The sequence below is a fragment of the Pseudomonas sp. MBLB4136 genome (assembly GCF_051904765.1).
In the GTDB taxonomy this organism is placed as follows: Bacteria; Pseudomonadota; Gammaproteobacteria; order Pseudomonadales; family Pseudomonadaceae; genus Aquipseudomonas.
Map to the genome: position 1 here is coordinate 3,443,160 of NZ_CP196713.1, position 57,311 is coordinate 3,500,470.

Annotated in this window: 51 protein-coding genes (2 of these 51 cut by a window edge); 13 read left to right on the top strand and 38 right to left on the bottom strand. The window is 61.5% G+C overall.

The genetic code is table 11. The features are described from left to right. The 10 genes from ACSX1D_RS15610 to ACSX1D_RS15655 all read right to left on the bottom strand — a co-directional run. On the bottom strand, positions 1-156 hold the 5' portion of the coding sequence (locus ACSX1D_RS15610) for an acyl-CoA dehydrogenase family protein (protein ID WP_439859376.1). Its footprint begins 918 nt before the window's first position; the window shows 156 of its 1,074 coding nt (coding positions 1-156); the start codon lies at positions 154-156; its stop codon lies off the left edge, out of view. Positions 157-158: 2 nt separating this feature from the next. Then, complete coding sequence (locus tag ACSX1D_RS15615; protein ID WP_439859377.1) at positions 159-1,307, bottom strand: acyl-CoA dehydrogenase family protein; 1,149 nt, start codon at positions 1,305-1,307, stop codon at positions 159-161. Positions 1,308-1,414: 107 nt separating this feature from the next. Beyond that, a complete protein-coding gene (locus ACSX1D_RS15620; RefSeq protein WP_439859378.1) occupies positions 1,415-2,722 on the bottom strand; it encodes an amidohydrolase family protein in 1,308 nt (435 codons plus the stop codon). 218 nt (positions 2,723-2,940) lie between these two features. Next, positions 2,941-4,215 carry a cytochrome P450 gene (locus tag ACSX1D_RS15625; protein WP_439859379.1) on the bottom strand — a complete coding sequence of 425 codons (1,275 nt, stop codon included), beginning with the start codon at positions 4,213-4,215 and terminating at the stop codon, positions 2,941-2,943. Between the two features lie 161 nt (positions 4,216-4,376). Continuing rightward, entirely contained in the window at positions 4,377-4,880 is a 504-nt protein-coding gene (locus tag ACSX1D_RS15630; protein ID WP_439859380.1) for a carboxymuconolactone decarboxylase family protein, read from the bottom strand. Between the two features lie 25 nt (positions 4,881-4,905). Then, positions 4,906-6,081, bottom strand: a complete 1,176-nt coding sequence (locus ACSX1D_RS15635) for a thiolase family protein (RefSeq protein WP_439859381.1) — start codon at positions 6,079-6,081, stop codon at positions 4,906-4,908. Continuing rightward, positions 6,078-6,983: a 3-hydroxyacyl-CoA dehydrogenase gene (locus ACSX1D_RS15640; RefSeq protein WP_439859382.1), complete on the bottom strand. Its 906-nt coding sequence runs from the start codon at positions 6,981-6,983 to the stop codon at positions 6,078-6,080. Before ACSX1D_RS15640 ends, ACSX1D_RS15635 begins: the two co-directional genes overlap by 4 nt. A 13-nt stretch (positions 6,984-6,996) precedes the next feature. After that, on the bottom strand, positions 6,997-7,851 hold the full coding sequence (locus ACSX1D_RS15645) for a fumarylacetoacetate hydrolase family protein (protein WP_439859383.1): 855 nt from the start codon (positions 7,849-7,851) through the stop codon (positions 6,997-6,999). Further along, entirely contained in the window at positions 7,851-8,927 is a 1,077-nt protein-coding gene (locus ACSX1D_RS15650) for an amidohydrolase family protein (RefSeq protein ID WP_439859384.1), read from the bottom strand. The genes ACSX1D_RS15645 and ACSX1D_RS15650 overlap by 1 nt, the downstream gene beginning before the upstream one ends. A 318-nt stretch (positions 8,928-9,245) precedes the next feature. Continuing rightward, entirely contained in the window at positions 9,246-9,974 is a 729-nt protein-coding gene (locus tag ACSX1D_RS15655; protein ID WP_439859385.1) for a TetR/AcrR family transcriptional regulator, read from the bottom strand. 177 nt (positions 9,975-10,151) lie between these two features. Here ACSX1D_RS15655 and ACSX1D_RS15660 point away from each other — a divergent pair, with 177 nt between their 5' ends. After that, positions 10,152-11,783: an ATP-dependent acyl-CoA ligase gene (locus tag ACSX1D_RS15660; protein ID WP_439859386.1), complete on the top strand. Its 1,632-nt coding sequence runs from the start codon at positions 10,152-10,154 to the stop codon at positions 11,781-11,783. Between the two features lie 117 nt (positions 11,784-11,900). Here ACSX1D_RS15660 and ACSX1D_RS15665 read toward each other — a convergent pair whose 3' ends face one another. Continuing rightward, a complete protein-coding gene (locus tag ACSX1D_RS15665; protein ID WP_439859387.1) occupies positions 11,901-12,701 on the bottom strand; it encodes an SDR family NAD(P)-dependent oxidoreductase in 801 nt (266 codons plus the stop codon). Positions 12,702-12,808: 107 nt separating this feature from the next. Here ACSX1D_RS15665 and ACSX1D_RS15670 point away from each other — a divergent pair, with 107 nt between their 5' ends. Continuing rightward, positions 12,809-13,567, top strand: coding sequence for a DUF2889 domain-containing protein (locus tag ACSX1D_RS15670; protein ID WP_439859388.1), 759 nt, complete (start codon positions 12,809-12,811; stop codon positions 13,565-13,567). A gap of 30 nt (positions 13,568-13,597) precedes the next feature. On the opposite strand, the gene ACSX1D_RS15675 is transcribed toward ACSX1D_RS15670, so the two are convergent. The 4 genes from ACSX1D_RS15675 to ACSX1D_RS15690 form a co-directional block, all read right to left on the bottom strand. After that, the gene (locus tag ACSX1D_RS15675) at positions 13,598-14,173 is read right to left on the bottom strand and encodes an aromatic-ring-hydroxylating dioxygenase subunit beta (protein ID WP_439859389.1); all 576 of its coding nucleotides are present in this window, start codon (positions 14,171-14,173) and stop codon (positions 13,598-13,600) included. Between the two features lie 55 nt (positions 14,174-14,228). Further along, entirely contained in the window at positions 14,229-15,626 is a 1,398-nt protein-coding gene (locus ACSX1D_RS15680; RefSeq protein WP_439859390.1) for an aromatic ring-hydroxylating dioxygenase subunit alpha, read from the bottom strand. A 170-nt stretch (positions 15,627-15,796) separates the two neighbouring features. Beyond that, complete coding sequence (locus ACSX1D_RS15685; protein WP_439859391.1) at positions 15,797-16,774, bottom strand: fumarylacetoacetate hydrolase family protein; 978 nt, start codon at positions 16,772-16,774, stop codon at positions 15,797-15,799. A gap of 43 nt (positions 16,775-16,817) precedes the next feature. Further along, on the bottom strand, positions 16,818-17,519 hold the full coding sequence (locus ACSX1D_RS15690) for an SDR family NAD(P)-dependent oxidoreductase (RefSeq protein WP_439859392.1): 702 nt from the start codon (positions 17,517-17,519) through the stop codon (positions 16,818-16,820). A gap of 138 nt (positions 17,520-17,657) precedes the next feature. On the opposite strand from ACSX1D_RS15690, the gene ACSX1D_RS15695 reads away from it, so the two are divergent. Together ACSX1D_RS15695 and ACSX1D_RS15700 are read left to right on the top strand one after the other, a co-directional pair. After that, positions 17,658-18,056: a Zn-ribbon domain-containing OB-fold protein gene (locus ACSX1D_RS15695; protein ID WP_439859393.1), complete on the top strand. Its 399-nt coding sequence runs from the start codon at positions 17,658-17,660 to the stop codon at positions 18,054-18,056. Continuing rightward, complete coding sequence (locus tag ACSX1D_RS15700; RefSeq protein WP_439859394.1) at positions 18,056-19,246, top strand: thiolase family protein; 1,191 nt, start codon at positions 18,056-18,058, stop codon at positions 19,244-19,246. The genes ACSX1D_RS15695 and ACSX1D_RS15700 overlap by 1 nt, the downstream gene beginning before the upstream one ends. Positions 19,247-19,276: 30 nt before the next feature. On the opposite strand, the gene ACSX1D_RS15705 is transcribed toward ACSX1D_RS15700, so the two are convergent. The 7 genes from ACSX1D_RS15705 to ACSX1D_RS15735 all read right to left on the bottom strand — a co-directional run bounded on the left by ACSX1D_RS15705 (position 19,277) and on the right by ACSX1D_RS15735 (position 26,819). Then, positions 19,277-20,071, bottom strand: coding sequence for an IclR family transcriptional regulator (locus ACSX1D_RS15705; RefSeq protein ID WP_439859395.1), 795 nt, complete (start codon positions 20,069-20,071; stop codon positions 19,277-19,279). Between the two features lie 107 nt (positions 20,072-20,178). Further along, the gene (locus tag ACSX1D_RS15710) at positions 20,179-21,807 is read right to left on the bottom strand and encodes an MFS transporter (RefSeq protein ID WP_439859396.1); all 1,629 of its coding nucleotides are present in this window, start codon (positions 21,805-21,807) and stop codon (positions 20,179-20,181) included. Beyond that, entirely contained in the window at positions 21,804-22,688 is an 885-nt protein-coding gene (locus ACSX1D_RS15715; protein WP_439859397.1) for a fumarylacetoacetate hydrolase family protein, read from the bottom strand. The genes ACSX1D_RS15710 and ACSX1D_RS15715 overlap by 4 nt, the downstream gene beginning before the upstream one ends. Before the next feature lie 2 nt (positions 22,689-22,690). Next, entirely contained in the window at positions 22,691-23,632 is a 942-nt protein-coding gene (locus ACSX1D_RS15720) for a VOC family protein (RefSeq protein WP_439859398.1), read from the bottom strand. Between the two features lie 109 nt (positions 23,633-23,741). Beyond that, complete coding sequence (locus tag ACSX1D_RS15725; RefSeq protein ID WP_439859399.1) at positions 23,742-24,503, bottom strand: SDR family NAD(P)-dependent oxidoreductase; 762 nt, start codon at positions 24,501-24,503, stop codon at positions 23,742-23,744. Positions 24,504-24,554: 51 nt separating this feature from the next. Beyond that, on the bottom strand, positions 24,555-24,791 hold the full coding sequence (locus ACSX1D_RS15730) for a ferredoxin (protein ID WP_439859400.1): 237 nt from the start codon (positions 24,789-24,791) through the stop codon (positions 24,555-24,557). A 372-nt stretch (positions 24,792-25,163) separates the two neighbouring features. Beyond that, positions 25,164-26,819, bottom strand: a complete 1,656-nt coding sequence (locus ACSX1D_RS15735; protein WP_439859401.1) for a methyl-accepting chemotaxis protein — start codon at positions 26,817-26,819, stop codon at positions 25,164-25,166. Positions 26,820-27,004: 185 nt separating this feature from the next. Here ACSX1D_RS15735 and ACSX1D_RS15740 point away from each other — a divergent pair, with 185 nt between their 5' ends. The 4 genes from ACSX1D_RS15740 (at position 27,005) to ACSX1D_RS15755 (ending at position 31,142) form a co-directional block, all read left to right on the top strand. Beyond that, the gene (locus ACSX1D_RS15740; RefSeq protein WP_439862340.1) at positions 27,005-28,276 is read left to right on the top strand and encodes an MFS transporter; all 1,272 of its coding nucleotides are present in this window, start codon (positions 27,005-27,007) and stop codon (positions 28,274-28,276) included. Between the two features lie 10 nt (positions 28,277-28,286). After that, entirely contained in the window at positions 28,287-28,607 is a 321-nt protein-coding gene (locus tag ACSX1D_RS15745) for a 2Fe-2S iron-sulfur cluster-binding protein (RefSeq protein ID WP_439859402.1), read from the top strand. A 43-nt stretch (positions 28,608-28,650) separates the two neighbouring features. Continuing rightward, positions 28,651-29,886, top strand: coding sequence for an NAD(P)/FAD-dependent oxidoreductase (locus tag ACSX1D_RS15750; RefSeq protein ID WP_439859403.1), 1,236 nt, complete (start codon positions 28,651-28,653; stop codon positions 29,884-29,886). A gap of 71 nt (positions 29,887-29,957) precedes the next feature. Then, a complete protein-coding gene (locus ACSX1D_RS15755; RefSeq protein WP_439859404.1) occupies positions 29,958-31,142 on the top strand; it encodes an MFS transporter in 1,185 nt (394 codons plus the stop codon). Positions 31,143-31,253: 111 nt separating this feature from the next. Here ACSX1D_RS15755 and ACSX1D_RS15760 read toward each other — a convergent pair whose 3' ends face one another. The 6 genes from ACSX1D_RS15760 to ACSX1D_RS15785 all read right to left on the bottom strand — a co-directional run bounded on the left by ACSX1D_RS15760 (position 31,254) and on the right by ACSX1D_RS15785 (position 38,004). Then, on the bottom strand, positions 31,254-31,604 hold the full coding sequence (locus ACSX1D_RS15760) for a nuclear transport factor 2 family protein (protein ID WP_439859405.1): 351 nt from the start codon (positions 31,602-31,604) through the stop codon (positions 31,254-31,256). Between the two features lie 56 nt (positions 31,605-31,660). Then, positions 31,661-32,935, bottom strand: coding sequence for an MFS transporter (locus ACSX1D_RS15765; RefSeq protein ID WP_439859406.1), 1,275 nt, complete (start codon positions 32,933-32,935; stop codon positions 31,661-31,663). Between the two features lie 51 nt (positions 32,936-32,986). Then, complete coding sequence (locus tag ACSX1D_RS15770; protein WP_439859407.1) at positions 32,987-33,775, bottom strand: SDR family NAD(P)-dependent oxidoreductase; 789 nt, start codon at positions 33,773-33,775, stop codon at positions 32,987-32,989. A gap of 84 nt (positions 33,776-33,859) precedes the next feature. Then, on the bottom strand, positions 33,860-34,891 hold the full coding sequence (locus ACSX1D_RS15775) for a hypothetical protein (RefSeq protein ID WP_439859408.1): 1,032 nt from the start codon (positions 34,889-34,891) through the stop codon (positions 33,860-33,862). A gap of 60 nt (positions 34,892-34,951) precedes the next feature. Next, a complete protein-coding gene (locus ACSX1D_RS15780) occupies positions 34,952-36,235 on the bottom strand; it encodes a cytochrome P450 (RefSeq protein WP_439859409.1) in 1,284 nt (427 codons plus the stop codon). Between the two features lie 110 nt (positions 36,236-36,345). Beyond that, entirely contained in the window at positions 36,346-38,004 is a 1,659-nt protein-coding gene (locus ACSX1D_RS15785; protein ID WP_439859410.1) for a phytoene desaturase family protein, read from the bottom strand. A 705-nt stretch (positions 38,005-38,709) separates the two neighbouring features. Here ACSX1D_RS15785 and ACSX1D_RS15790 point away from each other — a divergent pair. After that, on the top strand, positions 38,710-39,117 hold the full coding sequence (locus tag ACSX1D_RS15790; protein WP_439859411.1) for a VOC family protein: 408 nt from the start codon (positions 38,710-38,712) through the stop codon (positions 39,115-39,117). A gap of 27 nt (positions 39,118-39,144) precedes the next feature. Here the strand turns inward: ACSX1D_RS15790 and ACSX1D_RS15795 are convergent, their stop codons facing one another. Beyond that, complete coding sequence (locus ACSX1D_RS15795) at positions 39,145-39,924, bottom strand: SDR family oxidoreductase (protein ID WP_439859412.1); 780 nt, start codon at positions 39,922-39,924, stop codon at positions 39,145-39,147. Positions 39,925-40,113: 189 nt separating this feature from the next. Between ACSX1D_RS15795 and ACSX1D_RS15800 the strand changes: the two genes are divergently transcribed. Continuing rightward, positions 40,114-40,764, top strand: a complete 651-nt coding sequence (locus tag ACSX1D_RS15800; protein ID WP_439859413.1) for a TetR/AcrR family transcriptional regulator — start codon at positions 40,114-40,116, stop codon at positions 40,762-40,764. A 65-nt stretch (positions 40,765-40,829) separates the two neighbouring features. Here the strand turns inward: ACSX1D_RS15800 and ACSX1D_RS15805 are convergent, their stop codons facing one another. From ACSX1D_RS15805 to ACSX1D_RS15835, 7 genes are all read right to left on the bottom strand, one after another. Further along, positions 40,830-41,660: an SDR family NAD(P)-dependent oxidoreductase gene (locus ACSX1D_RS15805; protein ID WP_439859414.1), complete on the bottom strand. Its 831-nt coding sequence runs from the start codon at positions 41,658-41,660 to the stop codon at positions 40,830-40,832. 38 nt (positions 41,661-41,698) lie between these two features. Beyond that, complete coding sequence (locus ACSX1D_RS15810) at positions 41,699-42,517, bottom strand: enoyl-CoA hydratase/isomerase family protein (protein ID WP_439859415.1); 819 nt, start codon at positions 42,515-42,517, stop codon at positions 41,699-41,701. Further along, positions 42,514-43,485: a lactoylglutathione lyase gene (locus ACSX1D_RS15815; RefSeq protein WP_439859416.1), complete on the bottom strand. Its 972-nt coding sequence runs from the start codon at positions 43,483-43,485 to the stop codon at positions 42,514-42,516. The genes ACSX1D_RS15810 and ACSX1D_RS15815 overlap by 4 nt, the downstream gene beginning before the upstream one ends. A 76-nt stretch (positions 43,486-43,561) precedes the next feature. Further along, positions 43,562-46,063, bottom strand: coding sequence for an efflux RND transporter permease subunit (locus ACSX1D_RS15820; protein ID WP_439859417.1), 2,502 nt, complete (start codon positions 46,061-46,063; stop codon positions 43,562-43,564). Between the two features lie 34 nt (positions 46,064-46,097). Then, positions 46,098-47,252, bottom strand: a complete 1,155-nt coding sequence (locus tag ACSX1D_RS15825) for a WD40/YVTN/BNR-like repeat-containing protein (RefSeq protein ID WP_439859418.1) — start codon at positions 47,250-47,252, stop codon at positions 46,098-46,100. 123 nt (positions 47,253-47,375) lie between these two features. Further along, on the bottom strand, positions 47,376-48,740 hold the full coding sequence (locus ACSX1D_RS15830) for a DUF1329 domain-containing protein (protein WP_439859419.1): 1,365 nt from the start codon (positions 48,738-48,740) through the stop codon (positions 47,376-47,378). Between the two features lie 24 nt (positions 48,741-48,764). Next, positions 48,765-50,426 (bottom strand): DUF1302 domain-containing protein, encoded by a 1,662-nt coding sequence (locus tag ACSX1D_RS15835; protein WP_439859420.1) that lies wholly within the window; start codon positions 50,424-50,426, stop codon positions 48,765-48,767. Positions 50,427-50,872: 446 nt separating this feature from the next. Here ACSX1D_RS15835 and ACSX1D_RS15840 point away from each other — a divergent pair, with 446 nt between their 5' ends. Both ACSX1D_RS15840 and ACSX1D_RS15845 read left to right on the top strand, forming a co-directional pair. Further along, entirely contained in the window at positions 50,873-51,715 is an 843-nt protein-coding gene (locus tag ACSX1D_RS15840) for an SDR family oxidoreductase (protein ID WP_439859421.1), read from the top strand. A gap of 91 nt (positions 51,716-51,806) precedes the next feature. Further along, entirely contained in the window at positions 51,807-52,358 is a 552-nt protein-coding gene (locus ACSX1D_RS15845) for a glutathione peroxidase (RefSeq protein ID WP_439859422.1), read from the top strand. A gap of 70 nt (positions 52,359-52,428) precedes the next feature. On the opposite strand, the gene ACSX1D_RS15850 is transcribed toward ACSX1D_RS15845, so the two are convergent. Both ACSX1D_RS15850 and ACSX1D_RS15855 read right to left on the bottom strand, forming a co-directional pair. Then, a complete protein-coding gene (locus ACSX1D_RS15850) occupies positions 52,429-53,340 on the bottom strand; it encodes a LysR substrate-binding domain-containing protein (protein WP_439862341.1) in 912 nt (303 codons plus the stop codon). A 426-nt stretch (positions 53,341-53,766) separates the two neighbouring features. After that, entirely contained in the window at positions 53,767-54,693 is a 927-nt protein-coding gene (locus tag ACSX1D_RS15855; protein ID WP_439859423.1) for a quinone oxidoreductase family protein, read from the bottom strand. 839 nt (positions 54,694-55,532) lie between these two features. Between ACSX1D_RS15855 and ACSX1D_RS15860 the strand changes: the two genes are divergently transcribed. Then, on the top strand, positions 55,533-57,311 hold the 5' portion of the coding sequence (locus ACSX1D_RS15860; protein WP_439859424.1) for an indolepyruvate ferredoxin oxidoreductase family protein. Its footprint extends 1,785 nt past the window's final position; 1,779 of the gene's 3,564 nt are visible here — the first part of the coding sequence; it begins with the start codon at positions 55,533-55,535; the stop codon falls past the right edge of the window.

Below are 57,311 nucleotides of genomic sequence, written 5' to 3' on the forward strand. Positions count from 1 at the left end.
CAGGGACTCCGGCACGGCCGCCAGGGTGAAACCGGAAGCTTCAACAGCCGCCCAAAGTTCGGCCGGCCACTCGCCGCCCTCGCAGCCAAGCACGTATTCAGGCGTGGCCAGGTCGGCGAGCAGACGCTCGATAGTCGATTCGAATAGCTCTCGCATAATTATCGCAACCCCATGCCGCGCGCGATGATGCCGCGCAGGATTTCGCGGGTGCCTCCACGCAGTGAGAAAGACGGTGCCATCTGGGTCAGGTAGGCGAGAACCTGGGCATGCTCGCTGCCGCCCTCCTGACGAGGCTCGGCCTCCAGCAGCAGTTGCGCGACCTCGGGAATTTCCTGTTCGAACAGGTTGCCCAGGTCCTTCACGCAGGAGGCGGCCCAGGCCGGGTGTTCGCCCGCCGCCAACTGTGCGGTGACCGACAGCGACATGTTGCGCAGGGTCAGCAGTTTGGCGCTGAGACGGCCGATTTCACGGCTCTGCAAGGCGTCGGGCTGACGCCCCACGGCGCTGATCAGCGTTTTCAGCAGTTCGATGCAACTGAGGAAGCGCTCCGGACCGCTGCGCTCGAAGGCCAGTTCGGCCGTTACCTGGTCCCAGCCCTTGCCTTCGGTGCCGATCAAGGCGTCGGCATCGAGCTGCACGTTGTCGAAGAACACCTCGTTGAAATGCTCGCCGCCAGCCAGATCGCGAATCGGCCGAATGGTGATGCCCGGCAGGCGTAGGTCGACGATGAACTGCGACATGCCCTCGTGGCGTGCGGCCTGCTTTTCGCCGGTACGCACCAGGGCAATCATGAAGTGCGCGTGCTGGGCATTGGTAGTCCATACCTTCTGCCCGTTGAGCAACCAGCCAGCAGCGTTACGGGTGGCCGAGGTCTTGATCGAGGCCAGGTCGGAACCGGAGTTCGGTTCGCTCATGCCGATACAGAAGTAGCTCTCGCCACGGCAAATCGGCGGCAAATAGCGCTCCCGCTGAGCCTCGCTACCAAAGCGATTGATCAACGGCCCGCTCTGCCGGTCGGCAATCCAGTGCGCCGACACAGGCGCGCCGGCGGCCAGCAGCTCCTCGATGATCACGTAGCGGGCAAACGGCCCTGCAGCCGCGCCGCCGTAATGCTCGGGCAGCGCCATGCCGACCCAACCCTGGGCACCGAGCTTGCGGCTGAAGGCCGCATCGAAGCCCATCCAGGACTGCGCCCTGGCGGTTGTCGGGTAGTCGCCGAGATTGCTCTGAAGGAACTCCCGCACCTCGTAGCGAAGTGCCTCCGCCTCGGCGGGAATTCTGCTGTAGGTGAACTGGGTGATAGACATGTGCGCTCTCTAAACTAGGCACGAGGCCTGGTCGCCATGCGGCGACCAGGCAAGCCGATGCTTTCGGCCCACCCGCCGCGGAACGGCGGGTGGGGCTCCGCTGGACCTTAAAGCGCAGTACCGGCGTCGGCCTTCTCGAACATCGCATTGATGTCGCCCGAGGTGACCGGCTTGCCGTCGTTGCGCCCATGGTCGGCACCGCCGAGACCCAGTGCAGGCTCGATGCTGACATGCGTCGCCTTGGCCCGCAGCGCGGCAACGGTGCAGTTCTCGCGACCGTGAATGGAGAACGGATCGAAGGAGAACTCACGCATGGCATTGAGGTGAGTAACCTTGTCGATGGTCTCCTTGGACAGGTGCTGCAACCCTTCCCAGGCGGATTCTGGCGAATTCGGCCAGGTGCAGTCGGAGTGCGGGTAGTCGCTTTCCCAGGTAACCATGTCTTCGTTCATGAATTTGAGGTTCTGCAAACCGAAGTTGTCTTCGATGAAGCAGGTGACGAAGTGCTTCTTGAAGATATCGCTGGGCATCTGCCCACCGAAGTTGGAGTTGGTCCAGGCATTGTGGTGCCGGTGAGTGAAGTCCGCTCGCTCCAACAGATAGGGAATCCAGCCGATACTGCCCTCGGACAAGGCCATGCGCAGATTAGGGAACTTTTTCCACATCGGCGCCCAGATCCAGTCGGCTGCCGAGTTGGCAATGGAAATCGGCATGGAGGTGATCCAGGCGTCGATCGGCGACAGGTCGGAGGCATGGTTGGCCTTCACACCGGTGCCAATGTGGCAGCAGATCACGACGTTATTGTCCGAACAGGCTTTCCACAACGGATCCCAGTAATCGCTGTGAATCGAGGGATAACCATGGATCGCCGGATTATCGGACAGCGACACCGCATGTACGCCCTGCTTGGCCAGGCGCTCGACCTCTGCAGCAGCGGCCTGCATGTCCCACCAAGGCACCAGCATCAAGGGGATGAAGCGTCCCGGCGCGGCGTTGCACCAATCATGCAGGTGCCAGTCGTTGTAGGCCTGAATGGCGGCCAAGGACACAGCACGATCGGCATGCACCTGGAAGCGTTGGCCTGCGAAGCCGGGGAAGGTCGGGAAGCACAGCGAGCCGAGCACGCCGTTGGCGTTCATGTCGTCGACACGGTCCATGATGCTCCAAGTGCCACGACGCATCTGGTCGTAGCCCAGCGGCTCCATGCCGTACTCCTCTTTAGGGCGACCGACCACGGAGTTGAGCCCCATGTAACCGGTCGCTTGCTCTTCGAAAACCCACACATCACGGTCGCCGCGCTTGACGACATGGGGCTCCCGGCCCTTGAAACGGGCAGGCATGTGACGAGCAAAGGCATTTGGTGGCTCAATCGCGTGATCATCAACGCTGACCAGAATCAGATCTTCAACCTTCATTGTTATCCCCTTCGCTAACGGGTTCTCTGTATGTGCTTCGATCATAGAGCACGGCTAGAGAAGATATAAACACATTTTAGATTTATGTTCAACTAATCAGGGGAGCCCTACATGCCACCTGCTTCTGTCGTCAGACCGGGACGGCGCCCCGTAGAACGGAGACTGAAAAGGCGGCACACGCCGCCTTTCAGGCACCAGGTCACTCGAGCATCACAGGCTCAATCCCAGAGCACATGCACATGGTGCGGCCCGCGCAATTGCGCACCGATGATTTCCGGCGCCGGCTTGCTGGGATCGAGGCGGATGTTCGGCATCAGGTCGAGAATTGCGTTGAGCGCGCACTGGATTTCCGTCTTGGCCACGAACTGGCCGATGCACATGTGCGGACCGAAACCAAAGCCGAAGGACGGCCGTACGCGGCGGTCGATATCGAATACATCGGCCTTCTCGAAAACATCCTCGTCCCGATTGGCCGACGTGACGATGCACGAGACCATCGCCCCCTTGGGGATGGCCACCCCGCGTATCACAGTATCTTTGGCCGCCTGGCGCACCTTGAAGGTCGCCACCGGCTCGTAGCGCACCGCCTCGTCGATGGCCTTGGAAACCAGACTCCGATCATTGCGCACACGCTCGAGTACCGCCTGGTTCTGCAGCAGCAGCGTCATCAGCGTGCCGAAGGTACGGGTGGTGGTTTCGCTGGCGGCAGGCAACAGAGAGCGCACGAAGGTGGCGATCTCGTGATTATCGAGCGAGCGCCCCTCGTATTCCGCCCGAATCAACCGGCAGATCAGATCATCTCCCTCGGCGCCCTGGGCTCGACGCTCGGACACCACCACCTTGACCACATCGTAGAGCGCCTGGGCCGCCTCCATCGCCGCGCCACGGGCAGCGGCGGCCTTCTCTGGATCGACCTGCGGGCCAGCCAGGATAGCCAAGGCCCAGGCGGCATACTTGGCGATTTCCTCCGGCCGATCTTCCGGGAAACCGATCAGCGAATAGATCACGCGGATCGGAAAATACAACGCGAAATCCATGAGGTCCGCAGCCTTGCTGGGCACCATGGGTTGCAGGTATTCCTCGCGAATTACACGGTCGATTTTGGCTTCTTTCCAGCGGTTGACCGTCTCCGGCATGAACACCGGCTGCAACAGGTTACGCATACTCTTGTGCGCTTCGCCGTCCATCGCGGTAAGGATCAAACCGTCAAAAAACGAGCCCAATCCCTCCGCAATAAAGCCGCTGGTGAAATTTGTGGCGTCACGCATAACGGCCATGACGTCGTCGTACTTGAACAGCGTGAAAGTCGGCCGATCGGGATCGAGGCCGGCGATCGACGGCACGCCCAGGCGCGCCATGAAATTGTCCGCAAGCACTGGGCTTTTTTCGCGCATCTCACGGTACACGGCGTGCAGGTCGACATCGCTACCGCGGTAGTTGCTCGCCACGTTGGCGAACACCTGCTCTAGATTACCTTCAACTGGGGCAGACATGGTCGTCTCCTTATTGTTGTAAGGGGTCGAGAGATCGACCCCACGGCGCACAGCGCTGTGCATGAAGGCAGAGCACCTGCCCCTCACTATTTTGAACAGTTTATTTCATTCTGATCATTTAGATAGAGTACCTAAGGAGCGAATGGCTACAAGCCGCTAGGTCAATAGGCCTGCTGGACATGAGTCAGGCGCCCGCCAGCCAGCATCAACGCGCAGAACATGTTGAGTTCCGCAACCTGGCCGGGGCTGAAGAACTCCGCCAGCCGGGAATAAAGCTGCTCATCGACAGCGAAATAGTCACCCGCAAACAGCTCGGCGAAACGCAAGGCTGCCTGCTCGGCCGGTGTGAAGCGTTCGCTATCGCTGGACAGACAGGCGATGTCCTCTTCACTCACCGCATCGGATTTGCGTGCCAGCTGGCACGCTTGACAGGCAGTGATGCCGGCAATCTTCAACCTCAGCAGCTCACGCAGGCGCTCGCTCAGGAGACTGTCTCGATAGAAACGCTCCAGGAGCTCCAGCCATGCCAACGCGATGGCCGGCCGATTCGCCCAGGCCTGAACCGGCCTGGACGAACTGAGCACGCGGCTTTCCAGCCCACGCGCGATGGCCTCACGCAACTCAGCCGGCATTTCCTCCAGCGATACCAGGGCAACCCGGGACACGCTCAACGAACTCCCGCGGACATAATCAGTCGATCCGCTCGATGATGGTCGCGGTGCCCATGCCACCGGCACAGCAAATCGCCTGCAGGCCATAACGGGCACCCCGGCGCTCCAGTTCGTTCAGCAGGGTAGTCAGCAGGCGAGCGCCGCTGGCGCCAAGCGGGTGGCCGAGGGCAATGGCTCCTCCGTTGACGTTCAGCCGCTCATGCGATACGCCGGTTTCGCGCATCCAGGTCAGGGGTACCGATGCAAAGGCCTCGTTTACCTCAAAAAGGTCGATGTCATCCAGCGTCAACCCTGCGCGGGCCAACACCTTGTGGGTCGCAGCGATAGGCCCGGTGAGCATCAGCGTCGGATCGGCTCCCACGGTGGTGAAAGCGCGGATTCGCGCCCGCGCCTTGAAGCCACACCGCTTCGCCCTCTCGGCCGACATGAGCAACAACGCCGCGGCACCGTCGGATATCTGCGATGAGTTGCCGGCCGTAATGAGCCCCGTTTCAGGACGAAAGCTGGTCTTCAGGGTCGACAGTTTCTCCCGCGAGGTGTCGCGGCGAATCGTCTCGTCCGCCTGCAGGTCGGCCACAGGCTCCCTCAGCGCCCTCTCCCGCAGCGCCTCGACCGGCACGGGCACCAGTTCATTGGCGAAGTAGCCGGCATCTGCAGCCCGGGCGGCGCGACTGTGGCTGGCGAAGGCGAAGTCGTCCAGCTCATCTCGGCTGATCGACCACTTGTCGGCAATACGCTCGGCCGCCTCGCCCTGACTCGTCAGCTCGTACCTGTCCGCAGCCATCCAGCCAAAGGCTTCGCCATGAATCTCGCGATTGCTGCCCATTGGCACCCGGCTCATATTCTCCGCACCACCGGCCACGACGATATCTGCCGCACCAGCGGCGATTGCCCCTGCGGCCACATGCACGGCCACCTCACCGGAACCGCACTTGCGGTCGAGCGTCAGTCCCGGAACCGTTACCGGCCAACCGGCGCCCAGCAACGAGGTGCGCGCGATATTGGCAGACTGTTCACCGATCTGCGTCACGCACCCGAAGACCACATCGTCGACCTGTTCAGGGGGTAGGCCGACCCGTTCGACCAGGGCCTTAAGCACCAAGGCCCCCAAGTGATCGGCCCGCACTCCGGACAAGCTGCCACGAAAGCGGCCGACCGGCGTGCGGACCGCATCTACGATAACAACGTCGGTCATAGCGCACTCGCCTTGAGGCCCGAATTAGGTACCTGCTTGCCGTTCTCGTATCGGTAGACCCCCTGCCCTGACTTGCGCCCCAAGCGACCGGCAGCGACCATCTTGATGATCAGCGGACAGGGGCGGAACTTTTCACCCAGTGACTGGTGCAGATACTTCAGTACCGAGAGGCGGGTATCCCAACCTGTTAGGTCGCCCAGCTCCAGCGGCCCCATCGGGTGGTTGAAGCCCAGCCGCAGGGCGGTGTCGATATCCTCAGCGCTGGCGGTTCCTTCCTGCAGCATGTACATGGCTTCGTTGCCCAACAGGGCAGACATGCGGCTGGTGGTCAGACCCGGGGATTCATTGACCACAATGGAAGTCTTGCCCATGGCATCGCACAGCGCCCGGGTGCGCACCACGGTCTCATCGCTGGTCGCCAGTCCGCGGACCATTTCGACAAGTTTCATCTTGTGCACGGGGTTGAAGAAGTGCATGCCAATCACCCGCTCTGGGCTGTTCAGCACCGCAGCGATCTCGGTCACACTCAATGCCGAGGTGTTGGTGGCGATGATCGCGTCGGGCGCGAGCAGCGGCTCGGCCTGGATGACAACGGCCTTCTTCACGGCAAGCTGTTCGGAAACGGTTTCGACCAGACAGGTGGCCCCGATCGCCCCTTCGCCGAGGTCACTGCAGGTGACCAGGCGCCCCAAGGAAGCCTCGGCAGACTCGGCGCTAACCTTGCCTAGCTTGACTCCATCGCTGAGGATCTTCTCGATGCTGCCTTTGGCGCGCGCCAGCGCGTCGAGGCTGGTGTCGACCAACAGAGTGTCAAATCCGGCGCTGGCGAAACCGTGTGCAATACCGGTACCCATCAAGCCGGCACCTACGACTACTATTTTCTCTTCTTTGTTAATGGTCATGATTCGCTCTCGGTTAGCTGCTGGACTTTTCGCTCACGACATTGCGCAACGAACCAATGCCTTCGATTGCCGCTTCGACGACATCCCCTGGATTCAGGAATCGGCCCGTGCCCATTCCCACGCCGGCAGGCGAGCCGGTGAAAAGGATGTCGCCACAGGCAAAGCTGGAGCGCTGCTGGACGAAACGGATCAATTGGCCGACATCCCAGGTCATCTCGGTGGTCGAACCATTCTGGCGGATCTCGCCATTGACCTTGAGGATCAGACGCAAGCCGGGTGAACCCGCCGGGAACTCGTCCTTGGTGACGATCCAAGGCCCCACGCCGGTGGTCCGGTCCTGGCTCTTGGCGGCAAACAAGTCCATGCCGATGCCCGCCGGGCCGCTTCGCTGCAGATCGCGGGCGCTGACGTCATTGCCCACGGTGTAGCCCAGCACGCATGCCAAGGGGTCTTCCAAGTCGATATCGGCATTCCCGATCACCGCCACCAACTCCACCTCATGGTCGAGCTCTGCGGTCAGCGGTGGGTAGCGAATAGGATCGTGTGCACCTATCAGCGCCCCATAGGCCTTGAGAAAAGCCACCGGCTGCACCGGGGAAGACAGACCAAAGTCCTCGGCCAGATGCTTGGCATAGTTGGCCCCCGCTACCACTACCCGGTTAACCGGCTCTATCGGTGGCAGCAAGCGAACCTTGGACAAGGCCAGTGTCACGCCAGAAAGACGCAACGCGCTTATGCCTGCTCCTCTAGCAACCGCGGGCGCCCAGGTGGAGAACTCGGCGTCGATGGGATGCACTTCGTCCCTGTCTGGATCGACCACGGCCCAGAACGTGCCCGTCTCGTGGTAGGAACAACGAGCAAGCTTCATCAGACACCCACCTTGCCCACTTTGGCCGGATCGAGGTGCAGCAGCTCGCAGGCATTCTTCCAGCGGATCTTCTGCAGATCTTCATCCGACAGGCGCAGCCCTTCGGTGAGGTCATGGCGAACCGCGTCGCTGCCGCCAAAGTTGGACCCGTAGAGCACCCGATCGGCACCGATCACATCGACCATGGCCTGCCGCATCGGCAGCTCATGCAGCTCCACGTCAAAATAGAAGTTAGACAGATAGTCCAGGAATGGCTTCTTGTTGTGGTACTGATCCAGATTCGGGTTGGTCTGAGCCATACGCCCCAACTGATAAGGCACGAAGCCGCCGCCGTGGGTGATGTACACCTTCAGGTTCGGGAAGCGATCCAGCACGCCACCATTGATCAGGTACCAGAAGCATTTGGTTTCGTCGTAGTTCATACCGACGATAGCCGTGGTCTCGTAACGATCGGTGTTGGCCTGCTTACCCCAGGTCACGGACTGGTTGTAGCCGTGCACGAAGATTGGCACATCGAGATCGCAGAGCGCTTGCCATACCGGATCCAGTTCAGGCGAGTCGTACTCCATGCCACCGAAATTAGAGCCACCGGCGACCAAGCCCTTGGCCCCCAACTCGGTAACGGCACGCCGAATTTCCTTGGCCGCCTCATGAGGTACGTTCAATGGCGCATGGGCCCAGAACATCAAGCGATTGGGCGCCTGGGAACAGTAGTCGGCCAGAACGTCATTGACCTTGCGGGCAAACGGAACGGCAAACTCAGCCTCGGTCCAGTACATGTAGCAGTGGCTCGGCACCGACAGCACTTGGGCGTCCTGGCCCGCCGCGTCCATGGCTGCCAGGCGGTTGCTCGGGTCACGCCACTTGGCCATGTATTCCTCGACGTTCAGCGTCTCACCACGAGCATGCGCCTCACGCAACGCCTTCTTACGCTCCGGTGCACCGAGCGACAGAATCCAGTCCCCCACACGCAACTTGATGTCGCCATCGGGCTGAGATTCAAAGGCCGGCCCCCAATAGGGGTGCTGGTCATAGTAATCGGGATGGGGAGCATGAGCGTGCAGGTCGATAAGCATATTCGGTACCTCTGAAGGTGGCACTTTTGTGGTTTTGGGATGCTGGGTTCGTGGTCCTGCAGACACAGCCACGGCGCCTGAATCAACGCCTGCCGAGCCCGCATCTATCCCAGAGCATAAAATCAAATTGAGCAGAAATCAAAATTCTGTTCATTTTATTTTCAAAAGATGCTCATACCCACGCACCCGCGCCACCTCGCAGGCACGGCAAAGCCGCGACTCTGCCTGCCGCCGGAACATGCTTAGGACTGGATAGATGTAGCGCGAGTGCGGCAGTGGCCCTCAGTGCTGAAGGCCAGGCGCATCAGGGAGAACGCGTCAGCGACGCGAGCGGGAGGAGGAGCCGAATGTCAGAGCAGCCACCAACTTCTTGACCCGCACCGGCAGAAGACGACGGCTCGCCCCCTCCGGCACCAGCACCTCGCTCAACACGTAGCGGATGATCATTTCACAGATCAACTCACGATCGAGCTTGACCCCGAGACGGGCATCCCACTCGTCGAAAACTATGTCGAGCAGATCCTGAAAGCGCACGATTGAGTCGTGAAAGATCCGCCGGAAGAAGCCCAATGCATAATCGGGCGCCACCACCAACAGGCGCCGGGCTCGGCTTTGCTCGAGGTAAGTGTCCAGATAGGCGATCAGTGCATTTAATCGCGCATCAGGATCGGTGATATCACCGAGGATCTCGGTCAGGGAGCTGTGGAAGCTGTCGCGCTTGTGCCGGGAAAAAGTATCCAGCAAATCCTCCTGGGAGGAGAAATAGCGATAGAAGGTGCCCCGCGAAACCCCGGCCACCTGGCATACGTCGAGGATCGAGATGCGCTCCGCTCCCGAGCGCAGCACCACCTCCTCGGTGGCTGCCAAGATATTGCCGATGGTTTCCTCCGAGCGCCGATTAGGCTTTACCTGTGCACCGTTCGTCGATCTCACGCCAGTTGTCTGCGCGACTTTCTTGACGGTTGGAAGCGCCTTGCCGGCCACGGACGACTTCTTGCGGGCAGGCGTAGCAGCCTCGGTTTCTTCAGGTCTGGCGCGCTTTGGCATTGATGGCTATCCCCATAGCTAAATGAAAACCACATTATCACAGGACTTGAACCAATATTTCGGTTTCTGTTCAACTTTTCCTGAAGACATTCCGTAAATTTGAATTTAGAATCACATTCTCCCCTCAAAATAAAATCTGCATCCCATTGATGGATGGGCCGCCAAAGGAGGCAAGTCATGAACGGTACCGGGCATCCGGACACATGGGCAGTGGGTGAAAAAGACACTGTCATCGCAGCGCTAGATCGCGCCGTAGCGCGGCATCCAGACAGAATCCTGTTGGATTTCAGCGGAAAATTATACACATACTCCGATGTTGACTCCCTGTCGACCAAGATGGCGCACGCCCTGGCCGCCCTGGATGTGAAGCCAGGCCAGACCGTACTGACCATGCTGGACAACAACATCGATGCGGTCGTGTGCTGGCTGGCGATCAACAAATTGTGCGCCGTCAGCGTACCGATCAATACCGCCCTTAAAGGCGAGTTCCTGCGACACCAGATCGCCGACACCGGCACGCACCTGGTCATCTGCGAGGCAGACTACCTGCAACGCGTCACTCCCCTCGCCGATCAGCTCGGCGATGTGACTCAGATTCTCTACCGCGGCACCCTCGAGGAACCGGTTGCCTGCAGCATCCCGGTCGACGCCCTCGATACCTACCGCGGCACCGACGCAACCCCCTTCAGCACCAAGCCGCAGCCCTCCGATCTGGCATGCTTGATCTACACATCTGGAACGACCGGCCCTTCGAAGGGCTGCATGATCAGCTACAACTTCATGTGCAATCTGGCCCGCCTGCAACTACGCGCAGGCCCGGCCACCGAAGACGACGTGACCATCACGCCACTGCCGCTGTTTCATATGAATGCCCTGTGCGTCAGCATCATCGCCAGCATTATGGTGGGGGCACGAGCCGCCATCCTGCCGCGCTTCTCGGTGTCCAACTTCTGGCAGGAAGTGGAACGTTCCGGTGCGACCATCGCCTCGATCCTCGGCGGCATGGGCGGCCTGCTGGCCAAGGCACCAGACAACGATGCGATGAAGCGCTGCTTCGGCCAGATCCACACCGCTCGGGGCAATCCCTATACAGAGGAAACCAAGAATATCTGGCGCGAACGCTTCGGCACGCCGTTGGTCGGCGGCAATGGCTACGGCCTCACCGAAGCCTGCGTCATCACTTCGCTGGCAGCTGGCGAGTATGCCGCGCCGGGGTCCTCGGGTAAGCGCATCCCTGACTTCGACGTACGCATCGTCGATGACAACGACCACGAGTTGCCGGCTAACACTGCCGGGGAGATCGTCGTCCGCCCTCTGCGCCCCGACATCATGTTCCAAGGCTACTGGAAGCGCCCGGAGGACACTCTCAAGCTGATGCGCAACATGTGGTTCCATACCGGCGATATCGGCAAGTTCGATGATGAGGGTTTCTTCTACTTTGTCGACCGCAAGAAGGACTACCTGCGCCGCCGCGGCGAGAACATTTCCAGCTTCGAAATGGAAGCCGCTTTCGCTGTGCACCCCGCCTTGGCAGAGGTCGCGGTGCATGCCGTGCCTTCGGACAAGGGCGAAGACGATGTCAAGGTGACCGCCATACTGCACGAGGGTGCACGACTCACACCGGAAGAGCTGTTCCGTTGGGCGACCGACTCGGTGCCTTACTATGCCCTGCCCCGCTACATCGAGTTCCGTAGCAGCCTGCCGAAGAATCCCCAGGGCCGCATATTGAAGTACCAATTGCGCGATGAAGGGAAAACCGCCGGCACCTGGGATCTGGAAGACACCGATATCAAAGTAGTGAAAAACTAAGGCATCGCCCATACCGCGAGGAAACGACTCGCGGCAGGCGTAACGCCAGATGGATCAAGGGGTGCACATCACCGTGCCCCCCCCTTCTGTGCCGTACCGACGCGGCACAGCCATCGATCAGTACTCCCGAACCGGAACCCCTGCCGGGCGCGAGTTGTAACCGGGCAGATGCAAGCCACCATCCACATGGATGGTTTCTCCGGTAACGAAGCGCGACATCTCCGAGGCAAGGAACACCACCACAGGCCCGATATCCTCTTCCGGCTCACCACAACGCCCCAGCGGCCGTAACGCCGCCGAATGCTCGGCGAACCCGGGATTCTCCGCCGCCAGCTTGTGAAAGGTCGCGCCCATGGCCGTCGGAGCGATAGCGTTGACCCGGATATTGAAGCGCCCCCATTCCGATGCGGCACTGCGCGTCAGGCCGACCACGGCCGACTTGGCAGCGTTATAGTCACCGTGCAGCCAAGCCCCTACTTCGGTGTCGATCGAATAGAAGTTGATGATCTTGCCGCCACCGCGCGCCTGCATGTGCGGCAACGCCGCCTTCATCGACCACCAGGCCGCCCAGACAGTGGAGTTGAGCGTCTGCGCGAGCATGGCATCGGTCTTTTCCTCCAGCAGCACGTTCGGCGTCGGCGCGAAGGCATTATTGACCAGAATATCCAGGCCGCCAAACTGATCGACCGCCGCCTGGATGGCCGCGTCGATATCGCCCTTGCTGGAGACATCAGTCTTTATGAACAGCGCACGCGCGCCTAGCCCCTGCAGCTCTTCGGCCACAGCCCTGCCGCTTTCCACATCGAGTTCGGCAACCACCACGGCGGCACCTGCCTTCGCGAAGCTATGTGCTACGCCCCGCCCGATACCACCACCGGCGCCCGTGATTAACGCCACTTGCTCGCTCAGCAGCCCCATAGGGAACTCCTTCTTGTTTTAAGTAAACATTTTATGTATTTATGTTCAAATATACCCTAAGCAAGCGTCACAGGCACGCAAAGAAGATCTGTATAGGATAGATAGAAATGAGCACCTTTCGCCGTCGGGTGGACATCGCTTCGGCACAGCATCACACCACAGGTGAGGTGCGCGCAGCCCTGGAAGACGACTTCCACCATTTTCGCGTCTGGGCACGTCACGAGCATGGCGTGCTCAGCGCCATTGACGGCGAAGCGCTGCGCTATCCCTATTCCGCTTGCCGGCAGGCGACCGATCAGCTGCAGCAATTGCTCGGCATGCCTCTCGATACTATTGCCCATTCGGTAACCCGTCAGGTCGACGCGCAGCACCAGTGCACCCACCTGCTCGATCTGGCTGGCCTGGCCATTGCCTGCGCCGCCAAACGAACCACCGGGCGCCGGTACGACATAGAGGTGCCTCAACGTGTCGACGGACACACCAGGGCGACATTGCGGCGTGATGGCCGTGAACTGCTGGTCTGGGAGGTGCAGGGCTCAGTCATCCTGGCCCCCGCCCCTTTTTCCTGCATCGACTTACGCGCGGGCATGGCACGGTGGGCGCTCCACAACCTGCCTCCCGAGGAGGCGGAAGCAGCGCTGCTGCTGCGACGCTGCACGCTGATATCCCTGGGCAGGATGCGCAATCTCGATGCCCAGGCGCACGCCGCCAGCACTGGACTTTGCTACAGCCAACAACCGGCGCGAGCCGCACTCGCATCAAGGATGATCGGCTCGACCTGGGATATTGGTTCGCAATCGACCCTCTGTACCGACGACCAGCTCTGGCTCAGCCAATTGAATACGAACTATGCCGGTTCCACCTGAAACCGGCTCCGGCACAGTCCAGGGCGCCTGCTAGAGGAACACCGCCAGGTTAGGCGTGCCCAACACGGCCTGGTCGATGATGACCTCACGCCGCGCCAGCTTGAAGCCGTCCTCGCCGAGGCGCAATACATCTCGGCGCTCGCCGCTGACGATGTCGACATGGTGATCCTTGAAGCGATTGCGGGTCAGCAACAAGTAGCTGGTCACCACAAACTCGTCGGGCTTGTCGGTCTCCTCGACAAACACGTTGGTCACGAGCCGACGCGTACGCGAGGGCGGATCCTCGGCCCAGGCGCTCTTGCCGGAAAGACGAAGTATGCGCCCCATGATAGAGCGATAGTCGTCATGATAGTGCTGCACGCTACGCACGATGCTCGCCGGCTGCTCTGCCTGCACGCGGGTATGCCGCAGCGGCACGGTGTAGACCAGGTCGGTGGCGAGGCGTTCGCCCCACTCCTGGAGGCGGATCTGATCCAGCAACGTGGCCTCTTCATAGAGAAAGGTCAGCACTTGGTTGTAGAGATCCGAACCGACCGGCACACGCTTGATCCCGACCGGCGAGCCCGGCTGGATCTGCGCAGAATCTCGTTCTTGAACTTGAGCCATGAGGAAACTCCCTGAAGCTAATTGTTATGACCGAGGGATGAAGGGGAATGAGCGATCAATCTTCCGCCGTCATCAGCTCATGCCAGTACAACCACCAGTGCCACTGGGTATCGTCTTTGGTGAAGCCTTCATTGACGATACCCGGCCCCGGCCACCCCTCCGGCGCACCGGTCTCGAAGCAGGCCTGGTATTTCAAGGTGCTTTTACGCCCCATCGCGCCCTTGGCGGAAAGCGTCATGTGCGGCCAGGTATCGGAGTCGTCCTGCTCGACCATGCCCGACGTGCCGAACAACTGGATGGTCTGCTTGAGCATCTTTTCGCGCAGTTCGGCCGGTGCGTCTTTCTCGGCGAAGATCCAGTTGACGAATTCCAGCTTGTCCGGCCCGTGAGGCACGTAGGCGTGAAGGGTCATGGAACCGACGACCGAACCGTCAGGCTGCGGTATGTAGACAAAACCGAAGAGAATGTTGGGGAACATACCGCCGACTTGCGGCGGCATGGTGGTCAGCACCTGCAGCTGCTCATCGCTCAGGTTGCGCGCGAGCTGCTCGACCATGTCGCGGGTCATGCCGGCCGGCGGTAAGGCGTCGAGCTTTTCCTGCACCGACAATTCGGCCGGATCGAGTCCGGTGAGACGCTTGATCTTGCGCGCCAGATCGATGCAGCGCAGCGCATGGCCATGCGGCGAGCTAATCTCCACGCCGATCATTTCCGGGCTCAGATCCGTACCTTCACCTTCGCCCTCGCCTTTCTTGGCGTAGTTGCCGACCTCGCCGAGCCAGCGGTGCAACGTCAGGGTGTGGAAGCCGTCAGCGGCCGATTGTTCACCGGCAGTCTTCCAGTTGGCATTCACGATGAAACGCTGCGGTGGGCCCAGCACCTCCATGCCCTTGTCGCTGCGACAGAACAGCATGTCGTAGTACCACTTGGCGTCGCCGAGGAATTCCTCGAAGGACGGCCCCTCGATATTCCAAGTGGCGAAGATAAGGCCTCCGTAGAGCTTCACTCGCGCCTTCTGCAGGCCCAGTTCCTCCTTGGCCATCATCTTGCCGTGCATGCATTCGCGCTCGACCGGTGAACCGATGAAGTCGCCGTTGGGGCGGAAGGCCCAGCCGTGGTAGATGCACTTGTGGATCTGCGTATTGCCGCAATCGGCAGTGCTGATACGCATGCCGCGATGTGGGCACACGTTGAGGGATACGAAGACTTCACCGTTCTTGCCGCGCGCGACAATCACCGAATCCGAGCCCATGTCACGCACGACGAAATCTCCCGAACCGGGGATCTCCGACTCGTGCCCGAGGAGAACCCAGGTCTTGCCGAAGATCTTCTCCATCTCCAGCTCGTAGATTTCCCGATCCGACAGCACACGCATCTGCACTTCTCGAGTCGAGGGGTAAATCAGATCCGAAACCTTGGTTCCGTCGGACAACACAGGGCTTTTTGTTAGCATGATTGCCTCCTGTAAAGGGCGCCGCAGCGAATGAAGCCACGGCTAAATATAAGACACTTTTAACAAAAATGTATAGCCATTGAGCTTTGCATCAAGATGAACATTCATCCATGCGCACCTCCGGTCCTGCTGGGCGCAGCGCTCCTTTCGGAGCTAGGCCGCGCCAGCCATCAGACACGGGTGCGCAGCACGCCGATGCCGTCGACCTCCAGCTCCACCAGATCACCTGGCTTCAGGTAGCGCAGCTGCTCCAGGCCACAGCCATTGCCGACCGTGCCCGAGCCTAGGAACTCACCGGGATACAGCGTCTCCGAACGCGAGATATGGGCGATGACATCCTCGAAACGCCAGCGCATGTCACGGGTATTACCACGCCCCCACTCCTCGCCATTGACCCGCGCCAGCATGTTCAGGTCGTAGGGGTCTCCCAGCTCATCTGCGGTCACCAGGCACGGCCCCATGATGTTGCCGGTGTCGAAATCCTTGCTCTTGGCCGGACCGAGCATGCCGGGCATCTCCTTGGCCTGGGCATCCCGCGCGCTCATGTCGTTGAAGATGGTGTAGCCGACGATGTGCGAACGCGCGTCCTCGCGGCTGATGTCCTTGCCGCGCTTGCCAATGTAGCAACCGAATTCCAGCTCGAAGTCCATCGCCTTGCTGAAACTCGGCCATTGGAATTCGTCGTCCATGCCGATAACCGCGAAGCGGTTGCATTTGTAATAGATGGGCTGGCGATTGAAGGTGTCGATGACGCGATCGTCGGCCTTGGTATTCATCGCCTTCAGGGTCGCCTCCGGGTCGGGCGTGCGCAGTGCTCGTGCTCGGCGTGCGGCGGCGAAGCTCTGCCGCAGGTGCAACTCGAAACAGGAGCAGTCGCGCATCTGCGGTGGCGGCTGGATTGGCGCCCGCAGCCTGACGGCGGTGCGCTGCAGCACTGCGCCTGCAGGCGCCTGTGCTTGCAGCGAACGGGCCAGCTCGAGCGCCGGCTCGCCAGCCTCGACCAGCGCCAGCACACTGGCAAGCTGCGCGCTTTCACGCCCCTGGAGGGTACGGTAGGCCTGCTGCAGGTCGAGCACTGCCTGGTCGTTGTCGATCAGCGCACCGGCGCGTTCGAAGCCCGCACCATCGGTAAAGGTCACTAGTCGCATTGGCCGTCGACTCCCATGGAAAGCAGCCGGATGGATGCGCGATTCATACGCGCCCACTCACAGGCAAGCACGCGCCCGTGATCGCCGCCGCCTCGTCCGACAGCAGGAAGGAGATCACCCCGGCCAGCGCAGCCGGCGACACCCAGCGACTGGCATCGGCGTCCGGCATGTCTGTGCGATTGGCAGGGGTATCGATGATGCTCGGCAGCACCGCATTGACCGTGACCCCCTGATCCTTCAGCTCTTCGGCCAGCGATTCGGTCAAGCGGGCCACGCCGGCCTTGGAGGCAGCATACGCCCCCATCCCCTGGGTCGCCTTCAGCGACGCCAGTGCTCCGATGTTGACGATGCGCCCGGCGGGCGACGCAAGCAGATGCGGCAACGCTGCCTGACAGGTCACGACCGCTGTCCTAACGTTCATCTGGTACATGCGATCCCAGGTCTCCAAGCTACCGGACTCCAGGGTTTCCCAAGCAAAACCACCAGCTACGTTGACCAGCCCATCGATGCGACCGAAATGCTCGGCAACTCGCGCCAGTGCAGCCTTGGCCGACTCGGCAGAGGTCAGGTCGACGCTCCCCAGAGGCAGCAGATTCTGCACGTCGAGTAGAGATTTCGGAGCGTCGGCACGGTCGACTAGTGCGACCCGGGCTCCGCGCTCAAGCAACGACTGGCCAAGGGCGCTACCCAATACGCCGAAGCCGCCGGTTACGATGACATTCCTGCCTTGCAGAGGCTGGGACATATGTATGTTCCTCTTGTTGTTTACCGTTCGGCCATAGCCAGCATAGCCAGTCAGACCGATAGAAATATGACACTTTTCAAAAATATGTACAAATGCTAACGTTGAACGTGAGTCGAAACCACACCTCGGGAAACTTCGATGCCAAGAAAACTACCCGCCCTCAATGACGACAATCGTGCCTTCTGGCAGGGCGGTGAGCGCGGTGAACTACTGATCCACTATTGCGGTGGCTGCACGCGCTTCTTCCACCCGCCGGGACCGATCTGCCCCCATTGCGCGAGCCTGGAGGTCGAGCCTCGAGCTGTATCCGGCAGAGGCAAGGTGCTCAGCTATACCCTCAACTACCAGCCATGGATCGCCGAACTCGAAGTTCCCTACGTCGTCGCGATCGTCGAGCTGGCCGAGCAGCCGGGCCTGCGCTTCGTCAGCAATGTCGTAGGTATGGACCCGCTCGCGGTACACATAGACATGCCGGTACGGGTCAGCTTCCTGAACGTCGAGGACGTCTGGCTGCCACTGTTCAAAAGGGATCAATGATGTTCGATCGTCGTTATGAGAAAGAGGTCGCCATCACCGGAATCGGCCAGTCCGAAGTGGGCCGCCCGTCGTCTAAGTCGGCCATGCGCCTGACGATCGATGCCTGCCTGGAAGCCATCGCCGATGCCGGACTCGAGCGCAGTGACATCGACGGTGTGGCCTGCTGGCCAGGCGACAACAACAATGGTGACCCCTTCTCACCAGTCGGTCCAAGCGCCCTGAAAAGCGCCCTGGGGCTGAACGTCAACTGGTTCGGCGGTGGCTACGAGGGTCCTGGACCGCTGGCGGGGGTGATTAACGGTGCCATGGCCATTGCCGCAGGTTTGTGCAAACACGTACTGGTCTTTCGCACCATTACCGAGGCATCGGCACGTGTGTACAACAAGCAGGCAGGGGCTCTCAGCAACAAAACTCAGGGTCGCGACAGCAGCTATGCCTGGCAGTGGTTTACGCCCTTCAATGTGCTGTCCGGCATCAACCTGATGGCCCTGTATGCACAGCGCCACTTCCATGAATATGGCACGCAACCAGAACAGCTAGCGCAGATTGCCCTGACCTGCCGGCAGAACGCCCAGCGCAACCCTAAGGCAATCTATCGCTCACCGATGACGATGGACGACTACATGCAGTCGCGGATGATTTCCACACCGCTGCGCATGTTCGATTGCGACGTGCACTGCGACGCTTCGACCGCCATTGTCCTGTCGCGCCGGGATGTCGCGCGAGACACGCGCCAGCCGCCGATCCGCATCGAGGCAATGGGCGCGGCACTGAACCAGCCCTGGTCTTGGGATCAGATTTCGCTGACCGAAATGGCCGCCTTCGATGTCGGCAAGATGATGTGGGCGCGCACCGACTACCGCCCAGAAGATGTCGATTCGGCACAGTTGTATGACGGTTTCTCGATACTCACCATGATCTGGCTGGAGGCCCTCGGCCTCTGTCCGGTCGGGCAAAGTGGCGAGTTCATCGCCGGCGGCAAGCGCATCGCCTTGGACGGCGAGCTCCCCCTCAACACCAATGGCGGACAGTTATCGGGCGGGCGAACCCATGGCCTCGGTTATGTCCATGAAGCCTGCCTGCAGCTGTGGGGCCGAGCGTCTGGCCGACAAGCCGCCGATCAACGTGTCGCTGCGGTCGCTGCGGGCGGCGGGCCGCTGGGCGGCAGCTTGCTTCTGGTGAGGGAGTAACCGGCCCGATGCCGCCATCACTCCCCGCCTTCAGAACAGCGCTGTCGCCAGTTCGGAGCAGAATTCGACAAGCGCCGCCCCTAGCTTTTCGATACCCTCTTGGTCTCGCTGCCCACGGAACATGACGGCCGAGACCGTAAAGTCGATTGAGCCCGAGGGCGAGTACACCGGTGCGGCGACGGCAAGGATGCCGACCGAGAAATGCCCATCGTCGATCGCCCAGCCACGCTGCGCGGCCAACCGCACCTCCTCCCGATACGCTTCGAAAGCGAGCGGCCGCGCCCAACGAATGCGTTCGAAATTCGCTCGGACCTCTGGATCGTCGAGATCTACCTGAGTAGCGAACAACCTGCCGCTGGCGCCCATCAGCATCGGCAGGCGCTGGCCTTCTGCCATATCGATACGCACATCGGCAGGGCTGGCAGCAGAACTGACAATGACAATACGATCGGGTCCCACCCGTCGCCACAGCGTCACCGTCACCCGCTGCCTGGCCGCAAAATTTTGCAGCAACGGCTTGGCCAACTGCACACGTTGGCCCTGGGTCACCAATTGCTCGACTAGGCGGGCCAGCCCGGCCCCGGCCGAATAGCGCTTAGACAGTGAATTGAAATCGACGACATCCTCCATCACCAGCGTGCGCAGAATATTGAAGCAAGTGCTTGGATTGATCGAAAGCTGCCGGGCGATATCGACCGAACGCTCCGGCGTACCAATCTGGCTCAGGTGGCGGAGTATGCGAATCGCATTGGCGACTGGCTTCACCGTGACCACGGGCGCAGTCTTGTTTGAATCATTGGGCATTGCGACGTCTGGGCTGTCCATAGGCGCTTCTCGGATGACTTGGCTCGGGGAGCAAGCATTCTATACCCAGAACACAAGACTTCAGATAGTTTGATGTTGAAATTCATTTACCGCTGATCACTAGCCAATCAAAAAGCGCGATCCAGGGCCTGGTAGATATAACGCCTAGTGGCCCCACGCCCGAGTTTGAACTTGGTCAAGTGCAGTTCGAGTGACTCATCAGCCCGCGTCATTCGCTCCCTCTGTCGCAAATAATCCAGCCAAGACTCGACGATAAAGCGCTCGACGTAATGATTGATCTCGGCCAGGTCACGATATAGCCGCCAGTTCTGCGCGCCATTGCGGCGCCGCGACTGGCCGACTGCGTAGACGATGCGAAGGAAGTCGTCACGCTCGCCATCGCCCACCCGGTAGCTGATCTCCACGCAGACCGGTCCCTCGCCATGGGCTACTTCGCCCGCCAGCACCAGCTTGTCGGTCTGCTGGGCGTCGGCGAAATCCGCTTCCCGGCCCATGGTAATAGTTTCTCCGCGGGTCAGCAGCACCCCCAGCAGGAGGCTCGCCGCCGACAGCAGCAGGCTGTTCTGCAGGCCCAGGTACTGCGCCAGCGCGCCCCACAGCGCGCCGCCTACGGCCATCGAGCCCATGAGCACCAGCAGATATACCGAGGCCACACGGGCACGCACCCAGTTCGCCGCATAGGTCTGCACCACAGTGGAGATGGTCGCGTTGACCGCCATCCAGCCCGTGCCGGCGAGCAGCAGCATCGCGCAGACCACCACCTGGCTGTGCGACAGCGCCGCCGCCAGGGTTGCCGCCGTGAAAGCGAAGGCACCGGCGACGATCAGCCGACGCAGGGTAAAACGGCGATAGGCACTGGTCAGGCCGAGGGCGGCCAGCACCGCGCCGGCACCCATGAAGGCCATCAGCAGGCCATACCCCCCGGCGTCCAGGCCCAGTTCGTTCTTGGCCGCCAGCGGCATCAGCGCCCAGAGGGCGCTGGCGCAACTGGTGAAGACGAACACCTGCTTGAGCGCACTGGATAACACCGCCGAGTGGCGGATATAGCGCAGACCGCTGCGCATGCCGCCGACCAGGGTTTCCGGCGGCAGCCCGTCCACACGGGCTTTGGCTGGCAGGCGGATGATGATGAAGACAATTACCGCGACCATGCACAGGGCGATGACCAGAAACACCGAGGCGCTATTCCACCAGGCGATCAGCGCGCCGGCCAGGGCCGGGCCCAGGGCGCGGGTGGCATTGATCGAGATGCCGCTGAGAGATACCGCGGCCGGCACCTGCTCGCGCGGTATCACGCCGACCAGCGTGATCATCCAGGCCGTCATGCCCAGCGCGCTGCCGGTGCCGAGGACGAAAGTGAACAGCAGCAGCGACCAGGCTTGCAGCAGGTCGAGCCAGGCCAGCAGACAGAGCACCGCGGCCGCGCCGAACATCGCCGACTGGGTTAACAGCAGCAGTCGTCGCGGGTCCATCCGATCGGCAAGCACCCCGCCCGGCAGGCCGAATAGGAACACCGGCAAGGTGATTGCGGTCTGCACCAGCGAAACCATCAAGGGCGAGGTCGACAACAGGGTCATGATCCAGGCGGCGCCGACCGTCTGCATCCAGATCGCCATATTGGTCAGCGCACAGGCCAGCCACAGCCCGACGAACAGCTTGTGGCGCAGCGGAGCCCAGAACGAGGCGTGCTCCGCCCCTGTTGCGCTCGCCCGGGCACCTTGCCTGCCCATGCTCATTCGCCGGCGGGCAGCCCCAGCCGCCCGACCTCCCGCGCCGGATGCAAGCGGCGTGGCGCACCGACGCGGTTACGCAGCTGGCCGATGCCCTGGATGTGTGCCTCGACCAGGTCGCCGGGCGCCAGAAAACGCCCGTTTTCCAGACCCACGCCATGGGTCGAGCCGGTGAACAGCAAATCGCCGGGGCGCAGCGCGATGCGTGCATCGAGGTAATTGAGCAACTCGTCGACGGGAAAGATCATGTTGCGGGTATTGTCCTGCTGGCGGCGCTCGCCATTGACGCTCAGGCTCATCTCCAGCGCCGGTTGCCCGGCACCGCCCAGCTCGTCGAGCGCGACGATCCAGGGCCCGACTGGCGTGGTGCGGTCCATGGCCTTTTGCGTGAGCAGATCGAGACGCCCAATCTGCCGGCCGGCATCGCGCGCACTGATATCGTTGCCGACCGTATAGCCGAGCAGGCAACTGCTCCCCTGTGGCTCATCGAGCAAGGGCCGGGCGACCATGGCCACCAGTTCGACTTCGTAATCCAGCTCGGCCGTCAGCGGCGGGTACTGGATGTCGTCCAGCGGGCCGAGCAGGGTCGCATCGGTTTTCAGGTACGCCAGGGGATGCGTGGGCACAGCGCTGCCCAGGTGCTGCAGATGACTCAGGTAATTCAAGCCAACGCCAAACACCCGGGCACCTGGCTGCAGTGGCGGCAGCAGCCGGCAGCGCGCCAACTCGATAGGTTCCTCGGCCAGGTCCAGCGCGGCAGCCCCTTGCCTGGCCAGCATTGCCACCCACTCGGCAAAAGGCGCACGAATGCGCCTTAGCGGTCCGGATGGCGACGCCAGCAACGCCCAGAAGGCTTCACCGGCGACCTCGACACGTGCCAGGCGCATTGTTAGCGCTTGTTGGCCAGGTATTCCGGGTCCAGCACTTCTTCAGGCGTACGCACGCTAGGTCCGAGGATAGGTCCAACCATCTCGTGTCCCCAGACGCTCAGCACCTCGGGATTGAGCTCATAGGGGTCACCTTGCCAGGGCTCGATCTCGGCAATGGTCTCAAACGCGAAGCCGGACGGATTGAAATGGTAGAAGGATACATGCGGGTCCTGGCAATGCTGCCCAAGGGTCATCATCATCGGCAGTTCGCGTTTCTTGACGATGTCATAGGTCTCGCCGACATCGCGGATGCTGTGCACCACGATGCCCACGTGCTGGACGCCCATGCGACCCGGCCCATGGCCATAGGCTATATCGTGGCTGGTGTGATTGTTGAGCTTGGAGCGGAAGAACCCCGTACGCCCCTTGCCCGCACCAGCACCGTACCAGCGGAACCCCATGACCTCGATGAGGAAGTGCTCCAGTTCCGCCGTGTATTCCGGGGTGATCAACACCACATGACCGGCACCGCGTTCGTCTGCCAGAAAACCACCATGGGGACGGCCCGGCTGGAAGGAGCGCGGTGTCCACTTCTGCGCATAGAACAGCTCGTGCTGATAGCCGACCGGATCACGGAAGCGAATCAGCTCGCGCACCCCGCGCTTCTCGCACAGTTCGGCATCACCACGAGTGAACTCGACCCCGGCAGCACTGAACTTCTTCAAGGCATCCTCGAAGGCCATGCGCCCGATCGCCTCCCAGCCGATGTAAGCGATACGGTCGATCTTCCCCGGATGGAAGGCGAAGCGATGACGCCGGTCGTCGATGCGGAAGTACAGCGAGTCCGGATCGCTCTCGGGAGTGCGGCCAATACCGAATCCCATCACCTGCGGGCCATACTCGCGCCAAGCTTCGATGTTCGCGGTCTCGAAGCCCATGTAGCCAATGCCAATGATGTCCATGACTATTCACCTGTTCTTGTTCGGTTTTCGTTCGTCCCAAGCTCCGATTGAGGCCTGCCCGGACGATAGCTATCGTGTCATTTCCAGGCGGCAATTCCGCTCGGATCTATTAGACGGCCAGCAGACCACCGTCGATGACGAAATCGGAGCCCGTGATGAACGAGGCTTCGCTGGAGGCCACGAACACTGCCATGGCGACCACTTCCTCCGGCTCGCCGGGGCGATCCATGAGCACGCCGTCGAGCAATGCCGCACGGGCGACGGGGTTCTCGAGAAACGGAGCCGTGCCTGGTGTCGCGATGAATCCGGGGCTTAGGCTGATCGCGCGAATACCGACTGGCGCGCCCTCCACAGCCAGCTGGCGAGTGAAGGAAACCACCGCGCCTTTGGCAGCGGCATGCGCGGCGATGCCGGCGACCTTGGAGCCCCCCCAGGCAGCGGTCGATGACACGTTGATGATCACGCCGTGTTGCTCGGCAAGGTAGTTCCAGGCGTATTTAGTGGTGTAGAACAGCAGATCGATTTCATTTCGCATGGTGTAGCGCCAATCCTCGACGCTGAACTCGCTCACCGCGCCGAAACGCGCCGCCGAGGCGTTGTTGTAGAGAATATCGATGCGACCGTGCTCTGCGACGGCAGACTCGACCCAAGCCTTGGCCTGTTCATGATCGCCGAGGTCGACGGGAGCGTAGCCATACAACCGCAGGCCTTCGGCCTGGAGCAAGGCGGCAGTTTCCTCATTCGCCTCGGCATTGAAATCGCAGCCCACGACAATGGCGCCTTCCTGGGCGAAACGCAGTGCAGCTACTCTGCCCTGCCCACCACCGGTGCCTGTAATCAGTGCGACCTTCCCCTCTAAACGACCCGTCATCCGCCCCTCCAGCGCTTACCCGTGATTACGACCTGAAGCTTCGTGAACAGCTTAGGCTTCGTCGCCTTCGGCAGTGATGTCTTCGAGCCAAATGGCCTCTGCAGGACAGGCCGCGGCACCTTCGCGAGCCTCTTCCTCAAGCTCGGGCGGGACGATCTTGTCGTCCAAGTAGACCAGGCCATCGGCATCCAGCTTGTAGATACTCGGGCAGATTGCGGCGCACAACCCGTAGCCACAGCACCGGCTGCGGTCAACTACCACTTGGAATCGCGCTTTTTCGGAACTCATCTTGTTCTCCTTATCAGGGACCAGCACAACAAAATAATGAACACTTTTTGAATATTTGTAAATATTTAGAGCCGAGCAAGACGGGCGCGCGATGAACGGCCCAGGATCTGGCATGCCATCTACTGTCTAGAGAAATAGTCGCGCCACCCGGATCAGGAGCGCCGAACAAAGCTCTAGGAAGTCCAGAACCCCTATAGATATGAACACATTCTATTTTTTGGTCATGCATTTCTACCGACCGCCCACCTAAGGCTCATGTAAGCCATTCGACTGGAGCTATTTCTGGAAGTAACCCGGATGGCCAGGATGAGCGCGTTAATAGGGCGCTCATCGGTACGCCACACGGCATACTCGCCTCGGCGACTATGGCTCTCAGTTCGCCTCGAAACGGAAGCGACTCACCGCGAGACTCAACTCTTCCGACAGTTCGCGCAGGGACACTACCGCCCTGGATACCTGCTGGGTAATCGCATCCCCTTCCCCAGCCATGCGCGCAATGCGCTCGACGTTCGAGGCGATATCCCGCCCGCCCTCACTCTGCTCGCGCACGGCGATAGCAATCGAGTCGACACCACGGGTCGAGTTACCGACCAGGCGCGCGGATTCCCCCAACGTGCTCTCCAACTCACCCAACAGCTTATCGCTGCCATCCAAAGCCACAGTGCCCGCCTGCAAGGCCTTCTCCACGACTGCGGACTGGCCTTCCAGCTTGAGCGTCAACTCGTTGATCGAGTTGGCAGCCATCGCAGAGCGCTGCGCCAGATTGCGCACCTCATCAGCCACCACGCTAAAACCACGACCGCTTTCGCCGGCACGCGCAGCCTCAATTGCCGCATTCAAGGCCAGCAGATTGGTTTGCGCCGAAAGTTCCTTGACCTGATTGATGCTGGCGGTGATGGCGGAGGTGCTGACGACGAAGTCCCCTACCGAGCCGCTAATGGCCGAGAAAGCGAGGCGTACGCTTTCAATCTCCGTAAGCAGACGGCTCAAGGCCGAGTGCCCGGCTTCCGCCCCCCGCAGACTGGCTTCCGCAGAAGACCTCAACTCCTCGGCATTGACGGAGATAGAGGCAACTCCCTCGCTCATCTGCTCGACCGTCGCCGACACCTCGATAACCGCCTTGGCCTGACTCGTGGCACTTTCAGAGACCCGGGACGAGGTGATGACCAGCTCCTCTGCCGACGCGCCTACCGATGCCGATACGCCCGCCACCTGGCGGACGGCGAGCTGAAAACTCTCGATCAGTTCGTTGAATGCCTGAGCGGTCCGGGCAATCTCATCGTGCCCGACAATACGCACGCGCTGGGTTAGGTCGCCATCGCGCAGCTTGATCGAGGCCTGCTCGATGGCGCGAATCGAGCGGATGATCTGCACCCGCAACAGCAAGCTGACAACCAGGGCCAAGCCGACGGCAGCCAGCAAGGTCACGATCAACACCTGGGTAACGTTGCTCACCACGCGAGCGGCTTGGGTAAAGGCTTGGTTCGTCAGGCTTTCCTGCAGTGTCAGGAGACGTCCGAATTGCCCCAGCAAGCTGTTGTAGTCGGCGCGTAGGTTGCCGAGCATCGAGGCGGCCTGAAGTGGGTCGGTAAGGGCTTTGGTCTTGAGCTCGGTAAAACCGCTGCCCACCACGGCTGCCTGCTCCTGCAGAGCCAGATAGAGGGCACGCTCCTCCTCGCCCAGCCGCTCCTCCGCAGCGCTTCTGCTTAACCCCGAAGACATCTCACCGAGACTCAGGTCCATCTCCTCAAGGTAGGACTGCAACTCCTCGACGGACGCCTCGCCGTTCGACTCGAGAATCCGCACCACCATGGCATAGGCATTGGCCATGGCGGCTTGAGAGGAGGCCGAGATATCCAGCGCCTGCTTGTACTGTTTGACCCGCAACTGCTCCATCTCGTCGATGACCCGCTGCTGGCTCGCCAGTCCCTGGTAGGCGACCGCGGAAATGATCAGGAGGGAGAGGACAAAGAAACCGGGCAGCATGAGGAGCTTGGCGCCAATGGAGTAGCGACTGAGCGAATGCATCGTGGTACCTGCTTTTTGTTATGTAGCGGATCGGCCTGGCACGACTAGACAGGCCATTCACTCTGCCATATTCTAGATACAGCATTCAATTCTTAAATCAGAACAAAGATCACGCGCCCGCAGTGCAACCCAGGCAAAACGCGGAGCTGGTCACCAAGAAAAGACCAATAAAAGGTGCCTGCCCGATGCCTCGCCCACCTAGCAATGCGGCCATTGACCTCACTGAGTTTCGGCAAAGCTGGAGAATGCTCATACTCGCGGTAGCCGGGGTGGCCGTTAGCATTAACGCCGCACTGCTGTACGGTTTCGGCACCCTGGTCCTGCCCCTGGAGCAGGCCTTCGGCTGGAGCAAAAGTGAACTGCAGGCCTCGATCACCTTCCTGTTCGGCGGCGCGGTCATTTCCCTGCAACTGGTCGGCTGGCTCAATCTGCGCTACGGCATGAAGCGGGTCACCGTCACCTCCCTGATCTTGCTGTCGCTCGGCTACCTGGCGACGACTCAGCTGAACCATTCGATCTGGACGCTCTACCTCGCCTTTGCCGTACTCCCCATCGTCGGCATGGGGGCGCTGGCCGTCACCTGGACCCAGTTGCTCAGCCTCTGGTATGAGCGCAATCGTGGCCTGGCATTGGCGATCGGCCTCTCGGGCACCGGCCTCACCGCCGCCACGATTCCGCGCCTGCTGGCCTGGGGCATCGAGCACTGGGACTGGCGCGCCGCCTTCGTCATTCTCGCCCTGCTCAATCTGTTGCTGTTGCTGCCCTTAACACTGCTCTGGTTCAGAGTGCCTGGGAGCGAAGCCCCGAATCGACGACCTACAGACAACGAATTGCTGGACCTGCCGGGCATGAGCTTTAAGGAAGGCATGGCCTCCCGCAAGTTCTGGACGTGCAACCTGGCGCTCGGCCTGGTGATCTCTGCAATCGTCGGCATGGTTACCAGTACCGTGCCGATGCTGCAGAGTCGCGGACTGACGGCCAGCGACGCGAGCCTCATCTTCAGCGGTTTCGGCGTCTCGCTGATCCTCGGTCGTGTATTGATTGGTTACCTGCTGGACCGGCTCTGGCCGCCGGGCGTGGCCGCGCTCAGCCTGGCATTGCCGGCCGTCGGCTGCTTGATCTATCTCGGTGCCGACCAGGATTTCGCTCTGCTGCTGGGTGCCGCGATTCTGGTCGGTTTCGGTGCCGGAGCGGAGTTCGACATCGCCGCATTTCTCGTCGCCCGCTATTTCGGCCTTCGCGAGTATGGCCGGTTGTTCGGCGTTCATCAGGGACTCAACACCGTGGCCTCGGCGCTGGCCCCGCTGCTGTTCGCCCTGCTACTCAGCCGTACCGGCTCCTACTCGGCAATGCTTGTGTATTCCATGGCCTGCAGCGTGATAGGCCCTCTATTACTGCTGACCCTGGGCCGCGCACCACACTTTGGCGCGCAGCCTGCCCCCACCCTAGCTTCATAGGATCTCGACAATGCCTACATTAACCCTGATCGAACATGACGGTACCGAACACCAGGTGACTGGAGAAATTGGCCAATCGGTCATGCAGGCAGCGATGTTTGCCTCGGTACCAGGCATCCAAGGCGACTGCGGCGGTGCCTGTAGCTGTGCCACCTGCCATGCGTACGTGGACGATCACTGGCACGCACGGGTGCCGGAGGCCGAGGGGAGCGAAGCCGACATGCTGGAGTATGCCGTCGAACGCCGTGCCACGAGCCGTCTGACTTGCCAGCTGGTTATCAGCGAAGCGCTCGACGGCGTCGTACTGCATCTGCCCGTATCGCAATACTGAATCGCGCAGAACTCTCGTCGTACAGAATTAAGTAGGAGTTCCCATGTCACTCGCCTCGGTAGTAATTGTCGGTGCTGGCCAGGCCGGCTTCCAGGTCGCCACTTCGCTGCGACAGTCTGGCTATGAAGGACGCATCAGCCTGATTGGCGATGAACCTGGCCTTCCTTACCAGCGGCCACCATTGTCCAAGGCCTACCTGCTCGGCAAGATCGGCGCGACCAACCTGCTGTTCCGCCCGGAAAATTTCTATACCGAGCAACGCATCGAACTACGCCATGACCGCGTCACCGCCATCGATCGGCAGAATCGCCGAGTCCTGCTCGAGAGTGGTGAGGCCCTGGCCTACGATCACCTGGTACTGGCCACCGGCGCGCACAACCGTCCCCTGCCCGTGCCCGGCGCCGAGCTGGAAGGCGTGTTCGGCATCAAGACCAAGCTCGACGCCGACACCCTGGCGCCTCTGGCCAAGCAAGCGCGCAACGTGGTGGTGGTCGGCGCCGGCTTCATCGGCTTGGAGTTCGCCGCGGTGGCCGCATCGCTGGGCGCGGCCGTGCATGTCCTGGAACTGGGCGACCGGCCGATGGCCCGTGCGGTCAGTCGCGAGATGTCCGAACTGTTTAGCCGGGCACACCGTCGCTGGGGCGTGCACCTGGACTTCCGCCAGGGCCTGACCCGGGTGATCGGCGAGAATGGCCGCGTGGCCGGGGTGGAAACCTCCGATGGACGCATACTGGACGCCGACCTGGTGGTCTTCGGCATCGGCGTGATCCCCAATACGCAACTGGCCAGCGAAGCCGGCCTGGACATCGCCAACGGCATCAAGGTCGACGCCCGCCTGCTCACCTCAGACCCTCACATTTCCGCCATAGGCGATGTCGCCTGCTTCCCCTGTCTGCAGAACGATGAACAGCCAACTCGGCTCGAGTCGGTGCAGAACGCGGTGGACCAGGCGCGCACCGTGGCGGCAAGGTTAATGGGCAACCCGGCGCCCTACGTCGCGCTGCCCTGGTTCTGGACGGATCAGGGCGACCTGAAGCTGCAGATCGCCGGCCTTTCGAACGGATATGACAGTACCGTGGTCATCGGCTCAGTGGACGACGCCCAGGTCTCGGTCTTGTGTTTCCGCGAAGATCGGTTGATCGCGGTGGAGTCGTGCAATCGTCCAGGCGACCACCTGGCGGCGCGCAAAATCCTCTCGCGCCAGCCTGCCCTTAGTCCTGCCGAAGCAGTCGCCCCCGGCTTCGAACTCAAGACCTGGGAAGCCGCCAACCGCGATTAACCCCCGGTGCGACGCTCCACATGCGCGCAGGGCGGCCACGGACTAAGAGACGATACGCAGGTCGACGACGGATGAACGGCAGCTGCAAATCCCTTCCAGTCGGCCTGTCGATCGTTTCGATCGTCTGCTTCAACTTCGTCTCACTCATTAGCAACGGACTGCCACTGGCCGTACTGCCCGGTCATGTGATGAACACCCTGGGCTTCGGCAGCGCAATGGCCGGCCTGGTAATCGGCCTGCAATACCTGACGACTCTTGTGTCGCGTCCGCTGGCCGGACAACTCGCCGACCGCTTCGGTGCCAAGCGCACGGTCATGACAGGACTGGCCACCCTCACGGCCAGCGGCCTGGTGACCGCATTGGCGATCCTGCTACCCTCTACTCCCTGGTCTGGCCTGGTAATCCTACTGGCCGGCCGCATTCTCCAGGGCATTGCCGCGGCCCTGATTTCCACGCCCAGCTGCACTTGGGCCATCGGCCTGCATGGCCCGTCGCGCACTGCGCAGATCATGTCCTGGAACGGCATCGCCGCCTATGGCGGCACCGCCATAGGCGCGCCGCTCGGGGTATTGATACGCGATCAACTGGGCCTCGCCAGCATCGGTATCGCGATTATCCTGCTTGGCTTTCTGTCCCTGCTGTTCGCCCAGAGCCGACGCCCCGCCCCCCTGCAGCCGGGCGTAGGGCTGCCGTTTCGCAGCGTGTTCCTGGCCGTACTGCCCAACGGCCTGGCTGTCGCCTGCAGCTCGGCGGGCTTCGGCAGCCTCACCGCCTTCATCGCCCTGTACTTCGATAGCCTAGGCTGGGCCAACGCAGCTTATTGCCTGAGCGCTTTCGGTGGTGCCTTCATCTTCGCCAGGCTGGTCTCACCTAACGTGGTGCCGCGCTTCGGTGGATTTCGGGTGGTCACCATCTGCATGCTCGTGCAAACCCTGGGACTGCTGCTCGTCTGGCTCGCACCTTCGCCTCAGGTGGCGTTCCTCGGTTCCGCACTGACCGGTCTCGGTGTTTCTTGGGTCTATCCGGGGTTGGCGGTGGAAACCCTGGCCCGCACGCCCGAAGCCAATCGCACCGCAGCCCTGAGCACGCTTTCGCTGTTCTTCGATCTGGCGGTGGGGCTGGCGGGGCCAGTGATGGGGGTGATCGTCTCCGGCCTCGGCCTCGCACAGGTGTTCCTCTGCTCTGCCCTGCTATCGGCCATCGGTTGCATGCTGGTGCTGAGCCTGCATCGGCGTCAGCCAGCAGGCCGGACTTGATACGCCCCGAGTACTTGGAAGGGGCGACGCCTACATGACTGGCCGAGCGCCGTAAGGCTCGGCGGACATAGAGGTCAAGCTCGGCCCATCACCGCGCCCGCGGTGGCCCGGTCAGGCTTTGATGAAATACCGCACCGACAACCTGCCGCTCTGGAAACGGTACAACTCGATGGTCTCGATACCGCCACTGCCATCACGTAGCGCGTTGCGATGATGACAAGCGGCTTCCTCGCCGTTGATGATGGTTTCCTTGACCTCCACGCGGAAGCGCGGCTGCTGGTTCTCCCACATGCCTTCCAGGATCTGCCAGGGGTCGGTCGGCAACGGACGGCCGACGTACTCGATGCTCAGGCCGGCGGGCGACACCCGGCGGTAATGCTCGAAGAATCCTTCTCTATCACCCTTGTTCCAGCACTCGATCTGGCCATGCAGGAATTGCTCGATAGCTTCTTGCGCATTCATTCGTTTCTCCTCGGTTTTCAAGGGCGGGCCCAGCCCGCCTGACTTTGCACAACCGCTCAGGCAGGTTGCTGTTGGGCCGCAACCACCGCTGCCGGCCGCAGCCAGAGCAGGGACAACGGGCCGATGATGGAACAGGCGAGGCAGCACAGCAGCACCGCCGAATAACCCTGGTAGGCGTCATAGAGGCGGCCAAACAACACCGGCATCAGCCCCGAAACGATGGTGACCAGCGCCAGGTGCAGGCCGAAGATCCGCGCGTACTCACGCAGCCCGAAATAACGCGCCATTAGGAACGCCGCCAGGTCGAACTCCGCACCGGCGCTGGCACCGATGCACAGGGTGGCGAGCACCAGTAGCGCCATGCTCTGCACGCCGCCGAACAGGAAGATTGCACAGCCGATGGCCGGCAGCGCCAGGCTGACCGCAGCGACCAGGATCGGCGGGTAGCGGTCCAGCAGATAGCCCACCAGCAAGCGCCCGGCGATGATGGAAACGCCGAAACTGCTGAATATCTGGCTCGCCGCCTGGGCGGAAAGCCCGTTGCTCTGCAGCATCGGCACGATATTGGTGACCATGCCGACGGTCAGGCACACCGACAGGATCAGCGCGATATTGAAACTCCAATAGACCGGCGAGCGCAGCGCCTGGCGGAAGCTGAAACCGCTCAACGGCGATACCGTCTCTCCACTCGCCGGCGAGGCAGACCCCACTGCGCTCGGCATGCGCAGCCAGAACAGCGCCATCGGCAAGGTAAACAGCAACGGCATCGCCGCCAGGGTGAAAAAGCCCGCCTGCCAGCCGAACTGGGCAATCAGTCGCACCAGCAGCGGCGGCAGCACCACCGCCATCAGGCCGGTGCCGCAGAGAATGACCGCCAAGGCCAGGCCACGGTTGCGCTCGAACCACAGGTTGACCAGTTGCGTCCAGGTAATGGCGATGGTTCCCGCGCAGACCAGCGGCATGGCGAAGTACGCCAGGTACAGCCAGCCGATGGACTGCTCGATCCGGGTGATTGCCGCATAACCGATCACCTGCAGCACGATCGAGACGATCGCCACGCGCCGCAGGCCGAAGCGGCGGTACAAGGGGCCGACCAGTTGGGTGGAGATGGCCACCCCGGCGAACAAGAAGGTGATCGACGCCTGCAGATCACCGCGGCTCCAGCCGAAGGCCTGTTCGAGGGGAATCACCAAGGTGCCGAAGCCATAGAGCAGGCCCACGCTGATGCTGGTACAGATACCGGCGAGGCCGAGCAAGAGGACGCGCCAACCGCGCTTGAATTCGCCGGTGTCGATAGCGGCCTTGGGTCGTGAAAGGGACGGGGCGGACATAGGGGACTCCTGGCGCCACCCGTCGTGCCGAGCGGGCGGCGCGATCTGGGCTCAATGCCCCTTGAGGATTTCTTCGACCTTCGGCAGGGTCACCATGGTGGCACCGCCATCGACCAGCAGCGAAGTACCGGTGATGTAGGACGCCTCGTTGGACGTCAGAAAGAGCGCGGCCGAGGCGATGTCCGCCGACTGCCCCAGGCGCGGCACGGGGAAATGTTCGGCCAGCCGATGCGGCAGGTCCTCACCCAGAGTTGCAAGCATATGGTCAGTGCCGATCAGCCCCGGTTCGATCACGTTGACCAGAATATTCAAGGCACCGAACTCCACCGCCAGACCACGCGCAAAGGCGTTCATGAACGCCTTGCTGGAACCGTAGGGAATCAGGGTCGGGGTGTACTTGCGATTGGCCTCGCCGGAGGAGATGAAAATGATCCGCCCCTTGTCCTGCGCCTTGGCCAGATGGGGTGCCGCGTCCTTGGCCAGCCAGAACAACGACTGAATGTTGCTACGCACCAGATGATCGAAGGTTTCATCCGCCATCTCGGTGATCAGCCCGTGAGCCGTATCCGCGGCGCAGTGGACCAGGATATCCAGGGCGCCAAACGCTTCGATGGCACCCTCGACCATGGACTTGACCGCCGCGCGATCGGCGATATCGCCGCCTACTAGGCAGGCCTGCGCGCCGAGCGCCAGGATCTGCGCAATGGTTTCCTCGCCATACTCGCGGGTACGGGCCGACACCACCACCCGCGCGCCCTCCGCCGCATAGGCCAGGGCAATCGCGCGCCCCATGCCACGCCCGGCACCGGTGATTAGCACCACCTTGTCTTTGAATCTCATCGAACGTTTCCTATTGTTCTTGTTCGTTAGGGCTCCCGCAACGGCCAGGCCGGCAGGAGCCCATCGTCGCAACGCCGCTGGGCTTTAGAGATCCCGGCCCGGCACGTTACGTGCGGAACCGTTGCGCCGGTCGGACTCGCCCCATCCCAGCCAATGCGAGGGCTCGCGGGTATCGCCAACCCGGCGCCAGCGTCCTTCCTGCTGTGCTGTGATCGGGAAACCGCCGACGAAGTCGATCATTTCTCCCTTGGGGTCGGGGAGGAACTCCCACTCCTCCTTGCCATCCAGCACCACTTTGGCCGACTCCAGGAAGTAGCTGCCGTCCTTGTGCTTGGTCTGCCCTTCGATGTCGGTGGTGACGCGTACCTCGCCCTTGTCGTTGGCGAAGATGGCATAGCCGAGGTGGTCATGGCCGACCATGAAGGAGCCGGTATCCCAACTGCCGTCCTTGTACACGGTGACGAACGACCACCAGATGACGTGCTTGTTGTTGTTGACCACCAGGTCCTTCTTGAAGTGGATGGCACCACCCTCGGCCATGTAGAACTGGTCGAGCGCCATCGCCCCCTTCACCGGCTTGCCTTCGCAGACGCCGGCGAGTTCCCACAGCTGCGACACGTAGAACGTGCCCCACTCCACCCCAGGCAGGTACCACTGCAAGCCTGGGCCGAGCAGCCTGCCCTCCAGCTGGAACAGGCCATCTTCTCTCCAGGTCAGACGCTCGCTGTTGGCGGTGATCTCCCAGCCGTTACCGGCCTCACCTGGCTGGTTGGTCCAGCGCACGGTGTCGCCGTCCAGAGTCTGCAGCGGCATTGGGGTCAGCGCCTGGCGGGCCATTTTCTCGTGGTCCATGCGCAGGTTGACGCCGTCGACGTGGTTGTTCAGGTAGAAGAACTTGGTCGGATTCGGCGTGCCGCCCGGGGCCAGCAACGAACGCACGAACGAATAGATATTGCCGTCCTCGTCGCGCACCGAGCCGAACGGCGAGGACTTGCTCAATTGCAGGCCGAAGAAGCCGCGGCTCCCGCCCATCGCGGCACCACTGACCTGGTGCGGCCCGACCAGTTGCTGAAAGCCAAAATCGCCGCGCTCAGGAATCGTCTTGAAGGTTCTCATGGGGATCATCTCTTATCGTTATCGTCGAAAGCCACGCAAGGCAGGTTGGGCTGGCGCCGTTCAGTCCCAGATCACCGGCAGTGACGCGGCCCCACGCAGCTGTGCACCTTCGATGACCGGTGCCGGTTGCGACGGATCCAGACGAATATTGGGGAACAGGTCGAGGATGGCGTTGATTGAGCAACTGATCTCGACCTTGGCGATGAACTGGCCAATGCACATATGCGGGCCGAAGCCGAAGCCGAAAGAGGGCTTGAGCTTGCGGTCGATGTCGAACACATCGGGGTTATCGAATACGTCTTCATCGCGGTTGGCGGAAACCACCATGCACTGCACGAATGAGCCCTTGGGAATCTTCACCCCGTGGAACTCGACATCCTTGGCGGTCTCGCGCACCTTGAAGGTGGCCACCGGCTCGTAGCGGGTGGTTTCGTCCATCAGTTTGGGAATCAGCGAGCGATCGGCCCTGACCCGCTCCAGCAGGCCCGGGGTGGTGAGCAGCAGGGTCATCACCGAACTGAACATGCGCGTGGTGGTTTCGCCGGCGGCGGGCAGCAGCGAGCGGGTGAAGGTGATCACCTCATGATCATCCAGGGTGCGACCTTCGTACTCGGCGCGTAGCAGGCGTCCGACCACATCGTCGCCCTGGCTGCCCTCTGCGCGGCGGCGCACCACGACCTCCTGGATGGCGTCGTACAGCCCCTTTACCGCGATGCCGGCCTTCTGCCGGGCCTCGGCCATCTTCTCCGGGTCGATCTGGTTGCCGCCGACCATCGCCAGCGCCCAGGCGGCGTACTGCTTGTACTTGGACGGGTCATCGGAGGGGAAACCCATCAACGCGTACATAATGCGGATCGGCAATTCCAGACCGAACTGCATCAGGTCGGCCTTTTTCTCCGGAATCAGCGGTTCCAGGAAGCCCTTGCGGATCACCTCGTCGATCTGCCCACGCCACTTGTTCACGTTCTCCGGCATAAATGCCGGCTGCAACAGGGCACGTACCTTGCGGTGCGGCTCGCCGTCCATGGCCAGGATCACCAGGCCATCGAAGAAGGCGCCCAGGCCCTCGGCGATGAAGCCACTGGTGTAGGTATTGCCATCACGCAGTACCGCCATCACGTCCTGATACTTGAACAGGGCGAAGGTCGGCCGTGTCCCCTGCTGGATGCCGGCATTGGTCGGCACACCGAACTGGGTGATGAAGTCGCCTTGGTAGACGGGGGATTTCAGGCGCTGCTCCCGGCACACTTCATGGATGTCCAGGTTCGTGCCCAGATAGGTTGCCGATACCGCGGCGTAGGCACTCTTGAGATCGATCGCGGTCTCGTTAGGGGTAGCACTCATGTTCACTTCTCGCTCTATTGAATTGTCATTGCCATCGACCTGTCGAGCGACGCGGCTCGCCGCACCGGCCCCTGTGGAGCCCCAACCGATCAATGGCCGGACGGCCGCGCTCACGCCCCAGGCGTGGACTGGCCAACAGGTTGCTGACTGGCACCTGCCAGTACCGTTGTGCGGGCGCTGGCACGCTTGCCCAGGTAGCGCTTGGCCCGCTGGGCAGCCAGGCGCCCGGCCATGCCGTTGACACCGCCACCGGGGTGGATGCCGGCACTGCCCAAGTAGAGGCCTTCGACCGGCAGGGTATCGCCGCCCAGACCGTGAGCCGGGCGCATGCTGCTGGAGCGCAGGGTGGTCGTATCGATGTGCACAACGCAGCCATTCACCGTGTTCAAGCGCGCGGTGAAATCCGGCGCGGCCTCGAGGCGGCGGCCAATAATGGTGTGTTCATTAACGCCCTCGATGTATTCGCTGACCTGGCTGATCAGCTGATCGGCGACCCGCTCGCGCAGCGCATCCCAGCCTTCGACGGGGTTGACCGGCATGGCCGGCGGGTAGATGTACAGCACGTCCTGCCCGCTCGGCGCCTGCGACGGGTCGACAGCGCTGGGCGCGGCGAAGGTGATGTAAGGCAAGCGCGGCACTTCGCCGCGCGCACTGGCGGCGAAGTTCTCCAGCACCGCCTCGGCGGTCCCGATCAACAGGCAGGCCTTGCGCAGGTCGATGCCGTCGCCGCGCATGGCCTCGAAACGCGGCACCGAGATCTGCCCGTTCAGGGCCAGGTCGAGTTTGACCGGTCCGGCGCCATGGGCGTTGGCCGGCGCCATCGCCACACGGGTCAGCAGTTGCTGCTCGATCGCCCCCGGCGTGACCATCTCCAGCGCCACCTTGGGATGGCAGCTGGCGACCACCGCACGGGCATGGAACTCTTGGCCGTCCACCAGGCGCACCCCGCGCACCTTGCCGTCCACGGCGACGATCTCGGCCACCGAGGCCGAGGTCATCACCGTCCCGCCCAACTCTTCGAAGCGCGAACGCAGCGCATCGCTGAGCTTCTGCATGCCGCCGATCACCCGGCCTACGCCAAAGCGATGAAGGAAGGCCACCAGGGCGTAGTAGATGCCGCTGCCATCCGCCGTGATCACCCCGGCCAGCCCAGTCAGCGCGCACATGGCAGAGATGGTCACCGGGTGCTCGAAACGCTCCAGCGCCGCCTGGTAGGCCGAGCCGGTCATCAACGCCATCAACTCAGGCTTGAGCTTGCGATTGCGCAACACGGTTCTCAGAACCTTGAGTTTGGTGCCCAGATTGAACTTGGCCGGATCGGCCCGCATCATCGGCAGCGCCATGTCGATAAAGGCATCCAGCACCTTGACGAACGCCAGATAGGCGTCGGCATCGCGCGGGCTATAACGGCGGATTTCCTCGGCGGTTCTGTTGGGGTCACGCCAGAACACCACCGAGGTGCCGTCCGGGTGCAGATAGACATAGCCAGGCGAGTACTCGACCGCCTGAAAGCCGTGGCGATCCAACTCCAGTTCAAGCGGTACATGGGCATGCACACGCATCGACATCATGTCCAATGCGCAAGGATGCACCAGGTGCTCGGGAGCCTCGGGGATCAGATAGCCAGAGGATGCCATGCCGCCGACCTTGCCCAACGCCTCCAGCACCATCACCTTGTTGCCCTCGGCGGCCAGGTAGCAGCCGGCTGTCAGGCCATTGTGTCCGCCCCCAACAATGAGGACATCGAACTCGGCATTACTCAATGTCATATTTGCTCTCCATGGCCGGTCGATACGACGCCAGCCGACTTGTGGTGCACTTCAATGGCCTGGTTCGTTATCGGATCATCCATACGCGGACAAACCGCGACGCCAGCAAAACGCACGTCACTTGATCCGGCGAGTACGAACCAGCCGTGTTCAATCGTTTGCCAGGGGCTCGCCTGCGTTAGGCCGAAAGCCTTGCCGCCAGGTAACCCGCCTCCTGCTCGCTATATACGCTGATTGGTAACAGCCGCTCAGCCTGAAAAAATCAGCTCAGCAATAGCCCGCGCACGGCATTAACACCGAGCACAGCACGCCCGAACTATTGAAACGTTGTGTTGGCAACTGTCTGCTGACCACTATGCGTTTCCCTGCGCCTGAGCCTCGGCCAGGGCAGCCGCGATAGAGGCGATGATCGCTAGATAACTTGAGACAGTTGGTAGAAGGTTCATCAGGCCGATCTCCGTTATTAGACTTATCGAGAAATCGCAACGCAGTTCACCGCGATTGCCGAGTAATACCCTAACGAATAAGCAGCTACAGCAGCAGCGTATCCGTTTGACCTTGAGTAAAACGAAAGCAGCCAGGTGTCTTGGTCGGGAGAACGCGCACTCGTAGCATGGGGCCGACAACGCAAGTGCACTCGCTATCAGCGCTGCCAATCCGGCGAGACAGTCGAAGTGCCGAACTTGGGTCATTCAAGGAAACCGCATGATTACGCGCATGGATCACTTCACCATCGTCACCGATCAGCTGCAGAGCACTCACCACTTTTATGTGGAGATCCTTGGCTTGCGCGAAGGGCCGCGCCCGCCCTTCCCCATTGCCGGTTACTGGCTGTACGTCGGCCCCCATCCCGTCCTGCACCTGATTGCCGTCGAGCGGATGCCCGAGCCGCGCCGTGGAGTGCTCGATCACATGGCCTTTCGCGCCGAGGGCCTGGCGGCCACCCTGGAGCGCCTGGATAAGCATGGCATCGCCTTTCGCATCATTCGCGCGCCGGGCGAAACCCGCACATGGCAACTGTTCTGCAACGACCCCAACGGAGTCGAGGTGGAACTGGACTTCGCAGAGACGGAAGTCGCCCCGGCCGATTGGAAAGCCCGTTGCACGGGATGAGCGACAGCGGCGCAACCTGGGCTGCAGCTAGATCAGCCCGGCATAGCTGCCGCCATCCACCTGCAGGTTCTGCCCGGTGATATAGCCGGCCTGGGCCGAGCAGAAGAACACGCAGGCCGCGGCAAATTCTTCGGCCGTACCGAAGCGCCGGGCCGGAATCGGGCTGAGCATTTCCGCCCGCGCCTGTTCCAGGCTGCAACCCTTGTGCTTGGCCAGCTGTGTGCTCATGAACTGCAAGCGATCGGTTTCGATACGCTCCGGCAACAGGTTATTCAGGGTGACGTTGTCACGCACGACTTCGCTGGCCAGCGCTTTGGAAAAGGCCGTCAGCCCGGCTCGGGCAGCGGTGGAAAGCCCCAGTGGCAGGCGCGGCGACTTGACCATGGCCGAGGTGATATTGACGATCCGCCCGAAACGCCGGGCGCGCATGCCGCCAACCACAGCCTGGATCAGCAGGATCGCCGAGAGCATGTTGGCCTCCACGGCAGCTAACCAGGCGGCGTGATCCCACTCCTCGATGCGCCCCGGAGCAGGCCCGCCATTGTTGGTGATCAGGATGTCCGGCTCTGGGCAGCAGGCCAACAGGGCGGCACGCCCGGCCTCGCTGCTCAGATCGGCAGCCACCACCAACGGCTGATGTCCAGTCTGAGCCATGATCTCGGCCGCGGTCCGGGTCAGTTGCCCGGCATCGCGGCCATTGATCACCACCTCGCAGCCCTCTTGCGCCAGGGCCAGCGCGCAGGCTTTTCCCAGGCCACGGGATGACGCGCAAACAATGGCCTTACGGCCGGAAATTCGCAGATCCATGGCAACGCCCCTCTTGGTTCAGTCGCGGTTTAGGTCTCTTCGCAAACTCGGCATTACAACCTAGTAAGGCGATGGTGCTGCGCTCACTCGGCGGCATGGCAAGCCATATGCAAAGGTCGACGTGTTAATCTGCACGTCGATAAGTCACCGATCTAGCGGCCGGCGTATGGCAGACGGAATAACGATAAAATGAAGACTTCCCCAGTTCGCAGCGAACCCAATAAGCGCAATACCTTGAACCGCTTGCTGGAAGTTGCTCGCCAAGAATTCTCCAAGAAAGGCCTGAGCGGCGCACGCATCGAGGATATTGCCCGCGAAGCCGGGATTACCAAACAGCTCGTTTATCACTATTACGGTTCGAAAGAGCGACTGTTCAGTGCTGTTCTGGATGAGTCCTCGCAACGGATCATGGCCGAGCTCATCGCGCTCGACATCGAACACCTGGCACCGACAGTTGCTTTGCGCGAATTACTCTATTACTGCTTCGATCAATACCGGGATGATCCGTTTTTGGGCGCGCTGGCCCTCGAAGGCATCCGCTACCATGATGCCCATGACACGCCGCGCAACATCTTTGCCGACCTGACGCCTGCCCTCGCGGAGAAATTCGACAATATCCTGAAGCGCGGCGCGCAAAGCGGGGAGTTCAAAGCCGTGGCCGATCCACGGCTGTTTCTCGCAACAGCCGCCCTGCTCACCTCAGGCGGGTTTACCAACCACTACTCCATGTCGGTGCTGGTAGGGGTCGATACCCGCTCTGCACAGGGCATGCAGCTGTGGCGGCAGCACTCGGTCGACTTCATCGTGTCGAGCATCAGCCTCGCTTCCGATCCGGCGTAAACGCCTCACGCGGCCGGGTGAAAAACACCTTACCCGGCTCACTGCCCACACTCAGCAGCAACGAATCACATGCCGCCCCGGCCCGACTTCTGGAAGAATTCGCGCATCGCCACCAGCGAGGGCGTGTGGCTGCTGAAGCCGCCGTCCGCGACCAGGGTTGTGCCGGTTACGAACGACGACTCGTCGCTCGCCAGGAACGCCACGACATTGGCGATCTCGCGGGGCGTGCCCAATTCCGGGGTCATGTGGTTGTCACGCAGGATATCCAGCAGTTGCGCGGGCATGGAGTCATGCGCGTTCTCCGCTGGCGCCAGGCCGATCTGTACGGCATTGGCGCGGATGCCCTGCTTGCCGTACTGAGCGGCGACCAGCCGCGGCAGCATGATCAGCGCCGCCTTGGAGGTGGCATAGCCGGTCAGGGATAGATCGCCCTGCACGCCCAGTCCGGAGGTGGCGAAGATCACCGAGCCTTTACCCTGCTTGAGCATCACCGGAATGCTGTGCTTGCAGCACAGCACCGCTCCCCGCAGGTTCACCGCGATGGCCCGATCCCAGGCGGCCATGTCCAGATTGCAGATATCGCGGTCACGCTGGCGTTGCCCCACATCCAGAACAGCCGCGTTGTTGTGCAGGATATCGATGCGACCGAAACGCTCTACCACTGCCGCCACCATGGCCTCGACCGACTCTTCGGAGGACACGTCGGTGGACAGGCCAATGGCCTGCCCACCCTGTGCCACGATCGACTCGGCGACTTGCTCTGCGGCCTCGCCCTTGATATCGACGACCGCTATATGAGCACCGTGGGAAGCCAGCACGCGGGCGCACTCAGCACCCAGGCCGCCGCCCGAACCGGTGATGATGGCGACGCGGCCATCCAATTTTCCTGTTGTCATGCTGGTTCTCTCTTGTTGTCGATCAAGCGGGGAATGCTTCACTCACCCGTGAAACGCGGCGCGCGTTTCTCACTGAAGGCACTGGCGGCCTCTTTCGCGTCCTGGGTAGTGGCCAGCAGGGCGAACAGGTCCAGCTCGAGGTCCAGACCACTCTTCAGGTCCAGTTCCAGCGACGCGCGCGCGGCCCTCTTGACGTACAACGAGGCCATCGGCGGCTTGCTGGCGATGCGTTGGGCGAACTCAGTCACCTCGTTCAACAAGCCTGCAGCATCGCTGGCCAGGCGGCTGATCAAACCGATCTGCAGGGCCTCGTCCGCGTTCATCCGGTCGCCTGAGAGCAACATATCCAAGGCACGTCCCGGAGCCACTACTCGAGCGAGCCGCTGGGTACCACCGCCGCCGGGGATCAGGCCAAGACCGGTTTCCGGCAGGGCGAAAATCGCATTCGGCGACGCGAAGCGGATATCACAGGCCAGCGCCAGCTCCAGGCCACCGCCCATGCAGTAACCGTGGATCGCGGCAATGATCGGCTTGGCGACCTGATCCAACGACTCGATCCAGCGAGCCCGCTGCATACGCTGACGCACCTGCAGGGAGGTCTCTACACCACGCCGTTCCTTGATGTCGGCGCCGGCGCAGAAACCACGCTCGCCATCGCCACGGATGACGATGATGCGCACCTGCGGATCCTTGTCCAGCAGCGCCAGGGCCTCTGGCACGCCATGGCGAATCTGGTCGTTGATCGCGTTGATCTGCCCCGGCCGGGTCAGCACGATCCAGCCAACCGCCGCATCGCGCTCGACGCGTACCGCCTCGTTGATCACCAAAGGTAATTGTTGGCTGGCTTCGGCACTCATACGGGGCACTCCTCGAACTCGAAGACCTGGCCGTCGAACTCCTTCGGGTCGACCTTGATCAGTGACTTGCCACCGACCGCCTCGGACGAATCGACCCACTCGAAGGCCGTGCCGCGAGCGCGCAGATCCTCGGCCTTGGCGGCCAGATCATTGACCCCGATGCGGATGTAGTAAGGGCCAGGTCCCCAGTTATTCACGTAGTGACCGGCATCGGTGTTCCAGTAGGTTGCCTCGATGATATCCAAGGTCGCGCTATTGGCGACGCTGAAACCCATGCGTGCGCGGCGATAACCCTCACTGCGGATATTCTCCACCGGGCCGCTGGGCTCCCAGTCGAGGTTGGTCGACACCTTGCGCAGGGTCTCGTCCAGGTCACGCACCAGATATCCTCGTGCGGTAACCCGCACCATATCGCCCGGCTTCAGGTCGCGCGGCTGGGCCGGCGGCAGCGCATAGGTTTCTGCCGGCATCTGCAGCGGCTCGGTCGGCATGATCTCGATGCACAAACCGCCGTCCACAGAGGGCTGGTAGTAAGGCTGTTCAGGGGTTGCGCCGAGCCAGAGGCGATCGAAGGGCATTTCCGGCGTGCGCTGCGCCATTCGGAATGGCAGACGCCGACGCATCAGTTTGTCCACCAGGGCGTCGAACTTGTCGCCATGCAGGGCCAAGACTATCGAGTGGGTGATCATCGGCCGGTGATGACCCTGGAAGTCCTTCAGGCTTTCGAGAAAGTCATGGAACAACGGGTCGCCCGGATTCGGCATATCCAGGTGCCACTGTGGTTCGATACGCGTCGGCGCAACCGCCAGCGACTTGTGCACACGCAGGAAGTGCGCAATATACGGATGGTTGTCGAACGCCTGACGCCAGCGCTCATGCTTGTAGATACCGAGCTTATCCACCAGCTTTTCCGTCATCCCATCGGGATCCGGAACCATCATGTCGGCACTCATCAACAATTCGAACATAACACCCCTCCAATAACGGGCCACGGCACGCGCCTGGCCGCTTAGTCAGCTGATCCCCGCCTACTGGGCGGGTCGATCAATGCGCGGTAACCACCTGAACATTCACTTTCGCCTTCTGCTCCAAAGAGCAAGCGGCCTGATCGCTGGCGAGCGAGTCGGGCAGCGCCACATTCGTTTTGGAATTAAGCAGAAAGTGCGACAAGGCAGGGATGAGCACCAGGGCGCCGAGCATGTTCCAGAGGAACATGAAGGTCAGCAGGATGCCCATGTCGGCCTGGAACTTGATTGGCGACCACGCCCAGGTGATGACGCCCGCGGCCATGGTCAGGCCGATCAGCGCCACCACCCGCCCGGTAAAGTCGAGCGAACGGCGGTAGGCGATCGCCAGAGAGCCGCCGCGCTCCTGAACCGCGAGCTGCACACTGAGCAGATAGAGTGCGTAATCCACCCCGACCCCGACACCGACGGCGATCACCGGCAAGGTCGCGACCTTGAGGCCGATGCCCAGCCAGACCATCAGAGCCTTGCAGATGATGGTGGTCATGATCAGCGGGATGAGCGCGACCACGGTGGCACGCCAGCTACGGAAGGTGAGCATGCAGAGCAGCGCCGTGGCGCCATAGACCGCGAGGTACATGGTGAAGATGCCCTTCTCCACCTCGATGTTGGTCGCGGCCTCGATTCCGGCATTGCCGGCAGCCAGGAGAAACTGGATCGGCTGTTCGGCATCCGCCGCGGTGTTGTGCTCAGCCGCGAAGTTCTCGGACACCTGCAGCACACGGCTCAAGGTATCGGCCTTGTGGTCTGCCAGGTAGGCGATCAGTGGAGTGACCGAACATTGCGGGTTGGTGATGCCCGGCGACGCGATCATCGCAGCATCCACCGAGGAATTGGTGATCGCCTGGTCGCGACTGATGGTCAACCACTTCGGGCTGCCTTCGGCCATGCCCGAGGTGACGAAACGCACGGTTTCCGCCAGCGAGCTGGTCGTTTGCACCCCTTCGGTCTGCTGCAGCTGCCAGGCGAGGCGATCCATGGTCTGGAGGGACTGATACAGTCGGCAGCTATCCTCCTTGGTTTTCATAATCACCACGAACTGATCACTGGACAGCCCGTAATGTTCGGTGATGTAGGCACTGTCGCGGTTGTAGCGCGAGTCGGGACGCAGTTCCGGCGCACCGGGATCGAGATCGCCTACCTTGAGGTCCAGCATCACCACACTACAAATCACCGTGACGACAACCGACAGGCCAATAATCGCGGTGGCCCAGGGCCGCTCGGTGAAGCGATCGAGCCCGTGCCAGACATGCCCCAGGAGGCTGCGGTTCTGCTCGCCGGCGCGGTCCTTCTCGATCGCAATGAGTGCCGCCTTCTTGCTGACGCCGATGTAGGACAGCGCCACCGGGATCAGCAGCAGCTTGGTGAAAATCAGCACAGCCACACCGATGCTGGTAGTCAGGGCCAGATCGCGAATCACCGGAATATCGATGATCACCAATACCGCGAAGCCGACGATGTTGGTCAACAGGGCGGTCAGCCCGGTGAGGAACAAACGGCGGAAGGTATAGCGCGCGGCCACGTACTTATGTGTACCGCGGCCGATGTCCTGGAGGATGCCATTCATCTTCTGCGTGCCGTGCGACAGGCCGATCGCGAAGATCAGAAACGGCACCAGAATCGAATAGGGGTCCAGCTCATAGCCGAGCAACTGCATCAGACCTAGCAGCCAAACCACCCCTGCAACAGCGATGCTGACCAACAGCAGAGTGCTGCGCAGACAACGGGTATAGAAGTAGACAAATAGCGCAGCGATCGCCACCGAGGCGGCGAAGAACATCATCACGGCATACAGGCCGTCGATCAGATCGCCCACCAGCTTGCTGAAACCAACGATGCGGATATCGATTTTGTCACTTTGAAACGAGCGAATCTGCTCTTCTAGCTGGGTAGAGAACTCGCCGTAATTCAACGGCTGCCCAGTCTGCGGATGAGTGTCGAGCAAAGGCGCCACGATCATGCTCGAGGTCGCGTCGTTGGCGACCAGGCTTCCGATAATTCCGGCGCGGCCGATGTTGCGGCGCAGGGTATTGATCGAAGCCTCACTGCCATCGTAGTCCGACGGCATCACCGCGCCGCCGTCGATGCCCTCCTCGGTGACTTCCTTCCAACGCACAATCGGCATCCACAGCGACTTCATCCAGGAGCGATCGATGCCGGGAATCAGGTAGAGCGTATCGTTGACCTTCTGCAGCGCCTGCAGATATTCAGGGTCGTAGATATCGCCCTGCTTATTCTCGACCACCACCCGAATACTATTGCCCAAGCCGGGTAGCTGGTCCTTATAAGCCAGGTAGTTCTTGATGTAAGGGCTGGCACTTGGAATCATTCTCTCGAAGCTGGCGTTAACCTCGAGCCGAGTGGCAAAGAATCCGAGCACGAGCGTAGCGAGCAGACAGGCGACCACAACCAGCATGCGGTTACGGAAAATAATCCGCTCGAGGAGCCCACCGGACAACTTGTCGAAGTCCGCAAGGTTCGGAATCACTGGCATTCCGCTGTTGTACTTTTGCTCTACCATGTCTGCTCACTCATTGAGGAATCGTGCCGGCGAATCATTTCGCCTTGGCGATCTCGACGACCTTAGCGCCGGAAAAACGGGCCACTACCAACTCGTTGTCCTTGGAAGTTGCACTGGCTGCATACACCTCTCCGGCCTTCGCCACGTGCAGAGGGCTGACCTCCAGGCTGCGACGGTCCATGGCGACCATCTCGCCACTCTGACTGACCAATATCAGCTGGCCATCGTGTTCGACCGAACTGACCAGACCGCCCTTTAGGCCAGTTCTGACTTTCTGCCAGTCCTGCCCTTGATTGCGGCTAACGAACAGGTTGCCGCGCAGGCCGTGCACCACCAACAGATCACTGAAAGCGCGAACGCCAAAGAAAGTGCCGGTGTAGGGAGTTGTCATCATGACGAAGCGACCGGACGCCTGGTCCTGGCGCATAACCACACCCTGCTCGCCACTGACGAAGAACTCTCCCTGATGCTCGGCCAGGGCATACAGGTGCATGCGTCTATCGTTATCGGTCCGCTCGATCCAGGGCACCCAGGTCGCACCGTCATCACTGCTGTGCAGGATCATGCCGAAAGCGCCGACGACAAAACCGTAGCCACGGGCATCGAACAGTACATCCAGCAAGGGCGCGGCCAACACATCCGGACTTGCCGCCGTACTCATAGCCAGACCGATTTCGCCCAGCATGTCCTCCGCAACCTGATCGCCGTTGTCGGCACGTCGGCCATACACCTCGCGCAGCAAATTCAACAGGCTGCGGCCGTCCAGCTGTACCTTCCAACTGCTACCACCGTCACTGCTGTGCAGCAGTACCGAGTCATGGCCGACTATCCAGCCATGCCGGGCATCACGAAAGCGCACCTGAACCAGGTCGCTGGAGACTGGGCTCGGCACCTGCACCCAATTTCTGCCGCCATCGGAGGAACGCTGAATCAGGCCGCGCGGGCCGACGCTGATCAGCTCATCGCCCGCACGCGCCACACCAATGACCGGCGCAGGAAGACGCAGATCGAATTGCGGTGCCGGCTTGTGCAACGAATCGACCATAGCGGTCGATGCTGCCTGGGCAGGAACGCTCGCCAGCACGCTGACAAGCGACACGGCGCCAAGCAACCTCAGTCCATAGGGCAGACGACACAGCAGTGAAGACTTCCGCAGCAGGCGGAACATCTCAAAATCGCGGCCAATCATTATTTTTATCCTCAACCACGCAGCGGCTGCGGCCCCCACAAAGAGTTGCAGAGGGGCCGCGATCCACTGTCAGCAAGATCTCAGGTTCGGCGTATCGACTCGCGTCGATACGCCCTAACGCACTTAGCGTTGAGTTACCCGGGATACGATCGCCTCGGGCTTCATCTCGCGCTCGGAACGTGGTTCCGCGGCGAACTTGTAGCCGCCCTTAAGCCCGTCGTTGATCAGGGCGTACATGCCCTTGTTGAAGTCATAGATGACGTTCTTGACGTTGTAGGGAATGTCCTTGTCGTACAGCTGAACACCACTGAGGAACATCGCACGGTACAGGGCATTGTTCTTGTCCCAGGCGTCATAGAGACCTACACCGAAGGTATCCTCGTCGAGATAGTAGGTGCGTTTGCTGTATACGTGGCGCTTGCCCGGCTTGAGCGTTGCCTCGACGACCCACACACGGTGCAGCTCCCAGCGTTCACACTCCGGATTGGCGTGGTTCTCGAGAAACTGGGCGTCCTGCTTGCAATCGAAGTAGAACTTGTAGGCGTTGTAAGGAATGAACATCTCCTTGCGGCCCACCAGCTTGTAGTCGAAGCGCTCCTGGCTGCCGGAGAACATCTGCAGCTCATCGAACAGAGTTACACCGCCCTGACTGGCCACCGGAGTATCGAAGGCGAACTCCGGCGCAAGCTTGATGCGCCGCTGACCCGGGGTGTAGCTCCAGGCACGCCGCGGCTTAGCGAGCGGATCGAGGTAGTCGGCCAGCACGATCACTTCGCCGGCTCGGCGCGCCGGGTACATGTTCAGCGAGAAGACCCGGGCATACATCAGCGGATCGCGATCGGCCTGGTCGACCTGGTAGTACGGCATCTCCTCGAAGGTCGCCTGCTCGGCGCTCTTGGTGACCTGGCCGTTGGTGTCGATGACCCAGCTGTTGGACGAGGACGTCGTCGAATAACCGCCACCGATCTTGTAACGCAGCTGCTGGTTCCAGAGCACCTCGTTACCGCTGGTGGGTATCGGGAACGGCAGGCCACCACGACAGGCCGTATCAACCGCCAAGCCGTCCTTCTGGATATTGCAGCCAGTGGCATTGCGCACCGTTGCGTCGACCACTTTCTGCGGGTAGGCAGCTGTACGGTGGCTGGGATAGATATCCAGGTAGTAGTCCGGGTACTTCTTCAGCAGGGCCTTCTGGCCCTCGCTCAGCTTGTCTGCGTACTGGTCCAGGTTCTTCGAAGTGATCCGAAACAACGGCTTCTCGTCCTTGTAGGGGTCGACCCAAAAGCCACTGTCCGGCTGAAAGCCTGCGGGGGCCTCACGCAGGCCACCCTCATAGGCAGGGATCGTACCTTCGGCGTTACCGGCCTGGATTGCCCCCCAAGGGGTCAGGGTCTTACCCAGTTCGGCCGCCTCTTGCGGGCTGACCGCCGCCAGTGCACACGCCGACAAACCACTCAAGGCGAGGCTAAATGCGAGTTGGAGTTTCATGACTGTGCTCCGATCTTGGAATTATTAAAAGGAGGTTTTGTAGGTAAGGGACAACCAGCCACGGTCGGTACCGCCGACGTTGCCGTTGCCGTTGACCATGCGCGCGCCGTTGATGTTTCTGGAGTTTTTCTCCTGGGCGGAGCTGTCGGCATAACGCAGGCTGAACTCATGCAGCGAGCGGTAGGTCATCTTGGCGCCAACCGACCAGGAGAGCGCGCCTTCACTACCGCCGCCGGCACTGGCGGCGTTGCCGTTCAGGCCGTAGTTGACCGTCAGCGGAACATCCAGGGTCCAGGAGGGCAGAATTTCCACGTACTGTGGGGTGTAGTTCACCGCAACGGCGTAGTAGTCCTTGGTCGAGCAGCCATCGGACTTGTCGCCGGCCCCACCTGTCTGGACATCCCGGCACCCGGCGAAGCCTTCACCCTTGTACAGCTCCTCGTGAGAGGTGACCTTGTCCAGATGGCTGTAGGCAAACTCGGCCACCAGCGTCGAATTGTCGGCCAGCCAGTAACGCGGCACGCCATAAATAGCGTTAGCCACGAAGTGAATGGTGTCACCGCGCGGACCTTCGTCATCCACCAGGCTTACACCGGTAGCGTTGAGCGCACCGCCCTTGCGGTAGGACAGATCGGCACCGACCGACGCCGTGCCAACGGCGGTGGATATGCTCAGGCCATAGAGCTTGACATCGCGCGGATAGACCAGCCGGTACTCGCGAGTCGCCAGGTTGACCTGCGGTGCCAGCCACGGTTGGTAATCATCGAACTCACGGTAGTAGGCGCCGACGGTGGCCTCGATGGCCTCGATGTCCAGCTTGCCCATCACACCCCAGTTCTGGCCATCGCGACCGCGCTTGGAGGTCGCATGGTTGAGGTTGAAGCCGGGGGCCGCCGGCAGGCGATCGGGTCCCTCGAAGAACGAGTCCGCAGCACCAAAATAGGTTCCGCCGTAAGGGAAGCGGGTGTTATCCCACTCATAAAAGTACTGCGCACCGAGCGACAGGTTATCGGTGACCTGCGCCTTGGCCGAGACCTGACCGATAGGCAAAAACACTTCTTTGGTCTCGATACCCGGACTGGTTACGGCTTTCACCGCATCCACAGGCGCCTGCGAGTAGGACATCGCATGTGCACCGATCAGCAAGCCCTCGCCCCAGAACAACGCATGGCGACCCGCCTTAATGTTGACCGGGGCCGCGCCTATATTGAAGTTGCCCCAGACGAAAGCATCGAGGATCTCGCCCGACGGACCATTGGCGTAGCGCTCTACTTCGCGGCTATAGCGATTGTTGTTGTAGCTGGTGGCCAGCCTAGGGACGCTGCTCTCGACCGAGGTGTCATCGTAGGCGTTGTCGTACCAGCCGGCAGCGCTGACACGCCCGCCGAAATCGCTCTTGTAGGACACGTCGAACTCGGTCAACACATCCAGACGATTTGTCACGATGTCGCCCTTGTCGAACTTGCCGTCGGACTCGTCGAAATTCGGGTTGTTGAGGATCTTCTGGTCCTGGTCCTCCATGCGCCAGCCCAGGTTGTAGCGCACGGTGTTGTCCCAGCGCATGCGGATGTCCGGGTTGCCGACATCGATCTGCATCGCCGAGGCGCCTCCAGCACAACTCATGATCGCAAGCGCCAAGGCGCTGCGCGGCATTGAGGCCCGACTAAGCTTACTCATCATCTTCATACCAGCTCCTTTTGTTCTTGTTTTCAACAATTTAGGAATAACTACCCGTACGCCTGCGCATCCTGAGTCCGACTTCGCGCTAGCTTATCTGCACACAAAGCGCATAACCGTTCCTTTAAGCGTGAGGACTACCATAGCGCACAAAACCGCATAATTCCACATACAGATTAAAATTCTTTATACAGAATTTCTATATTTGTTCTGCACAACCACTGAGAACGTCATGACAGGACAAGATTAGGTCATACCCCCTTACGACAGCGTCACGCCAGAAAGCTGCGATCGCAGGACAGGATCAGATGAACACATATAGATTTTTTGTTCAACAACCCTATATTCTGTGTCTCTGTTTAGCTTAGATTAGCTTGGCATCCGAGCTGCACAGCGCAGCCCACGAGGGGGACATACACCTCTTATGGCTCCACTCCCACTGAGAAGGAGGACTCATGAATATTGATCTCCGTGGTAAACGCGTGATCGTGACAGGTGCTTCCCGCGGTATCGGCCGCGCCATCGCCCAGGCCTTTGCCGCAGAAGGTGCGATGGTCGCGATCTGCGCTCGCACAGCAAGCGCCGTAGCCGAGGCCGGTTCGGCCCTGGAAGCAACGGCCCAGGCCGTCATCGCCCGCGCAGTCGATGTCACCGACAGCCTGGCCGTTCAGGCATTCGTCAAGGAAGTGGCAGATAGGTGGGGCGGCGTTGATGTCCTGGTCAACAATGCTGGTCAGGGCAAGGGCGGCAATCTGGATACGTTGACGCCGGAGGACATCCTCGAACATGCCAACATTCTGCAGATGGGGCATTTCCGCTTTGTCCAGGCGGTGGTGCCTTTCATGCGCGAACAGCGATGGGGGCGAATCATCGAGATCAACGCCCTGGCCGGCACCGTTCCGACCCCCGACGGCATTCCGTCCGTGATCAACCGCGCCGCCTGCGTGGCGTTGTCGCGCTCGCTGGGCATGTCCCTGGCCAAGGACAACATCCTGGTCAACAGCCTGAACATGGGCTGGATCGACACCGGGCAGTGGGGGCGCCATCACAAGGAAATGGGACCGGGCGTAAGCCGCGAGGAATTCGATGCCATGGTCATGAAGGTGGTGCCCATCGGACGATACGGCAGGCCCGAGGACGTCGCCGGCATGGCCTTGTTCCTGGCCAGCGAATACGCCAGCTTCATCAGCGCCGCCTCGATCGATATTGCCGGCGGCATGGGCGGGCAGATCGCCTACTTCCCAACGCTGAAACGCGATTTCGCCGCCGCGATTCAGGAACGCAACGACAAGACCTAAGCATCGAAACTGCCCTCCCTCGTATGCCTACCAGCTCGAGGGAGCGCCAAGTCGTGAAAAACCAACCATCCAACGGATCAGGATCGACGCCATGAGTCAGTCGCTTTACGACATCCCGCTCAAATCCATCGAAGGCTCCAGCCTTACCCTTGAACCGTTTAAGGGCAAGGTGCTGCTGGTCGTCAACGTCGCCTCGAAATGCGGGCTCACCCCGCAGTACGAAGGCCTCGAGGCGCTCTATGAAGAGAAGCGTGCACAGGGGTTCGAAGTACTGGGTTTTCCAGCCAACGATTTCCGCGGCCAGGAGCCCGGCAGCGATGAAGAAATCCAGGCGTTCTGCAGCCTAAACTACAAGGTGCAATTTCCACTGTTCGCCAAGATTGCGGTGACGGGGGCCGAGCAGCATCCGCTCTACAGCGCACTCACCGCCGCTTGCCCGACTGCGACCGGCGACGGCCCGATGCGTGAGCGCCTGAAAGGCTACGGCATCGAGCCGGAAGCACCGCCGGCGGTACAGTGGAACTTCGAGAAATTCCTGATCAGCCGCGAAGGTCGGGTAGTCGGGCGTTTTGCCCCGGATATCGCGGCCGACGACCCCGGCTTGCGGCGCGCCATCGATGCACAGTTAAACCTGACGCCCTAACCCGCACCGCCCTGCTCGGCCGGCTCTGGAGACAGCTAGCTGCTGATCTGGATTGTCGGCCGAGCTCCTATCAGGACGTGCAGGCCATGATCAGGAACTGCCTGAACGCCTCAACGGGTTCAGTCGCCTGTACTTCCGGCCGCCAGATGAGGCCAAGCTCCATGGCTGGAATCGCGTCGACTAGTGGCCGGCTCTCGATCTTCTTGCCCTCCAGCGACCAGGCGCGGTAGAGCATGTCGGACAAAATGGTCACGCCAAACCCGTGGGCGACCAGCCCGCGCAGCGCCTCCATCGACGAGGTTCGAAACGCCACCTTGGGCATCAGCCCCTGGGACTGCCAATAGCGCAAAGCCGAGGATTCGCCCTCGTCCACGGTCGCCATGATGTACGCATGCTCCGCCACGTCGGCTAACGTGATTGACGATACTGCATTCAGCGGATGCTGACTGGACAACCACAACTGGCGCCGCGAGCGGATCAGCACATGGTGCTCGAAACGCGTCAAATTCCGGGTATTGGAAATGATGGCCAAGCCAAGATCCAACTCGCCATCGAGAACCGCAGCCTCGATACTCGGTCGATCCATGTCGTGCAGATCGATCTCCACCTGCGGGTAGCTGCGCTTGAACCGCGCCAGCAACGCAGGCAGGAAGTAGCCGAGTACCGTATAGGACGCCCCGACTCGCACCACCCCTTGCATCGAGTGGCCGAGAAACAGCGGTTCGCTCAGCGCATCCTGCAGGGTGTCGAGGATGTGGCGGGCGTGCTGGGCGAACTTGTTGCCTTCGGCGGTCAAGGCGACACCATGGGGCAGGCGCTCAAACAGGCTGACGCCGAGCGCCTGCTCCAGTTGCAGGACCGCCGCAGTGATCGCCGACTGCGAGACATGCACCTTGAGCGCCGCCTGGGAGAACTGTCCGGCATCCGCCGCCGCCACGAAGTAGCGGAGTTGCCGCATGGAAATGTCTTTTCCTTTAGCCATCAATTTCTCTGCCCCACGTCCAGCATTCATAAGTCAAGCCGTGGAGCTTCCCAGTTGGGCCAGAGTTCCAGGGCTTTCGCGCCCGGTAGGAGTTCAGCATCAAATTACAGGAGCGGCTGAAGGGTGACCATGCACGGAACTTGTCACTGCGGATACGAAGCAGATTAGTGCCCAATGCATCGCTGCCCCGATGGACTCTGGCGCCGTAGCCACGGCCAGAGTCTGCGCCGTTTCTACGACAGGGCTAACCGACAGCTCAAGCCTGCCGGCCGATATTCAGGGTATCCCCGATGGCACCGGGCCCTACCTCGAGCGCGGCGCCTGCCAGTTCGGCATGGCGCCCGCAGGGTTTCGCCGGCAGCGCGACAACTGAGCATGCGATCAGCGGCTGTCGCGCCACGCAGCCCCCACCTGAGAGAAACTCGATCAGCCGCGTATGCGTGCAGTGATCTTGGCATGGGGACCGACCTGCTGCGCCGCCCAGGCTTCGGCGGCCTGGTCCAGGGTATAGTCGACATAATCGACCTGGATCTGCTGCTCCTTGGCGATCTTCAATAAGCGTCTCCAGATCTGCTCGCGATCGGCAGGCGGACGCTGGCCGGTACCGATACACGATAGGGTTCGGAACAGCAGGTCGGCGATGTCCAGGTTGAGCTGACGCCCGGCACCGGTACCGATGGTCATGATTCGTGCCCCCCAGTTGGTCGCCTTCAGCGATGTCAGCATCGGATGACCACAGACCAGGTCGAGCACCACATCGAAACCGCCGCCAGAGGCATCCTTGAGCGCGGCCGCGTCATCGGCACCGCCCAGGGTCACCACCTCGTCGGCGATGCCACGTGACTTCAACCGCAGCAAGGCTTCCTCGGAGCGCGCCGCGCCCACCACCTTGCCTGCGCCCATGCCGCGGGCCAGTTGCAGGGCGATCTGACCGAGGGTGCCGGTGGCCCCGAGGACCAGCACCTTCTCGCCTTTCTGGATCTTCGCCTGCTCCAGCGGGACGATGGCGCCGGTGGCGGCAATGCCCATGCTAATGGCGGTCTTGTCATCCACGTCGTCCGGCACATCCCAGACTTCCGCGGCCGGCACCACGGTACGCTCGGCCCAGGCACCGAACGGCAACAGCGAGCGCTCGCCGAAATACACGCGGCGGCCATCGGGGGCACGGCCAACGCCCTCGCCTCGAATCACACAGGGGTATTCCACGCCCAGACGGTAGGCGCCCAGCACATCCCAGCCGCCCAGGCCGGCGGTATCCACCTCGATCAGCACCGAGCCTTCCTGCGGCTCGGGCTCGCGGAACTCACCGACCACCGGTGGAACATTGCGCTCGGAAATCACAGCAGCACGCATATTGCCTCCATCACAGATTCTTGTTGTTGGCACTCATCCACCGATACAAATTGAACAGTTTCTCGTGCTTTGTCCATATTTTTGTGCATTGAGCGCAACCTCTTCCGCCATAAACACCGGGCAGGCGCCGAGCCTCAACGACAGCAGCGGCCCGAGCACAACGTACCCGAGCGGTGTGGTGCTGCGGCCAGCCATGCGCAGAAAGCCCCCTAACCGGGGTGGTGCTCAGCGGAACTGGTGTTGCTCAGCCCCAGATGGGCATCGATCGGGGGCTATAGCGGGCATGCCGAAATGGCGTGTGATAAGGAAGACGGCGATATCGGACTCGGCCCCAGCTCCGAGCCATGCCGACAAGGTTGCGAGGTTGAAGCACGAAAGGCTCTACGCGCGTATAGATGCAGACCAGACGGGCAAAGTCGGCGTCGTCAGGGCCTGAGCGGCAATACTGGGTGCCCGCAGGCCAATGACGTGGCCACCGGCAAACGCCCGAGAATTAGCGAAACTCGGCAACTGCTGCATACCTGCACGACCTGCTACGCCGTGAGCCCAGGGTCCTTCAGCATTGGCTGCGATACGGATGACCATGCCGATCACGCAGGACAGCCCACTGTTTCCCCCGAAGCGCCAGGAGCGCTGGGACTGGCGACCTCACATCTCAGCACGAATGGATGACGCCTTGTGTGCACGACCATCCGGTATCTGCTTATCAAATACCTATAACAAATTTTTATGTCTTTAGAATAACAGAACACTAACAGACAATCTGTTCATATCTATTGAGCGCCCCCCTCTCTACGGGAGACAGCACTCGTCTATAAGAACAAGACTGGAGGTTAGCCATGAGCACGTCACCGTCCCTGGACGACAAGTACGTTCAGCAAAGCGGGAAAGTATTGCTGACCGGCATCCAGGCGCTGGTACGTTTGCCGCTGATGCAGCGCCAGCGCGATCTCGACGCCGGTCTCAATACTGCAGGGTTCATCTCCGGTTATCGCGGCTCGCCCCTGGGTGCCTTCGATCAAGCCCTGTGGAAAGCCCGCGATCACCTCAAGCAGCATCACACGGTGTTCCAACCCGGGGTCAACGAAGACCTCGCCGCCACCTCGCTATGGGGCACCCAGCAGGTCAACATCTTCGAAGGCGCCAAGTACGATGGCGTATTCGGCATGTGGTACGGCAAGGGTCCGGGCGTGGATCGCTGCGGCGACGTATTTCGTCATGCCAATGCCGCCGGCACGTCCAAGTTCGGCGGCGTGCTGGCGATTGCCGGCGACGACCATGGTGCCCGCTCCTCCTCCCTGCCGCATCAGACCGAGCACATTTTCAAGGCGGTGATGATGCCGGTGCTGGCGCCGTCCGGGGTACAGGAATACCTCGATTACGGCCTGCACGGTTGGGCTATGTCGCGTTATTCCGGTTGCTGGGTCGCACTCAAGGCGGTCGCCGACACCGTGGAAAGCGCAGCTATCGTCGACCTCGACCCGCACCGCGTGCAGCCGATCATCCCCGAGTTCGAGCTACCCGAGGGCGGCCTCAATATTCGCTGGCCGGACCCGCCCCTGGCGCAGGAACAGCGCCTGCTCGAGCACAAGCTGTATGCCGCACTGGCATATGCCAAGGCCAACCGCCTCGACCGTATCGTCCTCGACTCGCCCAAGGCGCGCCTCGGCATCATCACCTCCGGCAAGTCCTACCTCGACGTCTGCCAGGCGCTGAAGATTCTCGGCATCGATGAGGCCATGGCGCAGCAACTCGGACTGCGCCTGTACAAGGTCGGCATGATCTGGCCGCTGGAGGCCGACGGCGTGCGCCAGTTCGCCGATGGCCTGGAAGAGATCGTGGTGGTCGAGGAAAAACGTCACCTGATCGAGTACCAGTTGAAGGAAGAGCTCTACAACTGGCGCGAAGACGTACGCCCGCACATCGTCGGCAAGTTCGATGATAAAGGCGAGTGGAGCCTACCGCACACCGACTGGTTGTTGCCGGCCATCGGTGAACTGACCCCGGCGCAGATCGCTCGCGCGTTGGCCAGACGCATTCTGCGTCAGCAGCAGAACGGCCAGTTGCAGGTAAGACTGGCGGTCCTCGACGCCCAGTTGGCGTGCAAGGGGCACTTCAACAACCTGATGGACCGGCTGCCGCACTACTGTTCCGGCTGCCCGCACAACACCTCGACCAAGGTCCCCGAAGGCAGCCGCGCTCTGGCCGGCATCGGTTGCCACTACATGGCGGCCTGGATCTACCCGCAGACCCAGACCTTCAGCCAGATGGGCGGCGAAGGCGCGACCTGGATCGGTCAGGCTCCGTTCACCGAAACCCGGCACGTATTCGCCAACCTCGGTGACGGCACCTACTTCCATTCCGGCCTCTTGGCGATCCGCGCGGCGATAGCCGCCAAGTCGCGGATCACCTACAAGATTCTCTATAACGATGCAGTCGCCATGACCGGCGGCCAACCGGTTGACGGCACCTTGAGCGTGGCGCAAATCAGCCGCCAACTGGCTGCCGAAGGTGTACAGCGCATTATCGTGGTCAGCGAGGACCCAGGCAGATACCGCGAGATCAAGGACCTTGCCGAAGGCGTGCCGGTCTACGGCCGCGAGCGGATGGAGGCCTGT

What these genes read in the sequence shown, in the direction of transcription:
- ACSX1D_RS15635 (WP_439859381.1), bottom strand. Translation starts at nt 6,081, where the DNA reads ATGACCGACGTTGTTATCGTAGATGCGGTCCGCACGCCGGTCGGCCGC.
- ACSX1D_RS15675 (WP_439859389.1), bottom strand. Translation starts at nt 14,173, where the DNA reads ATGGCTCAAGTTCAAGAACGAGATTCTGCGCAGATCCAGCCGGGCTCG.
- ACSX1D_RS15840 (WP_439859421.1), top strand. Translation starts at nt 50,873, where the DNA reads ATGAATATTGATCTCCGTGGTAAACGCGTGATCGTGACAGGTGCTTCC.
- ACSX1D_RS15765 (WP_439859406.1), bottom strand. Translation starts at nt 32,935, where the DNA reads ATGTCCGCCCCGTCCCTTTCACGACCCAAGGCCGCTATCGACACCGGC.
- ACSX1D_RS15665 (WP_439859387.1), bottom strand. Translation starts at nt 12,701, where the DNA reads ATGGGGCTGCTGAGCGAGCAAGTGGCGTTAATCACGGGCGCCGGTGGT.
- ACSX1D_RS15805 (WP_439859414.1), bottom strand. Translation starts at nt 41,660, where the DNA reads ATGACAACAGGAAAATTGGATGGCCGCGTCGCCATCATCACCGGTTCG.
- ACSX1D_RS15645 (WP_439859383.1), bottom strand. Translation starts at nt 7,851, where the DNA reads ATGAAGCTTGCTCGTTGTTCCTACCACGAGACGGGCACGTTCTGGGCC.
- ACSX1D_RS15835 (WP_439859420.1), bottom strand. Translation starts at nt 50,426, where the DNA reads ATGAAGATGATGAGTAAGCTTAGTCGGGCCTCAATGCCGCGCAGCGCC.
- ACSX1D_RS15725 (WP_439859399.1), bottom strand. Translation starts at nt 24,503, where the DNA reads ATGACGGGTCGTTTAGAGGGGAAGGTCGCACTGATTACAGGCACCGGT.
- ACSX1D_RS15775 (WP_439859408.1), bottom strand. Translation starts at nt 34,891, where the DNA reads ATGAGAACCTTCAAGACGATTCCTGAGCGCGGCGATTTTGGCTTTCAG.
- ACSX1D_RS15715 (WP_439859397.1), bottom strand. Translation starts at nt 22,688, where the DNA reads ATGCGCCTGGCACGTGTCGAGGTCGCCGGTGAAGCCTTCTGGGCGTTG.
- ACSX1D_RS15680 (WP_439859390.1), bottom strand. Translation starts at nt 15,626, where the DNA reads ATGCTAACAAAAAGCCCTGTGTTGTCCGACGGAACCAAGGTTTCGGAT.
- ACSX1D_RS15670 (WP_439859388.1), top strand. Translation starts at nt 12,809, where the DNA reads ATGAGCACCTTTCGCCGTCGGGTGGACATCGCTTCGGCACAGCATCAC.
- ACSX1D_RS15740 (WP_439862340.1), top strand. Translation starts at nt 27,005, where the DNA reads ATGCCTCGCCCACCTAGCAATGCGGCCATTGACCTCACTGAGTTTCGG.
- ACSX1D_RS15695 (WP_439859393.1), top strand. Translation starts at nt 17,658, where the DNA reads ATGCCAAGAAAACTACCCGCCCTCAATGACGACAATCGTGCCTTCTGG.
- ACSX1D_RS15735 (WP_439859401.1), bottom strand. Translation starts at nt 26,819, where the DNA reads ATGCATTCGCTCAGTCGCTACTCCATTGGCGCCAAGCTCCTCATGCTG.
- ACSX1D_RS15850 (WP_439862341.1), bottom strand. Translation starts at nt 53,340, where the DNA reads ATGGCTAAAGGAAAAGACATTTCCATGCGGCAACTCCGCTACTTCGTG.
- ACSX1D_RS15770 (WP_439859407.1), bottom strand. Translation starts at nt 33,775, where the DNA reads ATGAGATTCAAAGACAAGGTGGTGCTAATCACCGGTGCCGGGCGTGGC.
- ACSX1D_RS15660 (WP_439859386.1), top strand. Translation starts at nt 10,152, where the DNA reads ATGAACGGTACCGGGCATCCGGACACATGGGCAGTGGGTGAAAAAGAC.
- ACSX1D_RS15650 (WP_439859384.1), bottom strand. Translation starts at nt 8,927, where the DNA reads ATGCTTATCGACCTGCACGCTCATGCTCCCCATCCCGATTACTATGAC.
- ACSX1D_RS15710 (WP_439859396.1), bottom strand. Translation starts at nt 21,807, where the DNA reads ATGAGCATGGGCAGGCAAGGTGCCCGGGCGAGCGCAACAGGGGCGGAG.
- ACSX1D_RS15790 (WP_439859411.1), top strand. Translation starts at nt 38,710, where the DNA reads ATGATTACGCGCATGGATCACTTCACCATCGTCACCGATCAGCTGCAG.
- ACSX1D_RS15815 (WP_439859416.1), bottom strand. Translation starts at nt 43,485, where the DNA reads ATGTTCGAATTGTTGATGAGTGCCGACATGATGGTTCCGGATCCCGAT.
- ACSX1D_RS15745 (WP_439859402.1), top strand. Translation starts at nt 28,287, where the DNA reads ATGCCTACATTAACCCTGATCGAACATGACGGTACCGAACACCAGGTG.
- ACSX1D_RS15620 (WP_439859378.1), bottom strand. Translation starts at nt 2,722, where the DNA reads ATGAAGGTTGAAGATCTGATTCTGGTCAGCGTTGATGATCACGCGATT.
- ACSX1D_RS15830 (WP_439859419.1), bottom strand. Translation starts at nt 48,740, where the DNA reads ATGAAACTCCAACTCGCATTTAGCCTCGCCTTGAGTGGTTTGTCGGCG.
- ACSX1D_RS15730 (WP_439859400.1), bottom strand. Translation starts at nt 24,791, where the DNA reads ATGAGTTCCGAAAAAGCGCGATTCCAAGTGGTAGTTGACCGCAGCCGG.
- ACSX1D_RS15700 (WP_439859394.1), top strand. Translation starts at nt 18,056, where the DNA reads ATGTTCGATCGTCGTTATGAGAAAGAGGTCGCCATCACCGGAATCGGC.
- ACSX1D_RS15820 (WP_439859417.1), bottom strand. Translation starts at nt 46,063, where the DNA reads ATGGTAGAGCAAAAGTACAACAGCGGAATGCCAGTGATTCCGAACCTT.
- ACSX1D_RS15750 (WP_439859403.1), top strand. Translation starts at nt 28,651, where the DNA reads ATGTCACTCGCCTCGGTAGTAATTGTCGGTGCTGGCCAGGCCGGCTTC.
- ACSX1D_RS15785 (WP_439859410.1), bottom strand. Translation starts at nt 38,004, where the DNA reads ATGACATTGAGTAATGCCGAGTTCGATGTCCTCATTGTTGGGGGCGGA.
- ACSX1D_RS15845 (WP_439859422.1), top strand. Translation starts at nt 51,807, where the DNA reads ATGAGTCAGTCGCTTTACGACATCCCGCTCAAATCCATCGAAGGCTCC.
- ACSX1D_RS15655 (WP_439859385.1), bottom strand. Translation starts at nt 9,974, where the DNA reads ATGCCAAAGCGCGCCAGACCTGAAGAAACCGAGGCTGCTACGCCTGCC.
- ACSX1D_RS15800 (WP_439859413.1), top strand. Translation starts at nt 40,114, where the DNA reads ATGAAGACTTCCCCAGTTCGCAGCGAACCCAATAAGCGCAATACCTTG.
- ACSX1D_RS15625 (WP_439859379.1), bottom strand. Translation starts at nt 4,215, where the DNA reads ATGTCTGCCCCAGTTGAAGGTAATCTAGAGCAGGTGTTCGCCAACGTG.
- ACSX1D_RS15705 (WP_439859395.1), bottom strand. Translation starts at nt 20,071, where the DNA reads ATGGACAGCCCAGACGTCGCAATGCCCAATGATTCAAACAAGACTGCG.
- ACSX1D_RS15825 (WP_439859418.1), bottom strand. Translation starts at nt 47,252, where the DNA reads ATGATTGGCCGCGATTTTGAGATGTTCCGCCTGCTGCGGAAGTCTTCA.
- ACSX1D_RS15685 (WP_439859391.1), bottom strand. Translation starts at nt 16,774, where the DNA reads ATGCGACTAGTGACCTTTACCGATGGTGCGGGCTTCGAACGCGCCGGT.
- ACSX1D_RS15795 (WP_439859412.1), bottom strand. Translation starts at nt 39,924, where the DNA reads ATGGATCTGCGAATTTCCGGCCGTAAGGCCATTGTTTGCGCGTCATCC.
- ACSX1D_RS15780 (WP_439859409.1), bottom strand. Translation starts at nt 36,235, where the DNA reads ATGAGTGCTACCCCTAACGAGACCGCGATCGATCTCAAGAGTGCCTAC.
- ACSX1D_RS15640 (WP_439859382.1), bottom strand. Translation starts at nt 6,983, where the DNA reads ATGACCATTAACAAAGAAGAGAAAATAGTAGTCGTAGGTGCCGGCTTG.
- ACSX1D_RS15810 (WP_439859415.1), bottom strand. Translation starts at nt 42,517, where the DNA reads ATGAGTGCCGAAGCCAGCCAACAATTACCTTTGGTGATCAACGAGGCG.
- ACSX1D_RS15690 (WP_439859392.1), bottom strand. Translation starts at nt 17,519, where the DNA reads ATGTCCCAGCCTCTGCAAGGCAGGAATGTCATCGTAACCGGCGGCTTC.
- ACSX1D_RS15615 (WP_439859377.1), bottom strand. Translation starts at nt 1,307, where the DNA reads ATGTCTATCACCCAGTTCACCTACAGCAGAATTCCCGCCGAGGCGGAG.
- ACSX1D_RS15755 (WP_439859404.1), top strand. Translation starts at nt 29,958, where the DNA reads ATGAACGGCAGCTGCAAATCCCTTCCAGTCGGCCTGTCGATCGTTTCG.
- ACSX1D_RS15760 (WP_439859405.1), bottom strand. Translation starts at nt 31,604, where the DNA reads ATGAATGCGCAAGAAGCTATCGAGCAATTCCTGCATGGCCAGATCGAG.
- ACSX1D_RS15720 (WP_439859398.1), bottom strand. Translation starts at nt 23,632, where the DNA reads ATGGACATCATTGGCATTGGCTACATGGGCTTCGAGACCGCGAACATC.
- ACSX1D_RS15855 (WP_439859423.1), bottom strand. Translation starts at nt 54,693, where the DNA reads ATGCGTGCTGCTGTGATTTCCGAGCGCAATGTTCCACCGGTGGTCGGT.